This is a genomic window from Scytonema sp. PRP1, assembly GCF_036697665.2.
Classification (GTDB): Bacteria; Cyanobacteriota; Cyanobacteriia; order Cyanobacteriales; family Nostocaceae; genus Kalymmatonema; species Kalymmatonema gypsitolerans.
Genome location: NZ_JBAHYJ020000024.1, coordinates 54804 through 103022 on the forward strand (window position 1 = coordinate 54804; position 48219 = coordinate 103022).

The 48219-nt window shown below is 44.0% G+C and carries 40 protein-coding genes and 8 pseudogenes (1 of these 48 cut by a window edge); 35 read left to right on the forward strand and 13 right to left on the reverse strand.

What is annotated here, in order from left to right:
• The 4 genes from V5G28_RS04495 to V5G28_RS04510 all read left to right on the forward strand — a co-directional run.
• On the forward strand, nucleotides 1-109 hold the final stretch of the coding sequence (locus tag V5G28_RS04495) for a four helix bundle protein (protein ID WP_336229723.1). The gene continues 242 nt to the left of window position 1, outside the view; 109 of the gene's 351 nt are visible here — the last part of the coding sequence; the start codon falls outside the window, past its left edge; it ends in the stop codon at nucleotides 107-109.
• Nucleotides 110-191: 82 nt separating this feature from the next.
• On the forward strand, nucleotides 192-371 hold the full coding sequence (locus tag V5G28_RS04500; RefSeq protein ID WP_336229726.1) for a hypothetical protein: 180 nt from the start codon (nucleotides 192-194) through the stop codon (nucleotides 369-371).
• Nucleotides 372-598: 227 nt separating this feature from the next.
• The gene (locus V5G28_RS04505) at nucleotides 599-790 is read left to right on the forward strand and encodes a CbtB domain-containing protein (RefSeq protein WP_336229728.1); all 192 of its coding nucleotides are present in this window, start codon (nucleotides 599-601) and stop codon (nucleotides 788-790) included.
• Between the two features lie 320 nt (nucleotides 791-1110).
• Nucleotides 1111-2277 (forward strand): hypothetical protein, encoded by a 1167-nt coding sequence (locus V5G28_RS04510; protein WP_336229730.1) that lies wholly within the window; start codon nucleotides 1111-1113, stop codon nucleotides 2275-2277.
• A gap of 5 nt (nucleotides 2278-2282) precedes the next feature.
• On the opposite strand, the gene V5G28_RS04515 is transcribed toward V5G28_RS04510, so the two are convergent.
• A complete protein-coding gene (locus V5G28_RS04515) occupies nucleotides 2283-2876 on the reverse strand; it encodes a hypothetical protein (RefSeq protein WP_336229732.1) in 594 nt (197 codons plus the stop codon).
• A gap of 206 nt (nucleotides 2877-3082) precedes the next feature.
• On the opposite strand from V5G28_RS04515, the gene V5G28_RS04520 reads away from it, so the two are divergent.
• The gene (locus tag V5G28_RS04520; RefSeq protein WP_332988378.1) at nucleotides 3083-3994 is read left to right on the forward strand and encodes a cation diffusion facilitator family transporter; all 912 of its coding nucleotides are present in this window, start codon (nucleotides 3083-3085) and stop codon (nucleotides 3992-3994) included.
• A gap of 152 nt (nucleotides 3995-4146) precedes the next feature.
• Here the strand turns inward: V5G28_RS04520 and V5G28_RS04525 are convergent, their stop codons facing one another.
• Together V5G28_RS04525 and V5G28_RS04530 are read right to left on the reverse strand one after the other, a co-directional pair.
• Complete coding sequence (locus tag V5G28_RS04525) at nucleotides 4147-4791, reverse strand: TMEM165/GDT1 family protein (protein ID WP_336229735.1); 645 nt, start codon at nucleotides 4789-4791, stop codon at nucleotides 4147-4149.
• 460 nt (nucleotides 4792-5251) lie between these two features.
• Complete coding sequence (locus tag V5G28_RS04530; RefSeq protein WP_336229737.1) at nucleotides 5252-5656, reverse strand: ArsR/SmtB family transcription factor; 405 nt, start codon at nucleotides 5654-5656, stop codon at nucleotides 5252-5254.
• Between the two features lie 133 nt (nucleotides 5657-5789).
• Here V5G28_RS04530 and V5G28_RS04535 point away from each other — a divergent pair, with 133 nt between their 5' ends.
• The 9 genes from V5G28_RS04535 (at nucleotide 5790) to rppB (V5G28_RS04575) (ending at nucleotide 19755) form a co-directional block, all read left to right on the forward strand.
• Nucleotides 5790-8588, forward strand: a complete 2799-nt coding sequence (locus V5G28_RS04535; protein ID WP_336229738.1) for a heavy metal translocating P-type ATPase — start codon at nucleotides 5790-5792, stop codon at nucleotides 8586-8588.
• Nucleotides 8589-8853: 265 nt separating this feature from the next.
• Nucleotides 8854-10575, forward strand: a complete 1722-nt coding sequence (locus V5G28_RS04540) for an efflux RND transporter periplasmic adaptor subunit (protein WP_336229740.1) — start codon at nucleotides 8854-8856, stop codon at nucleotides 10573-10575.
• Nucleotides 10576-10707: 132 nt separating this feature from the next.
• Nucleotides 10708-13827 carry an efflux RND transporter permease subunit gene (locus V5G28_RS04545; protein WP_336229741.1) on the forward strand — a complete coding sequence of 1040 codons (3120 nt, stop codon included), beginning with the start codon at nucleotides 10708-10710 and terminating at the stop codon, nucleotides 13825-13827.
• A gap of 113 nt (nucleotides 13828-13940) precedes the next feature.
• Complete coding sequence (locus tag V5G28_RS04550) at nucleotides 13941-14285, forward strand: DUF190 domain-containing protein (protein WP_336229742.1); 345 nt, start codon at nucleotides 13941-13943, stop codon at nucleotides 14283-14285.
• A 2-nt stretch (nucleotides 14286-14287) separates the two neighbouring features.
• Nucleotides 14288-15214, forward strand: coding sequence for a cation diffusion facilitator family transporter (locus tag V5G28_RS04555; protein ID WP_336229743.1), 927 nt, complete (start codon nucleotides 14288-14290; stop codon nucleotides 15212-15214).
• A gap of 351 nt (nucleotides 15215-15565) precedes the next feature.
• Nucleotides 15566-16354 (forward strand): CemA family protein, encoded by a 789-nt coding sequence (locus tag V5G28_RS04560; RefSeq protein WP_336229744.1) that lies wholly within the window; start codon nucleotides 15566-15568, stop codon nucleotides 16352-16354.
• Between the two features lie 40 nt (nucleotides 16355-16394).
• Nucleotides 16395-17384 (forward strand): RNA polymerase sigma factor, RpoD/SigA family, encoded by a 990-nt coding sequence (locus V5G28_RS04565; protein ID WP_336229746.1) that lies wholly within the window; start codon nucleotides 16395-16397, stop codon nucleotides 17382-17384.
• A gap of 279 nt (nucleotides 17385-17663) precedes the next feature.
• Nucleotides 17664-18365 (forward strand): two-component system response regulator RppA, encoded by a 702-nt coding sequence (gene rppA, locus V5G28_RS04570; RefSeq protein ID WP_336229747.1) that lies wholly within the window; start codon nucleotides 17664-17666, stop codon nucleotides 18363-18365.
• Nucleotides 18355-19755: a two-component system sensor histidine kinase RppB gene (gene rppB, locus V5G28_RS04575; protein WP_336229749.1), complete on the forward strand. Its 1401-nt coding sequence runs from the start codon at nucleotides 18355-18357 to the stop codon at nucleotides 19753-19755. Before rppA (V5G28_RS04570) ends, rppB (V5G28_RS04575) begins: the two co-directional genes overlap by 11 nt.
• 249 nt (nucleotides 19756-20004) lie before the next feature.
• Here rppB (V5G28_RS04575) and V5G28_RS04580 read toward each other — a convergent pair whose 3' ends face one another.
• Nucleotides 20005-20250, reverse strand: coding sequence for a hypothetical protein (locus V5G28_RS04580; protein WP_336229751.1), 246 nt, complete (start codon nucleotides 20248-20250; stop codon nucleotides 20005-20007).
• Nucleotides 20251-20356: 106 nt separating this feature from the next.
• On the opposite strand from V5G28_RS04580, the pseudogene V5G28_RS04585 reads away from it, so the two are divergent.
• Nucleotides 20357-20509: pseudogene (locus tag V5G28_RS04585) on the forward strand (cation diffusion facilitator family transporter); the annotation flags it as partial.
• 547 nt (nucleotides 20510-21056) lie between these two features.
• Here the strand turns inward: V5G28_RS04585 and V5G28_RS04590 are convergent.
• Nucleotides 21057-21278, reverse strand: a complete 222-nt coding sequence (locus V5G28_RS04590; RefSeq protein WP_071838516.1) for a hypothetical protein — start codon at nucleotides 21276-21278, stop codon at nucleotides 21057-21059.
• A 332-nt stretch (nucleotides 21279-21610) separates the two neighbouring features.
• Between V5G28_RS04590 and V5G28_RS04595 the strand changes: the two genes are divergently transcribed.
• The 10 genes and pseudogenes from V5G28_RS04595 (at nucleotide 21611) to V5G28_RS04640 (ending at nucleotide 29325) form a co-directional block, all read left to right on the forward strand.
• The gene (locus V5G28_RS04595) at nucleotides 21611-22087 is read left to right on the forward strand and encodes a DUF2808 domain-containing protein (RefSeq protein ID WP_336229753.1); all 477 of its coding nucleotides are present in this window, start codon (nucleotides 21611-21613) and stop codon (nucleotides 22085-22087) included.
• A 190-nt stretch (nucleotides 22088-22277) separates the two neighbouring features.
• The gene (locus tag V5G28_RS04600) at nucleotides 22278-22760 is read left to right on the forward strand and encodes a DUF2808 domain-containing protein (protein ID WP_336229754.1); all 483 of its coding nucleotides are present in this window, start codon (nucleotides 22278-22280) and stop codon (nucleotides 22758-22760) included.
• 40 nt (nucleotides 22761-22800) lie between these two features.
• Nucleotides 22801-22893: pseudogene (locus V5G28_RS04605) on the forward strand (DNA-binding response regulator); the annotation flags it as partial.
• Between the two features lie 254 nt (nucleotides 22894-23147).
• The gene (locus V5G28_RS04610) at nucleotides 23148-23534 is read left to right on the forward strand and encodes a helix-turn-helix domain-containing protein (protein WP_336229756.1); all 387 of its coding nucleotides are present in this window, start codon (nucleotides 23148-23150) and stop codon (nucleotides 23532-23534) included.
• Between the two features lie 27 nt (nucleotides 23535-23561).
• Nucleotides 23562-24026, forward strand: a pseudogene (locus V5G28_RS04615) (IS630 family transposase); the annotation flags it as partial.
• A 206-nt stretch (nucleotides 24027-24232) separates the two neighbouring features.
• A pseudogene (gene rppA / locus V5G28_RS04620) lies at nucleotides 24233-24856 on the forward strand (two-component system response regulator RppA); the annotation flags it as partial.
• A pseudogene (locus tag V5G28_RS04625) lies at nucleotides 24834-25511 on the forward strand (two-component system sensor histidine kinase RppB); the annotation flags it as partial. The pseudogenes rppA (V5G28_RS04620) and V5G28_RS04625, both read left to right, overlap by 23 nt.
• Nucleotides 25512-25575: 64 nt before the next feature.
• Nucleotides 25576-26531 (forward strand): IS630 family transposase gene (locus V5G28_RS04630; protein ID WP_336229781.1). Its coding sequence is split into 2 segments (ribosomal slippage): nucleotides 25576-25918 and nucleotides 25918-26531, totalling 957 coding nucleotides; the frame shifts between segments, so codons are not numbered across the junction.
• A 7-nt stretch (nucleotides 26532-26538) separates the two neighbouring features.
• Nucleotides 26539-27255: pseudogene (locus tag V5G28_RS04635) on the forward strand (sensor histidine kinase); the annotation flags it as partial.
• A gap of 388 nt (nucleotides 27256-27643) precedes the next feature.
• Nucleotides 27644-29325: pseudogene (locus V5G28_RS04640) on the forward strand (iron uptake porin).
• 494 nt (nucleotides 29326-29819) lie between these two features.
• Here V5G28_RS04640 and V5G28_RS04645 read toward each other — a convergent pair.
• Nucleotides 29820-30188, reverse strand: a complete 369-nt coding sequence (locus V5G28_RS04645; RefSeq protein WP_336229757.1) for an ArsR/SmtB family transcription factor — start codon at nucleotides 30186-30188, stop codon at nucleotides 29820-29822.
• Between the two features lie 299 nt (nucleotides 30189-30487).
• Here V5G28_RS04645 and V5G28_RS04650 point away from each other — a divergent pair, with 299 nt between their 5' ends.
• The 6 genes from V5G28_RS04650 to lnt all read left to right on the forward strand — a co-directional run bounded on the left by V5G28_RS04650 (nucleotide 30488) and on the right by lnt (nucleotide 36451).
• Nucleotides 30488-30856: a hypothetical protein gene (locus tag V5G28_RS04650; protein ID WP_336229758.1), complete on the forward strand. Its 369-nt coding sequence runs from the start codon at nucleotides 30488-30490 to the stop codon at nucleotides 30854-30856.
• 133 nt (nucleotides 30857-30989) lie between these two features.
• Complete coding sequence (locus V5G28_RS04655; protein ID WP_336229760.1) at nucleotides 30990-31334, forward strand: ArsR/SmtB family transcription factor; 345 nt, start codon at nucleotides 30990-30992, stop codon at nucleotides 31332-31334.
• Nucleotides 31335-31336: 2 nt separating this feature from the next.
• Nucleotides 31337-31885, forward strand: a complete 549-nt coding sequence (locus V5G28_RS04660) for a cation transporter (RefSeq protein WP_336229761.1) — start codon at nucleotides 31337-31339, stop codon at nucleotides 31883-31885.
• A 278-nt stretch (nucleotides 31886-32163) separates the two neighbouring features.
• Nucleotides 32164-34125: a heavy metal translocating P-type ATPase gene (locus tag V5G28_RS04665; protein WP_336229762.1), complete on the forward strand. Its 1962-nt coding sequence runs from the start codon at nucleotides 32164-32166 to the stop codon at nucleotides 34123-34125.
• 92 nt (nucleotides 34126-34217) lie between these two features.
• Nucleotides 34218-34862: a class I SAM-dependent methyltransferase gene (locus V5G28_RS04670; protein ID WP_336229763.1), complete on the forward strand. Its 645-nt coding sequence runs from the start codon at nucleotides 34218-34220 to the stop codon at nucleotides 34860-34862.
• Nucleotides 34859-36451 carry an apolipoprotein N-acyltransferase gene (gene lnt, locus V5G28_RS04675; protein WP_442994217.1) on the forward strand — a complete coding sequence of 531 codons (1593 nt, stop codon included), beginning with the start codon at nucleotides 34859-34861 and terminating at the stop codon, nucleotides 36449-36451. The genes V5G28_RS04670 and lnt overlap by 4 nt, the downstream gene beginning before the upstream one ends.
• A gap of 44 nt (nucleotides 36452-36495) precedes the next feature.
• Here the strand turns inward: lnt and V5G28_RS04680 are convergent, their stop codons facing one another.
• From V5G28_RS04680 to V5G28_RS04695, 4 genes and pseudogenes are all read right to left on the reverse strand, one after another.
• Nucleotides 36496-37179, reverse strand: a complete 684-nt coding sequence (locus tag V5G28_RS04680) for a PEP-CTERM sorting domain-containing protein (protein ID WP_336229765.1) — start codon at nucleotides 37177-37179, stop codon at nucleotides 36496-36498.
• A 556-nt stretch (nucleotides 37180-37735) separates the two neighbouring features.
• Nucleotides 37736-38671, reverse strand: a complete 936-nt coding sequence (locus tag V5G28_RS04685; protein ID WP_336229767.1) for a vitamin K epoxide reductase family protein — start codon at nucleotides 38669-38671, stop codon at nucleotides 37736-37738.
• Nucleotides 38672-38800: 129 nt separating this feature from the next.
• Entirely contained in the window at nucleotides 38801-40090 is a 1290-nt protein-coding gene (locus tag V5G28_RS04690; RefSeq protein ID WP_336229768.1) for an NAD(P)/FAD-dependent oxidoreductase, read from the reverse strand.
• A 77-nt stretch (nucleotides 40091-40167) separates the two neighbouring features.
• A pseudogene (locus V5G28_RS04695) lies at nucleotides 40168-40380 on the reverse strand (MBL fold metallo-hydrolase); the annotation flags it as partial.
• 399 nt (nucleotides 40381-40779) lie between these two features.
• On the opposite strand from V5G28_RS04695, the gene V5G28_RS04700 reads away from it, so the two are divergent.
• Both V5G28_RS04700 and cysK read left to right on the forward strand, forming a co-directional pair.
• The gene (locus V5G28_RS04700) at nucleotides 40780-40971 is read left to right on the forward strand and encodes a hypothetical protein (RefSeq protein ID WP_336229769.1); all 192 of its coding nucleotides are present in this window, start codon (nucleotides 40780-40782) and stop codon (nucleotides 40969-40971) included.
• Between the two features lie 198 nt (nucleotides 40972-41169).
• Nucleotides 41170-42111 carry a cysteine synthase A gene (gene cysK, locus V5G28_RS04705; RefSeq protein WP_336229770.1) on the forward strand — a complete coding sequence of 314 codons (942 nt, stop codon included), beginning with the start codon at nucleotides 41170-41172 and terminating at the stop codon, nucleotides 42109-42111.
• Nucleotides 42112-42164: 53 nt separating this feature from the next.
• Here the strand turns inward: cysK and V5G28_RS04710 are convergent, their stop codons facing one another.
• The gene (locus tag V5G28_RS04710; RefSeq protein WP_336229772.1) at nucleotides 42165-42518 is read right to left on the reverse strand and encodes an ArsR/SmtB family transcription factor; all 354 of its coding nucleotides are present in this window, start codon (nucleotides 42516-42518) and stop codon (nucleotides 42165-42167) included.
• Between the two features lie 159 nt (nucleotides 42519-42677).
• On the opposite strand from V5G28_RS04710, the gene V5G28_RS04715 reads away from it, so the two are divergent.
• Both V5G28_RS04715 and V5G28_RS04720 read left to right on the forward strand, forming a co-directional pair.
• Entirely contained in the window at nucleotides 42678-45077 is a 2400-nt protein-coding gene (locus V5G28_RS04715) for a heavy metal translocating P-type ATPase (RefSeq protein WP_336229773.1), read from the forward strand.
• A 27-nt stretch (nucleotides 45078-45104) separates the two neighbouring features.
• On the forward strand, nucleotides 45105-45869 hold the full coding sequence (locus tag V5G28_RS04720; protein WP_336229774.1) for a TIGR03943 family putative permease subunit: 765 nt from the start codon (nucleotides 45105-45107) through the stop codon (nucleotides 45867-45869).
• Between the two features lie 120 nt (nucleotides 45870-45989).
• Here the strand turns inward: V5G28_RS04720 and rppB (V5G28_RS04725) are convergent, their stop codons facing one another.
• Both rppB (V5G28_RS04725) and rppA (V5G28_RS04730) read right to left on the reverse strand, forming a co-directional pair.
• Nucleotides 45990-47378: a two-component system sensor histidine kinase RppB gene (gene rppB, locus V5G28_RS04725; protein WP_336229775.1), complete on the reverse strand. Its 1389-nt coding sequence runs from the start codon at nucleotides 47376-47378 to the stop codon at nucleotides 45990-45992.
• Entirely contained in the window at nucleotides 47375-48070 is a 696-nt protein-coding gene (gene rppA, locus V5G28_RS04730) for a two-component system response regulator RppA (protein ID WP_336229777.1), read from the reverse strand. The genes rppB (V5G28_RS04725) and rppA (V5G28_RS04730) overlap by 4 nt, the downstream gene beginning before the upstream one ends.
• Nucleotides 48071-48219: the final 149 nt, after the last annotated feature.

A 48219-nucleotide genomic window follows, 5' to 3' on the forward strand; every position in this document is an offset into this window, starting at 1 on the left:
TGCTAAGGAAGTAGATTTAGCTGAGAATAACCTTTTTACTCCAATCATGAACGAAGTTGAGGAAATGCAAAGTATTTTAGTTGCTACCTTAAACAAGCTCAAAGATTGAAATTATCCTTCTTCCTTCTTCCTTCTTCCTTCTCCCTCCTTCTGCCGTCTGCCCTCTGCCCTCTGCCTTAAAACGAGTTTCCGTGTTGATCACCAAAAGCTGCCAAGAACCAGTTTATGCTGGAAAAGGCGGCGTATTTATAGCAATGGCAATGCTTTGGGGTTGGAAGGTAGATGGGGTAGCTCCAGACCGCTATGATATGCTCGGAGCTTTTTTGGCGTTACTGAGTGTATTGATTATCATGTATGTGCCGAGAACATAGAAAAAAGGAATTTTGGCACTAATACCTTCCTAATATCGTCTTTTCAGAGGTGTTCCCCCTGCTCTCAAAAATGCTTTTCTTGTTTTTTTGTGTAGAGAAGCACAACTTTTGCAGTGTATTTTATACACTCTTGTCAAGAAGAACGCTTATCGTATATCTTTTTGCAATCAAGCGGCAGAATACCCTTTGATTGATGAATTACCCAAATTAATTATGGGAGGTCAAAAATGACTGCTTTTTCTCGTCCTTCAGTGTTCCAGAAAACCGCAGATGTTACCCTATCCAAGCCTGTGCAGGTAACGCTTTATATGCTGCTATCAACTCTTACGATCTGGACTGTATTCTTCTCTACCTATCCTGCGGTTCACAACACAGCACACTCAGTGCGTCATCACACTTTAGGCGTTGCGTGTCACTAAATTGTCATAATTCCATTACTTTTTAGGGATATTACGCAATGCTTTGATACCCAACAAACTAATGGCGCAGGCAATGGCACGGATTTCGTGCCAATGTTTAAGGTGGAAATAATTTTAGGTTATGTAGAGATGCTTTGTATCCTTTCTCTACATCGCCTTCTCTTGATGTCATATCATGTCTGATTTCTAACCAATTTTTTCCTGGAATTCCTCTAGTCCACACTCAATAAAGGCTCATGAGATAGGGTAAGTTTCACCTGCTACTGTCAAGGTGTCAGTCGCACTCATATACAAGATTTTTGCACTTCCCGTAAGGTTTTATGAAAAAATATCGACTGTTTGGGGTTATCAGTGGTGTTTGCATCGTGTTGTCAATTCTTTATTCCTTTGTAGGAGTTTCTCAAACCCCTGCACCCAAAGTGCTACTCACCACCAACCCACCCCTAGAACGTATTATCCCCTTTGAAGCAGAAGCACAAAGAGAACAATCTCCCGTTACTCTAACATTCCTTGCTGTTGATGCTGCGAGTAAACCGTTAGAAAATGCTCTCATTAGCTTACAAATTCTGACACCGCCGACGAATCCGTTGTTGACAACAGATTTTCCGATTGTCGAGGGAACAAAACTACTGCAAATGAAGGCAGTTGCACCTGCTGGTAAGCTAGAAATTCAACAGATGTTACCCATCCGTGGTAACTACCAACTGCGGGTGAATGTATCACCTTTAATCGCAAATGCTTTTGCTCCCTACGAGCAAACCTTGAATCTGAATGTCCGGGAAAATCCAGTCAAATATAAATATTTTGCTGTCGTTGCAGCTATTTTACTCTCAGTTGGATTGTTAGGTGGTTGGGTTATTGGCGGACAAGAACAACTGCGACAAGGGGAAATTGCGCCGCAGTCAGTGCGTCTGTTATTAAGTGGCTTAACAGTGATAGCTATAGTTACTCTATTGTTTATCAATATTAGTGCAGAAGTCGCAGAAGCTCATGGCAGCGGACACAATAGCGGTACAGAAGCTATTGCACCATCAGTCCAAAAATCTCAGGGGGTGGAAGTCCAGCTTGAGGGAGATAAAAATGCGACTGTTGGAAAACTTGCTAATTTAACGCTACAGGTGAAAGATGCCGCTACAGGACAACCCATCAAAGATGTAGCGTTGCACGTAAAGGCGATCGCTCTGGAACATGGTTTAACAGTTTTTACCTACAAAGGTGTTGCTGACTCTGAAGGTAAATTAACATGGCAGGAACAATTTTTTGATGGTTCACCTCATAAAGTCGAGGTGGAAGCAACTCCTCTAAGCGGATTATTGCGTCAATTTACACCAGTGAAAGTGGCACAGTCAGTTGAAGTAGAGGGGATTGCACCACCAATGTCTGTCCGGTTGCTTGGTTTATTTTACTTTACTGCTTTTGTGGGCATTGGTATGGTGATTGGATTGCTGATACAGTCGAAGCTCAAGCCACAAGCAAGGACAAACTAGTAGCACTAGCGCTTTACCATATGCCGTACCAATATTCCCAAAATGCCCAGTCCTAAGACTACTGATACTGCGAGCGCAGGAATATTCCACCCTTGTTTAGTTGCGCTAGTTTTCTTTGACTGGGCTAATTGCTTGGATGGAAGGGATGCTACATTAGCACTAGCTGCCACCGTGACATCATACTTCAACTGAAACGGCTGAAAATTGCCTTCTGTTTTGGGAGTGCAGCTTAACTCCAACTGATAAATTCCAGTATTGGGAAAGACAATATCCGCTCCGGGAATACCTTGATATTTTTCAACAGCAATAGGTTTGACAGCAGGCTTTTGCACTGGTGAGTCGCCCCCTTTGCGAGGTTGGGAGTAAACAGCCATTTGACAATTAGCTTCCTCCAGCGGCAGGATTTTCCCTCCTTTACGAGTAAGGGCAATCCAAGCTCTGGCAGGTTCCCCAGCTTTGGGATTGTGGTTAGGTTCAATGTGCCAGGTGGCTGCCACATCCCCTGATACCTGAATGTTGTGGGCTACAGCAGGCGTAACAAATGAGGCTAGAAACAGTGTCCAGCCTAGAGTTTGATTGATACCTGATAGGTGAGGCATAAAATTTTATTTAAAACTTTGCCATAAAGTAACTGCTTGCGTCAAAAGACAAGCTGTCAAACTTCACTTTATTTATAAGAGCAATTAAAACTTCCGTTTCAACTTTGATAAGACGTGTAGGAGCCACTCAGTAGGAGCCTAAGGGCTGATGACGATTCTTGTAGAGTTTGTTACTGTTAGCTCTGAATCAGCGTTGAGTAACCGTGATGAGTAGTCGAACAGCACGCTCCTACGCTTTCCTGTCGATTGCCGCTGCAATCGTCACTATCGCCCTGAAGTTTGGAGCTTACCTGCTAACGGGGTCAGTGGGGCTGCTTTCAGATGCGATTGAGTCAATTGTAAATCTAGTGGCAGCAGTGGTGGCACTGTGGGCATTGACCTATGCTGCCAAACCAGCCGATGCTGAACACACCTTTGGGCATTCCAAAGCTGAATACTTCTCCAGTGGTGCAGAAGGTGCGTTGATTGTAGTGGCAGCCATTAGCATTGCTTTTGAAGCCTGGGGACGCTTGCTGCATCCAGAACCACTCACACAACTTGGACTGGGGTTGGCACTCTCGCTGTTTGCAACAGCCATCAACGGCGTTGTTGCCTTTGTCTTGCTACGGGCGGGACGGCGATTACGTTCTATTACACTTCGGGCTGATGCACACCACTTATTCACCGATGTATTGACTTCAGGTGGTGTCGTACTTGGAATTTTCCTCGTCAAGGTAACAGGCGCTCTGGTGCTTGACCCAATTGTCGCACTTTTGGTGGCAGCAAATATTGTTTGGACAGGATTTCGTTTGCTGCGGGAAACCGGTAGCGCGTTACTGGATGCAGCTTTGCCTAAAGAAGAAATTGACGCAATCCTCCTTATTTTCAACGAGTATAAACGCCAGGACATTCAGTTCCACGCTCTGCGAACCAGGATTGCTGGAACGCGCCGATTTGTTTCATTCCATGTCCTTGTGCCTGGAGCTTGGACAGTGCAGCAAGGGCATGATTTGTGCGAAGCGATTGAGCTTGCCATCAGCAGGGCACTGCCTCTAACCCACGTTACAACGCACCTCGAACCTCTGGAAGATCCAGCCTCTTGGGAAGATCAGGAATTGGAGCGTCCCAGTAATCAGTAGATGCAAGGATGATCGGATAATTACTATCCAACTATGGTTGGATAAAAACCTAGAGAAATCTACTAACCTTTGGATCTGATGAAGTGGTTGCAAGTGTTGCAACTCACTGTTGGTATTTGTGTAGTAGTGTGATTCGCTACATTTAGATTTGGTTAAGCTCCTTCCCAAATTGCCGCAGCCGCAAACACTAAGAATAGCACCCCACCGATAGCAGTGACCATGCGTTCAGAAATTCTTCCGGCAATTAAACGTCCACCCATTACAGCAATCACAGTACAGATAGTGTGTCCCAAGACGGCACCGAGAGTAACCCCTAATGCATTGTTGGATGCTGCTAGCGTGACTGTAGCAATTTGAGTGCGATCTGCTGAAAGCAGCAGCGCTTCGCTATCGCCCCACTCAGCTAGAAAAGTCATGATGAAACTTTCTATCAGCACCGCCAGAGTACTACTACTGTTTTTGAGATTCTTTTCGCTCTGTTCAACCGCTGCCTTTGCCTCTCCAACAACCTCGTCGCCAGCAAATGCTGACATTCGGCTTGCTTGATAAAGCAGCTTGATACCGAACAGCAAAAACAGTCCAATGGCTGCATAGTGGGTGTAGATTTTGGGTAAAAAGGCAATAACTTGTCCAAGCGCAACCGACAGAATCGTCATTGCTGCTAATGCCCCAATCACACCAGCAAAAACCAGCTTCCTCGAATGACGCATTGACAGGATGACGGCAATAAAGAAAGTCTTGTCACCCAACTCAGAAATTGTAATTAGTAATAAACCTGCTGTGAACGCTGCTAGCACACTCAGTCTCCTCAGAATTGACAGTAATTCATCTGAGTGAGCCTGATGAGCGTGCCAACACTTCACCAAGCTCACATTCAGATGTGAACTCGAGTGTTGGTCTCGCTTCTCAAGCCTAAATACTTAACTCAATCCTATTTTTAGATTGAGCTAAATATCAAAAACTTACTACCCAAACCAGGCAAATTGCCAGTATGTTGATTTGGGCAACTGGTTGAGCAAGTAACCAGCAGCTACTCCCCTTCAATCAGGATTTATCATAACATTAAGAAACTGAAAAAAACGAAATCTTTTTAAGAACTTTAAGAGCTAGAAGCTTTACAGAGAATATTTTTCTTTCATATTTCTTTCATTTTTAGAAAATTTTGTTTCATTTTCAATTCACTTTTTTCTCATAAGTATGAACGAAAAAAATGGTTTTGAAACTTACGGCAGTCTTTACAATCAGGCAATCAGGCGTCTAACCGTTTGACTTATCTAAATGTTCTACCGAACAGCGATACAGGTTGAGGAGATGACTGTCAGCCAAGCTGTAATAGACGTTTCGACCTTCCCGGCGGTAGTTAACTAAACGCATGGCTTTTAATAATCGCAGTTGATGACAAACGGCTGATTCCGTCATTTTCGTCAATGCGGCTAAATCACAAACACACAACTCCTGGTCAGCCAAAGCTGATACAAGGCGTAGGCGGTTTGTATCTGCCAGCACTCCAAAAACTTCTGCCATCTGTTGTGCTTTGTCTGTTGGCAGAATTTGCACTTTTGAGGAGCGTACATGATCTAGATGTACCACATGAGTGTCACACTTTGGTGCATCAGAATTCGTGAGATTATCCAAGTCTTGCTTTGTCTTGCGCTTGTTCATGGTGTCCTTAGTAGAAAATGGTTCTCAATTTCAATAGTAGCTAAAATAAGTACAGTTGTACAGTTGAATAGTTATTCAATTGTTGTATTAGAATATTGGCAGTTAACTTTGTAGTCCTTTCTCTAAAGCTGCCATGACTCAAACTCCTTTTCTCAAGACTCAGCTTTTACAAGTTGATGGTATGGACTGCGGAAGCTGTGCTAAGACAATTGAAGCCAGTTTGCTTTCATTACGCGGTGTAACAGAAGCAACTGTTAGCTTTGCAACTGCAAAAGTCAAAGTTTCCTATGACACTAAGCTCTTGAGCGAAACTGAAATTAGAAATCGCATAACTGCTTTGGGTTATACGGTTAAACTGAGTGGTGAAGCAAAGCCGCATAATCACACCCACTGCTGTGACAACAACCACACCCATGTTGAGGTGGTACCTGCTAAAAAGCTACAGGCACAAATCGGGGGGATGGATTGTGGCAGTTGTGCCAAAACAGTTGAAGTTGGCTTGCAGCAAATAACAGGCGTTTTGGAGGCATCGGTCAGCTTTGCTACAGGAAGAATGCAAGTATCTTATAATCCGCAACTCCTTAGCGAGACGGCAATTTATGACCAGGTTAGAGCTTTAGGTTATACGGTTGAACACAGTCGTGAGGTAGAGCCGCACCATCATTCTCATTCCTGTTCTAGCAACCACGACCACGAACATGATGACCACGAACACGTTGAAGTGGCTTGTGCTAAAAAGCTACAAGTGAAAGTAAACGGAATGGATTGCGGCAGTTGTGCTAAGACGATTGAGGTCGGCTTGCAGCAAATGGCAGGGGTAACAGATGTATCGGTTAACTTTGCCACCCAACGATTGCAACTATCCTACGACCCGCAACTGGTAAGTGAAACAGCAGTCTACGACCGGATTAAAGGTCTGGGATATACGGTTGAGGAGAGTCTTGAGGCAAGTTCCTACCATCATACCCACGACGATTGCCACGACCATAATCATGACCACAACCACGCTCATCCAGTCGCCAAACCGACGAAAAAACACGACTCAGCAACCTGGAAATTTTGGATTGCGAACCGCCGGGGACAGAGTGTCATTTTAGCGGGAGTAGGGTTAATTCTGGGCTTACTTGCTCAACATTTAGCGCTACCCGTCTGGATAGCACGGGGTTTTTATGGTGTTGGTATAGTAGTTGCTGGCTATCCCATTGCACGGGCTGGTTTGTTTGAGTTGCGCTTGCGCCGCGCTGATATGAATCTGCTGATGACGATTTCAGTTATTGGGGCAGTTATTTTAGGGGATTGGTTTGAAGGAACGCTTGTCCTGTTTTTGTTCTCTTTAGGCACAACGCTGCAAGTTTTTACCTTTGGTCGCACGCGCAATGCAATCAGCGCCCTGATGAATTTAACGCCACCGACTGCTACGGTTAAGCGGGGGAGTAAAGAAGTTACAGTTCCTGTTGAAAGTGTTCAAGTGGGAGAAATTTTGACGATTCGACCAGGACAGCGCGTGGCGTTAGATGGTATTGTCGTTTCTGGTACAAGCGCTATTGACCAATCCCCGATTACAGGAGAGTCAATCCCAGAAGATAAAGAAAGAGGCGATACGGTTTATGCTGGGACGTTAAATCAGTCAGGCTTTTTAGAAGTTAAAGTTACCCATACATCTAATGATACGACCGTTGCTAAAATTATTCATTTGGTAGAAGAAGCCCAAGGAAGTCGCGCTCCCACGCAGCAGTGGGTGGATCGATTTGCAGAAGTTTACACCCCGATTGTGATTTTGATAGCGATCGCTATTGCTGTCATTCCACCTTTGGCGTTTGCCCAATCTTTTAATGTTTGGCTCTATCGGGCGCTGGTGATGCTCGTAATAGCCTGTCCTTGTGCCTTGGTGATTTCTACTCCTGTTTCGATTGTCAGTGCCATCGGTGCTGCAACTCGGCAGGGAGTATTATTCAAAGGGGGTAATGCACTGGAAACAGCCGGGCATCTGACTAGCCTTGCCTTTGATAAAACTGGCACCCTTACACAAGGTTTACCCGTTGTGCAGGAAGTTTATGACCTTGGGAAGGTAAGTACAAATGTAGTGTTACGGATTGCAGCTTCCCTTGAGCAATTCTCAGAACATCCACTAGCAAAGGCAATTGTAGCAAACGCTCGCTTAGAAGGGATAGAGTTAGAAACACCTGTTAACTTCACAGCCTTACCTGGTAAAGGCATTCAGGCAAGCCTTGGTGAAGTTTTATACTTTGTTGGCAATCGACGGTTATTCACAGACTCTGGTATTCGCTTGTCTGGTGAAGCTGAATCTCTGTTGGCTGAAATTGAACAGCTCGGTCAAACCCCAGTGCTGGTAGGAACGACTCAAGGATTATTGGGAGCGATCGCCCTTTCGGATGGACTGCGGTTAGAAGCAACGGAGGCGGTGCGACAGCTCAAGCGCTTTGGGCTAAAGCGGTTGGTAATGCTAACGGGCGATCGCACTGCTGTTGCCAAGCAGATTGCCCAACAAGTAGGAATTACAGAGTATCGAGCAGAGTTGTTACCCGAAGATAAGCTTCAAGCAATTGAACAGATGCGTCGAACAGGGGTGGTAGGTATGATTGGAGATGGTATTAATGATGCTCCTGCTTTGGCAACTGCGGATATTAGTTTTGCAGTTGGTGGAATCGATATTGCCCTGGAGACAGCAGATGTTGTGCTAGTCGGTAGCGACCTCAGACGGCTTGCTTATGCTGTGGATTTAAGCCGCCGTACTGTATCTGTCATTCAACAGAATGTGGTCTTTTCTTTGGTAACAAAGGGTTTATTCCTGCTGTTAGGGACTTTTGGTTTTGTTGGGTTAGCGATCGCCGTTTTAGCAGATACAGGAACCTCTCTGCTTGTGACTGCAAATGGAATGCGGCTATTTAGAACAAAGACTGTTGAGAATTAGGGGTAAAGTAGCAACAGAGCCATATGGGGCAAGATTATTTTTGAACTAATAATCTTAACGCCATATTAAATTTTAGCATATTTGTTGAAGGAACGCCGAAAATTTCACACTAATTTCATTCCCATGTGGAAAACTAGTGTAAGGGCAGTCCTATTAGGATGAAAAACTTGCTATCCTTCCCCAACACTCAGCAACTATAGCAGGACGCAAATGCCAAACTTAAGCTATTACTCTAGTTCCTCAGTACTTAAGGAAATTCCTGATAATGCACAACCTTGAACGTTGCCAAACATCTACGACGCTCCGTTGTATTTCTGGAGGTCTCCTGAGCCTGCTCCTGTTAACTGCTCCCACAGTAGTTTTAGCCCATGGTGGAGACGGAGACGAATTTCAAGGAGGAAGCGAAACCAGTCAAAGTGGTGGATCTGTTAAAGTAGATGCCTCAACGGCTAAACAGCTAGGAATCAAAGTCGAGCCAGTGAAACGTCAGCAGCTAGCTGTGGGAATTAAAACCACTGGTCAAATTGAAACTCTGCCTAGTCAAAAAGTGGAAGTGACTACCCCAATTTCTAAGGCGAAAGTGGTTGAGTTGTTGGTAGAACCTGGTGCAGTCGTGAAAAAAGGTCAACCCGTAGCTGTTGTCACCAGTCCTGACTTGGTGGAACTGCGGGTAAACTCTCAGGAAAAACTTGCTGAAGGTCAGGCTGATTTGCAGCAAGCGCAAGCTGACTTACAACTAGCTCAACAAAACTATGAAAAATATCAGCAGATAGCCGCATCGGAAATAGCCTCTGCACAGAGTCAGGTAGCCTTTGCTCAAGAAAAGTATGAGAAAGATAAAGTAGTAGCTGATGCAGGCGCTCTCCCCCGTCGCAACGCCCTAGAATCCCAAACCCAACTGGCAGAAGCCAAAGCAGAACTGACCAAAGCTTCAAGCCGCCGGGACGTTATTGATGCTGAAAATAAACTCAAACGTGCTCAATCAGCCGTTGAGGTAGCAAAAAAACGTATTCAACTCAGTAATACTAATTATGAAACTCGGTTGCAACAACTAGGAAATAGTGCTAATGCTAAGGGACTAGTGACGGTGATGGCTCCGATTTCTGGCAGGGTGGCTGACAGAGAAGTTACCATTGGTCAATCCTTCGAGGATGCAGGTGGCAAATTGATGACGATTGTGAATGACAGTCGGGTTTATGCCACTGCAAATATTTATGAAAAAGACTTGGGAAAGGTAAAGACGGGTCAACGGGTAAGCTTGAATGTGGCTTCTGTGCCTAATCGCACCTTCACTGGACGAATTGCCGTGGTAGGTTCGGTGGTGGAAGGCGAAACACGGGTAGTCCCTGTGAAAGCCGAAATAGATAATCCCGGTGGAGTTCTCAAGCCAGGGATGTTTGCAGAACTAGAAGTTTTAACAGACCAAAAATCGGCAGCTACCTTAGCAATTCCCAAATCTGCTGTGGTAGAGGCAAATAATAAAACAATGGTCTACGTACAACAAAAAGATAATGCTTTTGAGTCACATGAAGTGACATTAGGTCAAACGTCTGGGGATTTCGTAGAAGTCACCAAAGGTCTATTAGAGGGGGATATGATTGTCACCCAACGTGCGCCGCAACTTTATGCACAGTCTTTGCGGGGTGATAGTAAATCTAAGGAAGAAGAGCATTCGCATAAGGAAGGGGAGAAAAAGGAACAAGGGAATTCGCATTCAGAAGAGACTAAGGCTGAAGCTCACAACTTCGGGCTACCTTTATGGTTAATCGGAGCATTGGGAGGAACGGTAATTGCCACTGGTGCTTTCATGACAGGTAGTTTCTGGTCTAGTCGTCGTACCCGTTCCCGGATAGTAGCGATGGACAACATTAAGTACGACGCGACTCCTTATGAAACAGAAATTCATATCGATAACCACAAGCAGCCAACCTTATCTACTTCTGCTAAACAGGATGAGGAGCGTGAAAACCCTCATCAGCCCCACTGATGAGAAATAACTATGACGAATGCTGTTACCAAATGGATAGTTGTTGAAAAAGGCAGAGGAGGAGAAGTAAGTTTTGAAGATTGATTTTATCCCCTAAATTCCTTGTGACTCTACCTATTTAAAAATCAATATATGCTTGATTCTATAGTTAAATGGTCTATCGCCCAGCGCTGGCTGGTAGTTCTTGCTTCCATCCTCATATCTCTTTGGGGCTTTAATGTCCTGACTCAAATGCCGCTGGATGTGTTTCCCAGCTTTTCTCCGCCACAAGTCGAAATTATGACTGAAGCCCCAGGACTTGCACCAGAAGAAGTAGAGTCGCTGGTGACTCGTCCCATAGAAAGTGCAATCAACGGAACTCCCGGACTTGAAGCGTTACGCTCCTCTTCAGCTGTAGGTCTTTCTGCTGTAAGAGCTACCTTCAGCTGGGATACGGACATTTACCGCGCTCGCCAATTGGTGACAGAACGATTGCAACAAGCACGCAGCCAGCTACCGCAAGGCGTAGAAGATTCAGAAATTCTTCCCGTTAGTTCTGCTTTAGGATGGACTGTCAAATACGCCTTCACCTCCGAAACCACTCCAATAATGGACGTATGGCGTATTGTCAACTGGCAAGTAAAAAACCGCTTGCTAGCTGTCCCTGGTGTTAGTAATATTGTCATATTTGGTGGAGACGAGCGTCAGTATCAAGTGCTGGTTAATCCAGCGAAACTAAGAGCATTTAATGTTTCTCTAGATGATGTCACTAAAGCGGCACAGGCTGCTAACGCCAATGCGCCAGGAGGATTTTTAATAACTCCCGACCAAGAGACATTGGTTCGAGGGGTAGGGCGGATTCAATCTATTGAGCAGCTAAAGAAATCAGTTATTAAAGCTAAAAATGGCACACCTGTACTCTTAGAACAGGTGGCTGACGTACAAATTGGTGCAGCACTCAAACGTGGCGATGGCAGTTTTGCAGGCAAGAAAGCAGTAATTTTGACCATCAATAAGCAACCAACTGCGGATACACCAAAAGTCACAAAGGCAGTTGAGACAGCAATAGAGGAAATTAAAGCCGGTCTGCCCAAAGATGTCAAAATTACAACTACGTTTCGCCAAGAAGATTTTATTGAAGCGTCTATTAAGAATGTTGAAGAAGCCTTGCGCGATGGCACTATCATCGTTTCCGTCATCTTGATTCTGTTTTTGATGAATTGGCGCACGGTCGTTATTAGTTTGAGCGCCCTCCCCGTGTCCTTGTTGCTGGGGATGATGATTCTCAACTGGACGGGACAAGGCATTAACACCATGACTTTGGGTGGACTGGTGGTAGCTATTGGTTCGGTGGTGGATGACGCAATTGTTGATATGGAAAACGTCTACCGCCGCTTACGAGAAAACCAACTTGCCGGAAATCCGATTCCACCGTTGCAAGTCGTTTTCAATGGTTCGGTGGAAGTGCGCGTTAGCGTTCTCTTTGCCACAATTATTATTGCCGTCGTCTTCGCACCGATTTTCGCCCTCTCTGGTGTGGAAGGTCGAATTTTTACACCAATGGGTTTAGCGTATCTGCTGTCAATTGCTGCTTCTACCTTGGTAGCGCTGACATTAACCCCAGCAATGTGCGCCCTACTGTTGGTAAAAACAAGGTTGCCCAGTACAGAAACCTGGGTAGAAAGACAAGCTCATCGGCTTTACCGTCCAGCTTTGAAATTTTCTATGCGTCGCCCCAAGATTATTTTGGCAACAGCGATCGCTGGGATTGTAGCTTCAATGGTAATTCTACTTGGTTTAGGACAAGTTTTTTTACCAGAATTTCAAGACCGCGCCTTAGTGATTGCTACCATTCTTATGCCTGGTGAATCTCTAGGTGCTACTAATCAAGTGGGGTTAGCGATAGAAGAAGCTCTCAAAAAAGACCCTCGGATTGAAGCTGTTCAGTTCCGCTCTGGACGCGCTCAAGGCGATACCGAGGTGGCTGGTGTCAACTCTGGGGAACTGGATGTGCAACTGAGTGAAGAGGGGGCAAAAGATAGGGACAAGACTATTGAAATGATTCGCTCGGAATTTGAGAAAATTCCCGGCGTAGTACCTAATATTGGTGGTTTTATTTCTCACCGTATGGATGAGGTACTGTCGGGGGTAAGAAGTGCGATCGCCGTCAAAATCTTCGGTTTGGAATTAGAACAACTTCGTACCCTCGGTCAAAAAGTACAATCAGCTATGAGTAAGATTTCTGGTTTAGCAGACTTGCAACTAGAACCCCAAGTACCAATGAAACAGGTGCAAATTCAGTTTGACCGGGATGCGGCTGCTCGCTATGGTTTGACCATCGGGGAACTATCAGAAACGATTGAAACTGCTCTCAATGGAAAAGTCGTTTCTCAAGTCTTAGATCAGCAACAAACCTTTGACATGATTGTTTGGTTGCAAGAAAGCTACCGTAACAATATAGAAATCATCCGTGATTTATTAGTTGATACACCCAACGGACAGAAAATTCCCTTGGCTCAAGTCGCAAAAATTGACTATGGTACTGGTCCCAATACTATCAACCGCGAAAATGTTTCTCGGTATATTGTTGTATCCAGTAACGTGGCTGGGCGAGATTTGGGTTCTGTAATTAAGGATATTCGGGACAAGGTTAAGCAAGAGGTGCAACTTCCCCCTGGATATTTTATTGAATACGGTGGTCAATTTGAAGCACAAGAAGGAGCCACGAAAACTTTAATTTGGGCTGGGGGATTAGCGTTTGTTGCTATTGCAGTACTTCTTTACTTTGCCGTCAAGTCAATTCCTGCAACCATCATGATTTTGGTGAATCTACCCTTAGCGTTAATCGGTGGTGTGATTTCTGTTGCCTTGACTGGCGGTATTATCTCCGTTGCTTCAATGGTAGGATTTATTACTCTATTTGGTGTAGCGGCACGTAACGGACTGTTGTTGGTTGAGAACTACAATCACAGATTGGCACAAGGACAGCCTTTACACGAGGTTTTGATGGAAGGGTCGATGGAACGGCTAGTTGCGATTTTGATGACAGCGCTATCATCAGCTCTGGGTATGGTGCCTTTGGTTATTGGTAGTGGAGCTGGAAAAGAAATCCTTCAGCCACTAGCTATTGTGGTTTTAGGTGGTTTGTTTACCTCGACTGCTTTAACTTTGCTTGTGCTTCCGGCTTGCTATATGCTGTTTCGTAAGTTTTTGGTTCCGAAAAAGACTAAACCAACACAAAATATTGAAGTTACCCAAGGTTCCACTGTATGAGGTTTTTTAAATCATATCTTACAGGGCTGATGATTTTATATCCTTTACCGTCTCCTTATTCTCAGTGTAAGTGAGGAATTTCTTTGCATAACACATTGATAAGTGAAATAATTATGACAGCATGGAAACAACTGACTATCTATGTTAGCGAGTCTGATTATTGGCAACACCAACCCCTACACCAAGTTCTGTTTGGAATAGCTCGCCAACAGGGATTAACAGGGGTGACGATAATGCGGGCAATTTCTGGATATGGCAAACATGGTATTTCTCGTACTCTAAATGAGCTAGACCCATCTTCTGAGTCTTCTGCGCTACCGCTATTAATTACGGTTATTGATAGTGAGACTGTAATAACCGAATTTTTTTCCTTAGTCAAAGATATGCTTAAAGATAAGTTTGTCACTTGTCAGAGCATAGAAGTTCTCTCCCCGTTGGTAACGCTTCAAGGGCAGTAATCATGGCTCATAATCACAGTCACAGTCACAGTCACGGACACGACCACGGAAGCGGTAATTACAACCGTGCTTTTATCATCAGCGTCGCGCTTAATACTGGGTTTGTCATCATTGAGGCAGTTTATGGCATTCTTGCTAACTCCCTTGCTCTGGTTGCTGATGCAGGTCACAATCTCAGTGACGTTCTAGGACTACTATTTGCTTGGGGAGCAAGCATTCTCGCTCGTCGCAGACCGACACCACGCCGCACCTACGGGTTGCGTCGCTCTTCAATTTTGGCTGCCCTATTGAACGCCGCTTTTCTCCTAGTTATTTCTGGGGGTATTGGTTGGGAAGCAATTCTACGGTTTCGTGAACCTGCTCCGGTAGCAGGGGGAACGGTAATTACAGTAGCAGCTATAGGAATCGCTATTAACACGATAAGTGCCTTAATGTTCCTATCAGGGCGTAAGAGTGACTTGAACATTAGAGGCGCATTCCTACATTTAGTTGCAGATGCTGCGGTATCAGTAGGGGTTGTTCTGGCTGGTATTGCAATTATTGCCACTGGCTGGCTATGGTTCGATCCTGCCGTGAGTTTAATTGTCACTGTAGTAATTGTAGTTGGCACCTGGCAACTGTTCCAGGAATCTTTGAATTTAGTTACGGATGCTGTACCAGCAGGTATTGAACCGCTTGCAGTTCGTACGTACTTAGCTGAACTCTCTGGTGTGAGTAGTGTTCATGACTTACATATTTGGGCAATGAGTACCACCGAAACAGCACTCACGGCTCACTTGGTTATACCTGCAGGATATCCTGGAGATGCTTTTTTCACACAGGTAAATCGAGAACTTCACGACAATTTCGGCATTGAACACGCCACGCTTCAGATAGAAACTGGCGATCCGAATTATCCATGTCCTCTTGCTCAAGATAACGTCGTTTGAACCAACTCTTGAGACAGTTAATATTTCATCCTGATTTCATTGTTTTCAGATAAGGTTGTATTTGGTGCAGTAACTCTGCTTTGTGGTCATTGTTTTTCACCTACCCAATACTTAACACGAGCTAGCCAATCGGAATGGTAAAATTATTACAACTGACTTTTGGGTGAATATTGTTTAATCGCCTCATTCTTCATCTTAATTTCATTCTGATTTTCTAAAGTAGAGGTTAGAGATTTAAGCTTTAACTTTTATCGCTCTCTATTCCTACTTGTGTCACTCATTCATTAGTACAACAATACTTTTGGATACCGATTAAAAATTCAGATGAAATCAAGGTCATCATCTAAAAAGATGAACTTTCTTCCCCGCTCTATCTTACGGACTCTAAGAAAATTTCAGCAGACGTTAGAGCCAAATGCCGAGGCAAAGGTTGTTGAAGAATTTCGCACTTCTCGTCGTCAAACAATTGACTCTACCCGTTTTTTATTAATTTTGATTGTAGTTCCCCTCTTAGTTAATCAACTTTCTAGAAACTTTGTCATTACTCCCTTAGTTAAGAAATTTTGGAGCCAAGGGCAATCCGTTGTTTTCTTAAACCCTTCTCAAGAAGAAAAAGCCTTGGCTGAACTGAAAAGATTTGAGCAAGTCCTTGACTTTGAAGCTCGAATTAGTAAAACTCCAAAACTCTCTACTGAGATGAGACAAAGTAAACTTAAGGAAAAAGCTATTGCTCTGAAAGAAGAATATAAAACGAAAAGTGTTAATGCAGTGACAAATATTTTCGCAGATATACTCACAGCAGCCACGTTCATCTTTTTAATTGTTACAGGTAAGCAACAGCTATCTATTCTCAAGTCTTTTGCCAGCGACATAACTTATAGTTTAAGTGACTCTGCTAAAGCTTTTTTAATTATTATCGCTACAGATATATTTGTTGGTTATCACTCTCCTTATGGTTGGGAAATAATTTTAGAAAATATCTTAAGTCATTTTGGTATTCCAGAAAACAAGAATTTTATCTCTCTGTTTATTGCTACAGTTCCAGTGACAATGGATACTATTTTCAAGTATTGGATTTTTCGTTACCTTAACCGCAGTTCTCCTTCCGCTGTCGCTACCTACCGCAACATGAATGAATAATTTTTCTGTCCGAATTTTTGACACAACAAATACTACAACCATGTCAATATCTAACACCAGAACAAAAACTCCAAATGCTCAATTCACGAGAGATATAGTTGGAATTTATCTGCAAGAAATTAGTCGTGTACCATTGTTAACCCATAAGGAAGAGATTTTTTATGGCAAGCAGGTGCAACAGATGATAGCGTTGCAAAACAAAAGGGAAGCCCTGAAAAGACAACACAACCATGAACCAACCCAAAAAGAGCTAGCTGAGTACGTTCAGCTAACTGAAGCAGAATTGAAGGGAATTTTTCAGCGTGGCACATGGGCAAAGCAAAAAATGATAGAAGCGAATCTACGCTTAGTGGTTTCCATCGCCAAGCGATATCAGGAGCGAAATTTAGAGTTTATGGATCTGATTCAGGAGGGAACGCTAGGTTTGCAGCGCGGTGTAGAGAAATTTGACCCTACACGCGGCTACAAGTTCTCGACTTATGCCTACTGGTGGATTCGTCAAGCAATGACACGGGCAATCTCTCAGCAAGGACGAACTATTCGACTTCCAATTCATATTGGCGAAAAGTTGAACAAACTCAAGAAAGTGCAAACAGAACTATCTCAGAAATTGGGGCGCAGTCCCACTGTGGCTGAAATTGCACAACAAATAGAATTAAATCCTGCCCAAATCCGTGAACTTCTGATAATGAGTCGTCAACCTGTCTCGCTAGACAAACAAGTGGGCGATAATGAGGACACTGAATTGCAAAACCTTTTACCAGAAGCTCAAGGAGTGTCACCTGAAACCTGCATAACTCAAGATTTCCTGTGTCAAGATATCTATACTTTACTGACAGAACTAACTCCCCAGCAGCAACAAATCCTAACTCTACGCTATGGTTTGGAGGATGGTTATGAACTCACACAGGTGCAGGTGGCTAAACAGCTCAATCTTAGTTGGCGAAGAGTTCGTTATGTAGAGCGACAAGCACTCAGTTACCTCCGCTACCGTCAAGCAAATCTACGGGAGTATATTATCAGTAGCTAGTAGTCCGCCATTTTTGGAAAAATCTGCTTCAACAGTATAAAATTTCATCCCAATTTCATCCCAATTTGTCAAACTATTAAACGATAGTGTCATTCCAGTTGCTTCTGGAACTATGCTGACTCTTGAAATGAACAACGTAAGAAACAGCAGTAACGACTGCTGATGATAAGCTATACAAAATTTCCGCTCTTATCGTTGACATTAATACAGACCTATCTATTAGTGTGACTACGCTCAGAGTTTATTGATGAACAAACTTCAAAGGTATATCTGCTCGTTATGAAAATTCTGCTAGTTGAAGATGAGCCAGACCTGGGTGCGTCAATTAAGCGTAAATTGAGTAAGGAAAAATATATTGTTGACTGGGTTTTAGATGGCACCGAAGCTTGGGGTTACCTGGAAAACCAATGGACGCAATATACACTGGCAATCTTTGATTGGTTACTGCCAGGAATATCGGGTTTAGAACTCTGCAAGCGATTACGGGTTCATGGCAACCCCTTGCCCGTGCTGATGCTTACAGCTAAAGACAGTATGGCAGATAAGGTGGCTGGACTGGATGCAGGGGCTGATGACTATCTGATCAAGCCGTTCGGCATGGCGGAACTGCTGGCGCGGCTGCGAGCATTGCAAAGGCGATCGCCCCAGTTTCAGCCTCAACAACTTCAAGTTGGTAGTCTTATTTTAGATTATGGTAGTGGTACAGCTTGCTATCAACAGCCTAATGGTAATAGTCAGGTTATTTCTTTAACCAAGAAAGAATTTCATTTGCTGGAATACTTCATGAAACGTCCCAACCAAATTCTTAGCCGCGAGCAACTTTTGAGCCATCTTTATACGTTGAATGCGGAACGTGTTAGTAATGTGGTGGCGGCTCAAATCCGACTGTTGCGACGTAAATTGTCAGAACATGGTTGTGATGATTTTATCGAAACCGTTCCCAGTATGGGCTATCGTTTCAATTCCAGCGATGCAAATTAGACTGTTTCGTCAGACTCGCGCTTCGCTCGCTCTGTGGTATGCAGTAGTTATGGGTCTGATTTTGACTCTATGCGGTTTCGTGGTTTATGAGATTATCATTGACACTTACTTGTTTTCCATCAACCAAGAACTAGAGTCTGTCTCAGGTACACTACATGATGTCATTGAACCGACTCTGAAAAAACCTGGTCGTATAGAGCCAGTTTTCCAACAGGTTTTACCCAATATCTGTCCAGTTGAATTTAGCTGTCCTACAGAAAAAATTTTTAGGCAAAGCCAACACATACTTGCTGAACACGGTATCTTTAGTCCTGTTTACAAAAATAAGCAGTATTACATTCGTTTTGTCGATGCTTCAGGACGGTTAATTGCTGTAGTTGGTTTCCAACCTCACGAATTACCAACGATTGTGCAAACAAAAGTGTGGCAAACACTCAAAGACCCGCAAGGCAATCGTTATAATCAAAAGTCTCTACCGCTGCATATTCAAGATAATCAAGTTTGGGGCTATATACAGGTGGGGCGCTCTCTCAAAGAGCTTGATAATCGTCTCGCTGCTTTAAAATTAGTTTTGGCGCTGGGATTGCCAATTACAGTACTCCTCGTTGGTGGTTCTAGTTGGTGGTTAGCGGGGTTGGCGATGCGACGCATTGACAGGTCATACAAACAAATGCAACAGTTTACGTCTGATGCTTCTCATGAGTTGCGTACCCCTCTAGCAGCAATTAATGCAACAGTAGAAACTGTACTTGATACGGAGCATTTGTCTCTTGCAGAAGCACGAGATACCCTGGCATCTATTCAACGTCAGAATTACCGACTCGCTGAACTGGTTGGTGATTTACTGCTACTGTCTCGATTGGATCAACAAGAACTGGCGACACAATGGGAACCTTGCTGTCTCAACGTTTTGATTAATGACCTTATAGAAGAGTTTTCCGCGTTAGCGAGTGCAGCTTCTTTGAAGCTAACATCTTCCGTGTTATGTCACCAGCAGTTGTATGTGATGGGGGATGAAGACCAACTTTTACGGCTGCTTTCTAATTTGATTGCTAACGCCATAAAATACACCACAGCAGGCGGTTATGTCACTGTCATTCTCAAACGCAACAACGGTTATGCTGTGATTGAGGTTCAAGATACTGGGATTGGCATTGCACCTGGTGAGCAAAAGCGGATTTTTAATCGCTTTTATCGGGTGAATAGCGATCGCTCGCGTACCACTGGTGGATCAGGATTAGGACTGGCGATCGCGACTGCAATTGTTCAGTCTCACGACGGTAGCCTCCATGTGCAAAGCGAACTTGGTAAAGGTAGCACCTTCATCGTTCAATTGCCCTTAATAGTGACCCCGTTATCAAACATCCGAAGAAGCCGAAGAAGTTACTGAAAAAAGACTGCGCCCGTGTTAATCAACTTTTTCATAAAAAACTTTGGCAAGATTAGTACCTACACTGATTTATTACTAGATAACGATAGGGTTAATGATGGATAGGAAAACTAGCTACACCTATAGGTATTTCTGCATCACTGCCAGCAAATTTAGCCCTGAAGCGGTAGACATAACTATTACCAAGATCTCGTCGTTTTACATCCTCTTTACTAGAATGACAGGTGAGTATGAAATTAAGATGAAATTTCAGTGCTTGTTGTCAGAATTTATAGATGAGAATGTAGAAAACTGAGCTATACCTACAGGAATCTCTGCGTCACTGCCAACGGCTTTAGCCGAAAGGCTGTAAACAGAAGCAGAACCATTAATTGGTTGTTTTACTTTGTTGAATTCAATTAAGAGCTTGGTGTTAGCAATAAGTGTTTCAGGGAAATTTATTATGATTCTTCTACCATTTGGGGTAAGATAACCGTTGCTGACGTTTGCCGCCACATAACGCCTAAAATCCTTGCTGTGCAAGAGATTTTAAAATAAAAATGTCGTTGCTCACGCTAATGGTCATATGTAGTACGCTACTGCTGTGCCAATTGACCTTTACTTGGTAATGCCTACAGGGTTTCCTGGCGATGCTTTTTTAGTGCAGGTCAATCGAGAACTGCACGACCATTTTGGCATTGAACACACCACGCTTCAAATAGAAAGTGGCGATCCGAGTTATCCATGTCCTCTTGCTCAAGAGAATGTCGTATGAGTATAAAAAATATTTCAAATTTATGATATATATTTGTAGCAAACTGCAAACATAAATCGTCAAAACTGCAAAATCTATGACGAGACCACAGGAGATAAGTAGTTGGACATCAAAGCTTAATGTTGTAATAAACAAAACTTGCTTTTCTGCTATCCCATACAGCGCCTATTAATCCGGCATCTCTAAGCTTTTTTAAACAGCTATTGACAGTAGATGAACTGTATAAATTTATTTCTTTGACTAATAAAGCACTTGTATATCGTTGGCGGCGTAGGCATTTAATAACAAGTTCCATACAAGTGGGATGAGTTCTGGTTGCTCTTGATTTACCAGCCACTTGCTTGTCTGCACTTGTCTGTTGGCAATTCATATAGTGACCCCAAAATAAACCAAGGTTTATTTCAGTCTAGAAATCCGCACGAATAAACGCAATTGTTAAAATCTATCAGAAAGATAAAAAAAAATGATTGACAAGAATACAACAAAATGATATTATTTCACCTGATGGTTGTCTAGATACCAAAACTTCTCCCAACAGGACAACTGTTTAATCGTCGTCATCATCGTGATCATCATTGTCGTTATCGTCATCATGTTCACTAGCTGGCAATGATGACGGTGCTGTAGGTGGCTGTATTGTTGATGAAGGTAAAAAAGAAGTTTTTCTCAACACTAATGCTATTACACCAAGGACTATGGCAGCGGTCGCTACCCCAGCCAAGACCATAGCTTTTATTTTTTTGTACCTGTTTTTATCCTCAAGTGTCATTAGAAGCCAAGATCATGCTACTCGTACCCATGTTACAACGTGGCGAACTTACTGAACTCTAGCTATCTACTGTAATACCGTTTCACTTTAAGGTTAGAACATGGTGGGCAGCTTTCTTGCAGGGAACTTTCTTGCAGGGGTAAAGAATTAGAGACCAATCATTTGTATCAGGTCTAAGCGTGAAATGGTATAACTCATTTAGTAATTTTTATTAAACCGCCAAAATTTCATCTTAATTTCATAGTGACCTGTCATCCTAGTTAAGGAAAGATTTATGCACCAAGAATAAATCTGCAATATGGTTGTCATCCTTTATTGCTTTGACAGTTAAGATGAACAAAATTTTGATATACACTGCTGCATTCACTTTAGTAACCGCAGCTTTAATTTCTGCTAGCTATGCAACTACAAAGATAGATAATAGTAGGGTTCCCAATGTAGATAATAATGTGGAATTTCCTTCTAGCGGTTGGCGGATTGTTAAACATACTTTTCGAGTACACATTCCCCTAGATAAAAACCCTCTTGACCAGATTCTGATTGATGTTCCATCCACTGTAGCTGTAAGCAATGATATTAATGTGTTGAATGAGAATAGTCAAAAAATCAATATTAACGTTTCTGCACATGGCAGAAGAATCATAATAGATTTTCCTGAGAAAATTATTTCTAACACTAAGCTGCTCATTGAACTTAATAAAGTCAGACAACCAGTTCAAGGTTCTGCTTCTGTTTACAACATTTCAGCTAAAGTTGTTGGCAGTGACAAAGAAATTCCGGTAGGTGTCGCTCAATTTCCCACATTTTAATTCATAAATTCTAACGACAAGCGCTGATTTTTCAGCAATTGTACCTATTTTTTAAAAAATGACCTTTAACAGGCTAAAATTTCATCCAAATTTCATTTCGCTCTGCCAAGCTATTGAGTAACAGTGTCATTCGCCTGCATACGACTCTGATGGTTGATTGACCTACTTTATTGCTTAGAGGCGTCGTGAAATGAAAAGAACACTCATTTATGCTGCTGTCACCTTAACACTGACAGTTTCAGTTTCTAGTACTTATGCACATCCTACAACAGAATCTCTTAATTCTCCTCATGTCATTAGCTTAAACGAATCTCCTCAAGGCATTCGCCACTGGAGAATTCTCAGACATACCTTACGATTAGAAATTCCCCAACAATGCAAGGCTCTTTCCCAGCTAACTATCGAAGCTCCATCTCACATAACTGTCAGAGATAATATTGATGTATCTGACCAGTCTGGTAAAAAAATTAATGCCAATGTTTCTATTAATGACAAAAAAGTTATACTAGCATTCGCTCTTCCAGTTGCCCCCGGCACTATACTTACTATAAACATGAATAAGGTAAAAAAATCCGCCGTGACCACGGGTGATAAGCTATATAGAATTTCTGCAAGACTAGAAGGTAATAATGCAGAGCTACCGATTGGTGTAGCTCGACTGCGTAATCATTGATGGTAACTTATGGTAACTTAAAGAAGCACAGACGCTATACATGAAAGTTCTGCTAGTTGAAGATGAGCCAGACCTGGGTGCGTCAGTAGCGCGCAAATTGAGCAAGGAAAAATATATTGTTGACTGGGTTTTATCCCTCTTCTGTCACTCTCCGGGGGGGGCGCTCGCTAGAAGGCTTATGAGGCAATCAATACAAGCTATACTATTAGAAAAAAATCGGTCTTGTATTTGTTATTAGAAAATAATCGCGCGATCGCAACCTATACAAAAGCTCTAGAATTCAGAAATGGCAAAAGTTTTCGGAGAGTGACAGAAGAGGGTTATAGCTATAGCCAGCCAGGTTAGGACGTAGACTATAATGATTGCGATCACTTCTACCCGATTTCAATGGCTCAACCTTACAGTGATGACTTGCGGCAAAAAGTAATACAAGCGATTGAGTTGGACGGTCTCAAGAAAAGTGAGGCGAGCCGACTATTCAATATCAGTCGCAATACAATCAACTTGTGGTTCCAACGCAAAGCCGAAACGGGTGATGTTAAGCCAAAGCCGAGGCAAGCATCCCAACAGAACGGCAAAATCAGGGATTGGGAGAAGTTTCGGGACTTTGTCAAAGTGCATGGGGATAAAACCCAAACGGAGATGGCACAGCTATGGGATGAGGAGATTAGTCAGCGCACGATTTCTCGAGCATTACAGAAGATTGGCAATACCCGTAAAAAAAAACATACGGGTATTGCCAACGGGATGAAGCCAAACGGGCTGCCTTCTTAGAACAACTCGAGAACCCGAAAGCGCCTCACCTGGTGTATGTCGATGAGTCCGGCATGGATGAACGCTTCGGACTACGGCTACGGGTACTCACCCGTAGGAAAACGGTTCTACGACCTCAAATCAGGTCGGCGGCAGGGACGCATTAATATGATCGCCGGGTACCGAGATGGTCAATTGATTGCGCCATTTACGGTCGAGGGAGCATGCAACCGCACCGTGTTTGAGACCTGGCTAGAAACGTGCTTAATTCCAGTGTTGCATCCGGGTGAGTGGGTGATTGTAGACAATGCGACATTTCATCATGGTGGTCGGATTGCCCAATTGATTGAAGCCGCAGGGTGTCAGTTGGTCTATCTGCCGCCCTATTCTCCGGATCTCAATCGGATTGAAAAGTGTTGGGCGTGGTTGAAAAGTCGGATTCGCAAACTATTACCCAACTCAGATCATTTACGCGATGCCATCGAAGTCGTTCTCAAGCAAGCAGCGTCCTAATGAAGCTGGCTATGGCTATAGCCCTGTTCTGTCACTCTCCGAAAACATTTGCCATTTCTGAATTCTAGAGCTTCTACATAGCAAGCGATCGCGCGATTCTTTTCTAATAACAAATACAAGACCCATTTTTTTCTAATAGTATAGCTTGTATTGATTGCCTCATAAGGCTTCTAGCCATCGCCCTCCCGGAGAGTGACAGAAGAGGGATAGATGGGAATGAAGCTTGGAGTTGTCTAGAAAACCAATGGACGCAATATACACTAGCAATCTTTGATTGGTTACTGCCAGGAATATCAGGTTTAGAACTGTGCAAGCGCTTACGGGTTCGCGGCTACTCTTTGCCCGTGCTGATGCTAACAGCAAAAGACAGTATGGAAGCTAAGGTCGCTGGACTAGATGCAGGGGCTGATGACTATCTGGTGAAGCCGTTTGGCATGGAGGAACTGCTAGCGCGGTTGCGGGCTTTGCAAAGGCGATCGCCCTCATTCCAACCTCAGCAACTTCAAGTTGGTTGTCTCATCCTAGACTACGGTAGTTGTACAGTTTCTCGTCAGCACCCTAATGGTGAGTTGCAAATCATTACTTTAACAAAGAAGGAATTCCATCTGCTGGAATACTTCATGAAACGTCCCAACGTCATTGTTACCCGTGACCAAATTTTGAGTCATCTTTATACCTTCAGCGCAGAACGTATTAGTAATGTGGTGGCTGCTCAAATCCGGCTTTTAAGACGCAAACTGTCGGAATATAGTTGTGATGGTTTCATTGAAACTGTCCCCAACATGGGTTATCGTTTTAATCCTAACAATGCAGATGAAACTGTTTCATAAGACTCGCGCAACGCTTGCTCTTTGGTATGCAGGGGTTATGGGTCTGATTATGTCCCTATGCGGTTTCGCCGTATATGAGGTAATCATCCAAGCTTACTTGATTTCTATCAATCGGGAACTGGAGTCTGTAACAGTCACACTGCATAATGTGATTGAAGCAACTCTGAAAAAGCCCGGTCGCACGGAGCCAGTTTTTCAGTTAGTTTTACCAAATATTTGTCAAGCTTCTTCTAGCTGTCCCACCCAAAAAATCTTTAGCCACAATCAACTTGCCCACTCAGAACACGGCATTGTTGATGCTCTTTACAAAGATAAACAGTATTATATCCGTTTTGTAAATGCTTCGGGACAGTTAATTGCTGTGGCAGGTTTTCAACCTAACGAATTGCCGCCCCTTGTGCAAACAACACAAGTGCGGCAAACAGTCCTTGACTCACAAAGCAATCGTTACAGTCAAATGTCTCTGCCCCTGCACACTCAAGATAATCAGCTTTGGGGCTATATACAAGTGGGGCGCTCTCTCAAAGAACTTGATAATCGTCTCGCTGCTTTAAAATTGGTTTTGGCGCTGGGACTGCCAATTACGGTACTCCTCGTTGGCGGTTCTAGTTGGTGGCTAGCAGGCTTGGCGATGCGACCAATTGATAGGTCATATATAGCGTTTTCCGGTCTAGTGAGGTACACTTGAGAGATAAGTTGTGCATTTGACTCAAATAGAAATGAAGGCATACTCGCTCGACTTACGTCAGAAAATTATCGATACCTACTTTGAGGGTAAAATATCTCAGCGTCAGCTAGCAAAACGATTTCGAGTAGCCCTGAGTTTTGTTGAAAAATTGCTGAAACAATATCGACAGACAGGAAGTATTGCTCCTAAGGTTCGCATACAACAAACACCAACAAAGCTCTCCCAGGAACAATTAAATGTTTTATCTTCAATTGTGTCGGAGAATAATGATGCAACTTTAGATGAAATTCGTATGCTTTTAGAACAACAAATTGGAGTTTTGATTGGTCGCTCAACCCTAGATAGAATGCTGCGTCTTCTAAACCTAAGCCTTAAAAAAAAACACTACACCCAACCGAAAAAGAGACTGAGAGAGTTCAATCACTAAGGCTAGAATTCTGGCAAACGGTTCAAGGAATTCTTGCTAAAGACCTCATCTTTATTGACGAATCTGGTGTTAATTTATCTTTAGTACGATTGTTTGCCCGTGCCCCCAAAGGAAAACGAGCACGAGGTGAACGTCCTATGAAACGAGGAAAAAACGTCTCCTTAATTGGTGCGATCGCTCTCAAAGGTGTCATTACTCAAATCAGCCTTATTGGTGCGACAGATGGACTTACATTTGAGGCATTTATCTCCCAGAAGCTAGTTCCAAAACTTTGGGAAGGAGCTTATGTTGTAATGGATAATTGCTCGATCCATAAAGGCAAAGAGATTGAAGCACTCATCCAAGCAGCAGGAGCAAATCTAATTTATTTACCACCTTACTCTCCCGATTTCTCACCAATCGAAAATTGCTGGTCGAAAATCAAGAGTATATTACGTTCTATCGGTGCCAGAAATTATCCTTCTTTGGCGAAAGCAATTGAAGAAGCTTTTAATAAAGTGTCTTTAAAAGATATCCAAAACTGGTTTACTCACTGTTGTTACTGTACCTCACTAGACTAGGAAACGCTATAAACAAATGCAACAGTTTACTTCTGATGCTTCCCATGAGTTGCGTACTCCTCTGGCAGCAATTAATGCAACAGTGGAAACTGTACTCGACATGGAGCATCTGCCTGAACAAGAGGCGCGAGATATCCTAGTATCTATTAAGCGTCAGAATCATCGACTTGTTGAACTGGTTGCGGATCTGCTGCTACTCTCCCGATTAGAGCAGCAAATGCTGGCAACAGAACGATTACTTTGCTGTCTCAACGTTTTGATAAATGACCTTATAGAAGAGTATTCAGCGTTAGCAAGTGCAGCTTCTTTGCAATTAACATCTTCAGTTCTATGCCATCAGCCGTTATATGTAATGGGGGACGAAGACCAACTTTTACGTCTGCTTTCTAATTTAATTGCTAATGCCATTCAATATACCCCTACTGGCGGTTACGTCACAGTCATCCTTAAGCGCAGCAACGGTGATGCAGTGATTGAAATTGAAGATACAGGAATTGGCATTGCACCGAACGAACAAAACCGGATTTTTGACCGTTTTTACAGAGTACATAGTGACCGTTCGCGTAGCACTGGCGGTTCTGGATTGGGATTGGCTCTAGCTATGGCAATTGTTCAGGCACACAAGGGTAGCATACAGGTGCAAAGCCAACTTGGTAAAGGTAGCACCTTTATCGTTCGCTTGCCCTTAATAGTGACCCCGTTATCAAACATCCGAAGAAGCTGAAGAAGTTACTGAAAAAAGACTGCACCCGTGTTAAGCAACTTTTTCATAAAAAACTTTGGCAAGATTAGTACCTACACTGATTTATTACTATTAATGATGCATACGAAAACTAGCTACACCTATAGGTATTTCTGCATCACTGCCAGCAAATTTAGCCCTGAAGCGGTAGACATAACATAACTTTAATTTTGTTTTCACTTGACAAAGATTAAATAAAATGCTTTTCTTACTCACTGAATTTGTTTTATTCAAAAATTTGAAATTTCATCCTAATTTCATCTTGCTTTGAGAATCTATTTATAGGGGTTAACCCTGTTAATATTTACTTAGGTGTGAAAAATAACAAATCATGTCTAAGGCGAATTTAGGTGTGAGTGAAAAAAAAATCATGACAAAACTACCCTGGAAAGCTCTGAAGCTGAGTCCAGTTGTTGTCGCGGCAACATTTTTCGCGACAAATAGCGCTATGGCTTCTGAAGTGAATGAACAGGTGACTTCCGTCTCCCAGTTGACAGCACAATCTGACAACATTGGTCAAGTCACATCTGTTTCTCAGTTTTCCGATGTACAGCCAACAGACTGGGCATTCCAAGCATTGCAGTCTTTGGTAGAGCGCTACGGTTGTATTGCTGGTTATCCCAATGGGACTTATCGTGGGAACCGTGCTTTAACCCGTTATGAGTTTGCCGCTGGTTTGAATGCTTGCTTGGATCGGGTGAATGAACTGATTGCCACAGCTACCGCTGATCTGGTCAGGAAAGAAGACCTGGCTACTTTGCAGCGCTTGCAAGAAGAATTCTCTGCTGAATTGGCTACCCTGCGCGGTCGTGTCGATGCCCTAGAAGCTCGTACTGCTGAGTTGGAAGCAAATCAATTCTCCACCACCACAAAACTGGTTGGGGAAGCAATATTCAACATATCTGATATCTTTGGTAGCGATGATCGGGCTGTTCCCTCTGGTGTCAGCACGGCAGGAGCTCCCGAGTTGCAATCCAATACCATTTTCGCTAACCGAGTTCGTTTGAACTTGAACACGAGCTTCTTTGGCACAGACCTGTTGCAAACCCGTTTACAGGCTAGGAATATTACCCATACGGTGTAGGTGTAACGGGTACTGACATGACCCGCTTGGCATTTGATGGAGATAGGGGGAGTGGTGCTGGTCGAGGTACTACTATCGGTTCCAACGACATTGAAATCGACAAACTCAACTATGCATTTAACTTAAGTGAGGCTATACGCATCAAGGTTGATGCATTTGGTGGTAGATTCTACGACAACGTGAACACCTTCAACCCCGACCTTGCAAGCTCTGGTAGGGGTGCTATCTCCCGCTTTGGTCGTTTTAACCCCATCTACCGCCAAGGTTTTGGTGGTTCAGGTGCGACAATTACCGTGAATCCCAAAGGACCTATCACTGTGTCAGCGGGTTATCTAGGTAACAGAGCTAATAACCCTAACGATGGCTCAGGTCTATTTGATGGTAGCTATGCAGCTTTGGGTCAGATAGCCTTCCAGCCCAGTCAAGCATTCAACATCGGTTTGACCTACGCTCATAGCTATCAGAATACAGGAGGTCCTGCTGGTGGTGGTACTATTAACCTCTTTGAGTCCACTGGTAGTCAGTACGCCAATAACCCCTTCGGTGGTGCTGCTCTAAGTTCTGACCACTACGCCGTAGAAGCCGCCTTGAGACTAGGACCCAGAATTACGATTGGTGGTTGGTATGGTTACAGTGAGGCACAAGGTAAGGGGGGTGCAAGTGGTAATAATGCATACTTTGAGACCTATGCTGCTACCCTTTCTTTCAGAGACTTTGGCAGACAAGGTAGCGTGCTTGCTTTTATCTTTGGTCAACCCCCCAAAGCAACTGGCAACGATTTCGTCCAAGCAAATGGCGTTCGTCGTCAAGATAGGGACACATCATATCATTTAGAGGCGCTGTACAAACTGCAACTTAGTGACAATATTGCTGTCACCCCTGGTGTACTAGTCATCTTGAACCCAGAACACAACGACAACAATGACACCATTTATGTAGGTACACTGCGTACTACCTTTACTTTCTAAAACTCATTAGCAATTAAGAGAAATACTCGTTTCCGTTCCGCCTTTAGAAGGTGGCTATGGAAAAACTGAATAAATAAAAGCCCGCCTCTAAGCGGGCTTTTACGTATAAATATGTATTATGTTAAATTTTGCCTGTTTACTGTTTGTACCCTTGGCAGTTTTAAAAATCTTTTGATATTGCTTAAAATTTCATCTTGATTTCATACTTACTTGTCATAATAAAAGATGACTCAATAGACATTTTGCAAACACAAATAAGTCTCACTTACACCTACCGAGCTTATGGCAATATAGTCTATTGAGTTTTTCTTTACTGTTAACACCCAGCCCTCTAAATATTGACAAAAAATACATTTTATGAGTTTAGTTCACGGGATAAAATCTTTAGCAGCTTGGTATTGCTTTAGCTTTCGAGCAGTGTGCTTTTTTTGATGACAATCAATCAATCAATGATTGATTATGTCAATTGATTTGATTGATTATGTCATTGATCATTAGTTATTAGGCGGCTCCTCAGTCATATAGGTTATGAAAGACTGGCAAGAGTTTACACCTTTAGCCACATCAGCTAGTAATTCATCTGCTAGGTCGAGAAGATGAGCTATTCGTTCATCACTCAGTTGGTAATACACAAAACGCCCTTGCTGTTGACGAACAACTAAATCGCAACAACGCAAACATCCAAGATGGTTAGAAACATTAGATTGGCTTAGTCCTGTCGCTTCTACAATCTCGTTGACAGTTAACGGTCTAGAACGCAAGGCATTGAGGATAGACATACGCGAGTAGTCAGAAAACCCTCGGAACAGTTTGACCTTCAGATCGGTAGTTTTAGTTTTGGTAATTTGAGTTTTAGACAGCATTAGTATCCACAAGACGCTATTATTGGGAAATATCAGACTTACAAGAACCTCGGCTCAACCCTGTGAGCGTTCTCTCATATGTGCTTCAAGGTGATTTAAATTTTAGCGTTCATTAATACCCGCAAAGCACTATTGCTATTTGAGGAAATATCAGTTATCACTGATATGTTAGTCAAGATAGACAGTCAAGCAATTTCACTCGGCTGTCGATACCAGCATCATAGTCCAGAACGTTTGTCTGGAATTGATGTGAAAAAATTGATGCCTTACCTTGTGTGGTCACAGAGGTTTTTAAGTAGATGAACAAAAAATTTGTCCTCACCTTGCTTTCCAGTCCTGCATTGTTTGCGTCTATGCTGTCTATGGTGATGATGAGCCAACCAGCTAGTGCAACTCAAACGGTAACTCCTACAGGAACCCGTCTTTCCTGCGTACGTGATCCCCATTCAGAAACCCATCGCTTTGTATGTATACAGGTTAGCAAAACTATAGCGACTGCACCTAAAACAGAGGTGAAGGTAGCGCAAAAACTTCAACCAAATCAAGTCACCAATGTGGAATTCACCGAGGAAGAGAGCAATACTTCAATAGCCTTCTTTGGCTGTGATTGTGTAGTGTGCATAAATGCTCTTCGTCAAATGCGAGGTCAAACTATGATACCAGTCTAGTGGACTAGCAAGGAAAAAAAACATAGAAGAGCTAGCGAGTAAGTTCTCTTGCTCTATATATTAGCTCTTTCATATTACCATTCAATGATATGATAATGTAATTGAAAAACTTAACAACTGACAACTTAAGCTAATGCTTATCAATGCTCAATCTCAAGCTATCGGCTTGAAAGCGAAGCTCTTTCGCGGTTTTTCTGACCCTTCACGGCTAGCCATTCTCGATGTACTGCGAGATGGTCCACTGACTGTGACTGAAATTGCAACGGTGACTAGTCTCAGTCAGTCGAATGCTTCAAACCACCTTGGGTGTTTGCGAGATTGTGGGCTAGTCATCAGTAAGCAGGAAGGTCGTTACGTGCGCTATCAACTCAGCGACCTGCGAGTAGCCACGATTTTAGGTCTAGCAGATGACTTGCTAGCGGATGTGGCGAAAGAGGTTTACGAATGCACTCGTTATAACTGTCAAGAGAAAGAATAGTTATGTCTAACCAGCAAACTCTTGAGGTTGCTGTCAATGGTATGGACTGTGCTGACTGTGCCCGACACGTTCAGCAAGCTATTAGGAAACTGCCCGGTGTTGAGTCGGTTGATGTCTTCTTGTCTTCCAAAAAAGCCGTTGTCCGGCTCGATCCAACTCAAGTGGGTATAGCAGACATCCGCTCCGCTGTGATAGCTGCCGGGTATTCGCTTCCGGCGGAAACTGTAGACAAGCCAAAACAGAAACCTCTTGGTGATTTCACTAAAACTATTCTGGTCTTGTTTGGCGTTGTCTTTGGTGCAGTGCTATTCATCACGGTGGTGCGCGAACGGCTGGGACTGTTTGAAGCTTTGACTAAATACATCCCGTGGGCCATTGGCTTAGCCATCGTTTTGATTGGGGGCTATCCTATATTTCGCAACGTCGTCCGAACCACCTTAAAAGGGAGAATCACCTCTCACACGCTCATGACCCTTGGCGTCATAGCTGCATTGGCAGTGGGAGAATGGGCTACTGCTACTGTTGTTGTGTTTTTCATGTACATTCGGTGAGTATGCCGAGAAGTTCACGGCTGAACGTGCCCGTCGAGCAGTCAAAGACTTGACGGCTATGGCTCCTCAAATGGCACGGCTCGAAATCACTGAAAAGGTTACTTGCAATAATAGAGAACCTTTGCGCTTACACTTGTCTTGTTTGGCTACAGCGACTTCACGCCAAAAGTAGTAGAGTTTGCAACTGTTAGCAAACATTTGGATAAATCCAAGAATTTTATATCAACATATCACTATTCGCTGATATTATGCTAAATTAGCAGCTAAGGGGTGATGCTATGACTGAACGAGATGAGCGTGAAGAACTCCAGGCGCAGTTAGTTGAAGACCACGACGATGACGATTTGGATGAGGTGGAAGGCTTTTCTGGGCCGTGGTACACCTTCCCACCAATTCGCAATGCGCTAATTGCAGGGGCACTTTTGGTGACTGGCTGGCTCGTGAGTCAGTTCAATGTTCCGGTCTATGTTTCCAATAGCATCTTTGGGTTTGCTATTTTGATTGGTGCTTATTACTGGGCGCGGGAAGGTTGGGAAGAATTCATTAAGGAACGCGAAGTTGGTATTGAAGCGCTGATGGTTTTTGCCACACTGGGAGCGGTCATCTTAGGGCAATGGTTTGAAGCAGCATTTCTAGTGTTCCTCTATGCCGGAGCGGAGTCGATTGAAGAATACACCTTTGCCCGGACCCGCACCGCCATTCGCGCTCTTCTAGACTTAGTACCAGAAACCGCCGCTCTTTTGACGGACACGGGAGAAGTGCGAATTCCTGCGAAGGAACTCAAGATTGACAACGTGTTTCTGGTACGTCCCGGTGAACGCATTCCGACTGATGGTGAGATTGTAGAGGGAGCCAGCAGCATTGATGAGGCGGCGGTGACGGGTGAGTCGGTTCCAGTTGAGAAAGCAGTTGGTGACAAAGTTTTTGCTGGAACGATTAATACAACCGGAGTCCTCAAAGTTCGGGCGACGACAAGCTTTGCCTCCAACTCCCTACAAAAAATCATTCAAACGGTTGAAGAAGCCCAGGGTGTCAAATCAAGTGCTCAACGCTGGATTGACCGCTTTGGACGCCGCTATAGCCCCAGCGTCCTAGTTGTTGCACTTCTGTTGGTAGTTATTCCTTTCCTCATTAAAGCCAACTTCACAACCTGGGCAGTTCGAGCGGTAGTCCTGCTCGTTGCGGCTGCTCCCTGTGCATTAGTGATTTCTACTCCTGTTGCCATCTCTGCGGCGATTGGGCGATCCGGTCGGGAAGGCGTGTTGATCAAAGGAGGCATTCATCTGGAGAACCTGGCAAGAGTTCGAGTTGTGGCGTTTGACAAGACAGGGACACTCACTCGTGGCAAACCCGTTGTCACTAATGTCCTTTCAACCACAAATGAAACGACTTCACTAATGCGTAATGCTGCCAGTATTGAGCATCTGAGTGAGCATCCGCTTGCCAAAGCCATTGTCGAGAAAGCGCAGGCAGAAGGCGTTGCCATTGCAGAGGTGCGGAACTTTCAGTCGCTAATTGGCGCAGGCGCGAAAGCTGAGATTGACAGACAGATGATTTATGTGGGCAGTCCCGGGCTATTTCAGCAATTGGGTGTTCCTTTAGAAAGGCTTGAGACCGAAATTGAGCGTTTGCAAGCCGAGGGAAAGACAGTTGTTCTAGCGGGAACGGAAGATCGCATTCAGGGATTATTTGCCATTCGTGATGAACCCCGTCCAGAAGCTAAACGTGCGATTCAACAACTGCATAAGATGCAGGTCAAGGTGGCAATGCTAACGGGGGATAATGCCCGCACAGCTAAAGCAATCGCGGCTGAATTAGGCATTGACGAAGTTCGAGCTGACCTCAAACCCGACGACAAGGTCAAAGCCATTCAAGAACTAGAACAGCAGTATGGTTCGGTTGCCATGACAGGAGACGGCATTAATGATGCTCCAGCACTGGCAACCGCAACTGTTGGTTTAGCGATGGGGTCAGCCGGGACAGATGCAGCGATTGAAGCTGCTGATATTGCGCTCATGGGAGATGACCCCAGTCGGGTTGCTTATGCTTTGAAACTTGCCAAAGCTAGCCAACAGATTAGCTTTCAAAACATTGTGTTTTCAATTTTGGTGTTGGCGGTTTTGATTCCCGGTGCGCTGCTAGGTCTATTAGGAATTACGACTGCTGTGTTTGCTCACGAGGCGAGTGAACTTTTAGCAATCGCCAATGGCTTACGGATTACCCGTAAAAGATTGGCATAGAGACCACAGAACTGTCAGACGTTGTGTGCAGCTTTACCGAATAGAGACAGCTTTGAATCAAGTTGCTCAACAAATAAGATAAATTTAGACACATGAAAACAATTTTGTTTGATATTGGGATACCCTTTGGCATTCTGATTGGAATAGGCCTATGGTGGCGATTTGCTGCTCGACAGCGATCGCTACCCTGCCCACCCTGGCTAGGCTGGTCGTTAGAAAACGGATACATGAATGCCGTTGCCAGCAGTGCAACCATTCTTGATCGTCTTGAAATTGCTCCCGGTATGCGCGTTTTAGATATTGGCTGTGGACCGGGGCGAATCACTATTCCGGCGGCTGAACGGGTAGGACTTAACGGCGAAGTTGTCGCATTAGATATCCAGCAAGGCATGTTGGATCAGGTGGCAAAGCGAGTGCGTGAACGACCTAATTTAACCAATGTGCGACTGATACGGGCTGGAGCAGGTGAAGGCCAACTTGAGCATCATGCCTTTGATCGAGCGTGGCTGGTGACCGTGTTGGGAGAGATTCCAAACCGGGAAGCGGCACTACAAGAAGTCTATGAATCGCTCAAACCTAACGGTGTCCTATCAATTACCGAAGTCATCCCCGATCCCCACTATCAAAGCCAGAATACTGTTCGCCGTTTGGCTGAAGGAGTCGGGTTTCGCTTCGATCACCTCTACGGAAACTGGCTTGCATTTACGATGAACTTTGTCCGCCCAACGAATCCATGACTGAACCTAAGCCCCTGAAGCTGAATCTCAAAAAACGACTCTGGCAGCATCAACCTCTCATCATTGTTCTAACAAGTGGCATTTTAATGGGGTTAGCACCTGCTCCCCTTAATTTCTGGGTTCTGGCATGGGTTGCATTGGTACCGTTATGGGTTTTAGCGGTGAAATTCAAGAGCAGTTTCAAAGCATTGCTCTTACAAGGATTGGTTTGGGGAATCGGGTATCACGGACTGGCACTGTCTTGGATTACTGGCATTCACCCCATGACCTGGATGGGCGTGAACTGGTGGGTAAGTCTGGCGATCGCCCTCTTCTGCTGGGTCTTTATTACGCTATGGGGAGCTGTCCAGGTGGCACTGTGGGCAGGGATATTTGGACTTGTTTGTCGATCTCTGCCTCAAACATCCAAGTTAAGAATTGCTCTCAGTCGTGTCCTGATTGGAACAGCCCTTTGGTGTAGCCTGGAATCCCTCTGGAGCCGAGGACCGCTTTACTGGAGTTCTCTGTCCTATACGCAAAGTCCCTTCAACCTGCCACTCCTGCATCTAGGGCAAATTTCAGGTCCTCTCACCGTAACAGCCGCCATTATTACTGTAAATGGATGGATTGCCGAGGCATGGATTAACCGCAAAAACGTAACTCGCCCTATATATTTCAACTGGAAGTATTTGTGTATCGCTGCTGGAACAGTCATCACTCTGCATTTAATCGGCTTTACCTTATACAATCGTCCGCTCGCTCAACCTCCTTCATCAGCACTGAAAGTCGGCATCATTCAGGGCAATATTCCAAACGAAGTCAAGCTCTACGAAGAAGGCTGGCAACGCGCCCTCAAAAACTACACCAAGGGGTATCAGGTACTGGCAAATCAGGGGGTTGATGCCGTTCTCACTCCAGAAGTTGCTTTACCCCTTCAATGGACTGAGCCAAACCGCGTTCAAACTCCCTTTTATCAAACCATTTTGGAGAAGAGGGTTGTGGCGTGGGTTGGAGCATTTGGTACGCAAGGAGATCGCTTGAGCAATAGCCTGTTTACCGTTGCGGGTAATGGGCAGACCCTTAGTGAATACCGGAAAGTCAAGCTAGTGCCATTGGGCGAGTACATTCCCTTTGAGCAATGGTTGGATCAATTCGTGAATCGCCTCTCACCGCTCAAAACAAATCTGATTGCAGGTCAATCTAACCAAACCTTCGATACCCCCTTCGGTCGAGCGATTGTGGGCATCTGCTATGAGTCTGCCTTTGCCGAGCATTTTCGCGCTCAAGCAGCGGCAGGTGGACAGTTCATTCTCACTGCTTCCAACAATGCCCATTACAGTCCAGCCATGCCTGCTCAACATCATGCTCAGGATATCATGCGAGCGATTGAAAGTGATCGCTGGGCAGTTCGTGCTACCAATACGGGCTATTCTGGCGTTGTGGACCCGCATGGAAGAACCTTGTGGCGGTCTAATCTCAACACCTATGAACTTCATACCAATACAATTTATCGTCGCCAAAGTCAAACCCTTTATGTCCGATGGGGTGATTGGCTAACCCCTTTATTGGGACTAGTAGGACTAATGGTTTGGTCGGCTCAACGTCTTTAAATGAATCCGTAATCTGCTGTTGTCATTGGCATCAGAGTTAGTTCCTAAGATAGCAACTTTTTGCCTACTTTTTCTTGGTGTTTGCGCTTACGCACCGCAGCACCTAAAGCACCAGCGGCTAAGAATATACCGAGCGCAGAAGTAGGTTCGGGAACAGCAGTTGGTTTGGTAACGGTAGTGTAAAAGCTACTTACTCGGATCGGTCCATCTTGATCAGCTGGTGGTGGCGGTACTGGCGGAATGATCCCACCACCAGGCGTTAGATCGGGCTGGGTTTTGAATTGAGTGAAAAACACGGTCCCGTTTGGTATTACGCCACCACTAAACGTGATGACGCTATCTGTGACGGTAACGTCTTTAAAGATATCTACTAAACCAGGAACATTAGAGAAACCAATCTTCCCATCGCCATCTATATCTCCCCACTGCACCGACTCATTATTAAAGGGTGGAGTCGAATCCGGATTACTATAAAATAGGGTTTCTAATTTATAGACGAAGCTTCCGATATTCTGCCCAGTAGCATTTAGCAAGTTGTTAGTTATATTTGGGATACCATATTCCACGACTAGCCCGGGTTGAAATTCTGGTTCAAGCGTTCTCGTTTCTTTTAAGTCTTCATTCACCGTCGTCACGACGGGTTCCACCAAGATAGTGGCACTCGCTGGTGTCAAAGACAAAAGACTAATTCCTGCTGCTCCTAGAACAGAAAATGCTATTTTGGTCATGCTTAGTTCTCTGCTGTCCTTATGTTTACTTTATGAACTAACTCTAAAACTTTGAAACAATAATGTTTTAGGTTTCATTTAGTAGATGGAACCATAAAACTTCGAAAATTAAACTAAAACACAATAAACTCTTAAAAGAATTTACTAATAACAGCTTATGAGATGTAGAAAGCGTTTACAATGAACTATTTTTTGCTAAATTTATTAATTTTTTATATTTCGTTTGTGCTGAACGTAATTACTTAAGAGAAGCGGATATAAAACTTGGCATAAAATATTAATATGATTGTTGCTTTTGCAACTCACTAACCTGTTGTTTGACTAAGAGATGATTTATGAAATAAAGCGATTATGCAAGCATTCTCAATGCGCGTTCAGTGTCGCATCATGAGTCGCGACATTGCAGCATACATAAACTATTGCTTTGCGCTCATTCTAGAACACCGATTCAGTAATAAAAATCAGGGAGAAAGGGCAGTAAAAAAACGAAAACAAGAGGAAGGCAATGAGAGCAGGTATATTCAGTAACTGTTGTTTATTAACACCTACTAAGTGATTAGTGTCCGGGAAGTGGAGAATTCTGAAAGTTACTAGCTCCTTTATAGCCAGATAAATCTGCAAGCTCCTGCAATGTTTTCTCGCCTTGGTAGAACTTGCCGTTAATTTCCCAAGTGGGAAAGCCTTGAATATTGGCAGCTTGGCAAAGGTCTGGACGACCGTTTTTGCCCTTAGGATCGCACTCAACGTAATTCAATTGACTAGCCGCCTCTTTACCAAAGAGTTGCTTTTGGTTTTGACAGTGGGGACACCAGAAGGCTCCATACATTTTGGCTCCCACCTGCTTCAGATGCTGCACTAAAGCGATTTCAGCTGCACCAGAGATAGTCGTAATCGGATAACCCGCCTCTACTGAGTTAGATTGGGTCATGGCGGTGGGGTTATTGACGCTGGCATAGACACCCATAGTACCAACTAGGGTGATTATTCCCACCACAATCATAGTGAAAAATAGTTGTCCAATGTCCTCCCAATTGCGACCTATTAGTGTCAGGATAAATAAGCTGAGCGAGAAAACAGCAGAAGCGATGCAGTAGAGACAAAGCGATTTGATCTCAAAAGCCATCAAATACATTAAATAGCCGCTGAAAATCATCATTGCCGTCGCACCTACCAACAGCAGCAGCCAAGTCCAATCCTCCAGCTTTGAGCGCAATTTGTTCTTAGTCTCAGGCTGAGTCAACCAAGGAGCCACTGCCATTACACCCACACTGGTGTAAGCTAAAAAACCAAATAGTGCCAGAGGCAACCCAAAAACTGTGGCATATGGACTGGAAAGTACGCGATCGCAACCACTAACGGGACAGGCTGCCGAGCCTCCCGCCAGCTTAACTACAGTTAGATAGCCGGTGATCGCAGCACCCAAGCTGGCGATTGCTGCGATCAGAAACCGGGACCAACGATAAATCCACGGAACTGGACGTTTGCGTTTCATAAAAAAACTAGCAATCTAAATGTAAATAAACAAAATTGTTCCACGTAAAGCCCCTACTTAACTTTGCCAACAGTATTAGTAACAGACCAGAAAGTTACGCTACCCAATAGGTCGAATTATCTGATAAATTCAAGAGCTAATTCCTAACAACTTTCCTTCAAAAGGTTTACCTTTCAACATTCTATTCCAGTAGATATAGGGGAAGCCATATTTTTTTAGCAGCCACATACTGTACCGCTCTTTAGTTGGATCAATTGGAAATGTGGGGTAAAGCTTGTTGTCATAACCAAATTCTGCAAGTACTACCTTGCCGTACCCTGTAGTTATTGGACAGCAAGTATAGCCATTGTATTTTTGCTCGAGGTTTTTTGAGTTCATTAAAGCCAGTAAGTTATGAACAACAACTGGCGCTTGTTTTCTCGCAGCAGCCGCTGTTTTTGATGTCGGGAGATTCGCTGCGTCACCCAAGCTAAAAACGTTGGGGTAAACATTGTGCTGTAGTGTGTGTTTGTTTACATTAACCCAGCCTTGACCAGCTCCATCAAGTACAGCTAATTTGCTCTGTTTGATAAAGTCAGGTGCGCTCATAGGTGGTGTAATATGGAGTAAGTCGTATTGGATAGCTACTTCTGAGACACCCGAATGCGTTGATACATCAAAAATCGCTGTTTTAGTATCAGCTTTGATTTCTTTGAGATTGTATTTGTATCTCACGTCTATCTGTTTACGCTCTACTACAGAAAGCAATGTTTCCGCGAATTCTTTTACACTGAAAATTACTCCCATAGCTGTGCAAAACATGACTTTTGACTGACAGCGAACCCCTTGTTTCCTAAAAGCGTCATCAGCCAAATACATAATCTTCAGTGGTGCTCCTCCACATTTAACCGGAGTATTAGGGTAAGTGAATATAGCATTACCGCCTTTGAAGTTCTTGATGACTTCCCAGGTGTAAGGGGCGTATTGATAAGCATAATTACTGCAAACGCCATCTTGCCCAATTGTTTCTTTTAGCCCTTTAATTAAATGCCAATCAATTTGAAGACCTGGAGCTAAAACCAGATATTCATAACAAATACGTTTTCCCTCCCTAGTAATTACTGTATTGTTGTCTGGGTCTAAGTGAGCTACAGAGTCTTTGAGCCAAGTAGCACCATCAGGAATATAGTCTTTTTCATCCCTAACTGTATCCTCAGCTTTGTAAACACCGCCGCCAACTAGTGTCCAAGCTGGTTGGTAGTAGTGCTTGTCTCTTGGTTCAATAATGGCAACATCAAGCTGCTTATTTTTTTCCAGCAGTTGGGCGGCGACTGTGATGCCTGCGGCTCCACCCCCAACGACTACAACTTGGTGCTGCACGCTGACTGCGTCACTTGGAATGGCTGATTCGCGATCTACTGGCTTAACTAGCACAGACATGATACTTTTGTCTCCCTCACAAGCTATAAACGAAATATTGAGCTAAAGGTTTAACTAGGGGAAGCTAGGTTACCGCAACGCTGGTTAGCAGTTCCTGTGATGTGGTCTGCGTGGATATGGGTTTCCAAACAATACCGAAGCGTGAAGCCAAGCTCTTGGACGAGATGGTAGTCACGGTCAACTTGTTCCAAAACTGGATCGACCAGAACTGCTTCTTGTGTATTGAGGTCAGCAATTAGGTAAGTATAAGTACAAGATTCGCGGTCGAACAATTGGCGAAAAACATCTATAGCTCTCCTAATACACTAATCAATGCAATTGACTGCAAACAAAATTCTGTTGCGGTGGAGATAGTAGTACGGTTAAGTTCAACTGCTTTCCTCGTCCAGCAAGCAGCCATAGGGTAGCTTTATTTTCGCCGCGTTGTACTTGGCGTGAGGGGTCAGAGAATCCTCAAAAGAGTTTGACTTTGAGATGAGCAGTTTGAGACATGGCATTTATTCATGCTTATTTCTATGCTAATATCCTATCATATCAGCTATGCCTGATATGTCAAAAGCGAAAAATAAATATTGAACTGTGCGACTGACTTTCAACGGCTATCTGATGTATCTGTTAGCTTTTGAGATTAAGGTAGTCTGTGTTTACTGCGTTGCTTTGGCTTTGTTCTTACCTAGTCGTTTATTCTGGTGCTTGTTGGTCAGGATTGGCAGGACATCGGACAACTGTTTTTTATTGGGCTTGTAGTGGGAATGATTATGCTGGTTGGCACCTTGGATGTTGATACTAGCCTCAAAAACCCTGAGATTGTTAACAGATCGGTTTCTGGAAAACCTTGCTTAGAACCTGTCAAGAAACAAATTTTACAATTTGCTATCTAGAAAGTTTACTGAGCAAGCCTTTCTAACTTAAAAAAGGCAAGGTTGTTACGTGACAAGCTCTTACCAATTATCACCACTTCAAGGATGGCATAGAGGCTCTGACTGAAGTCGCTCATGCAGGCTCAACTACTATTAATGAGTATCCAATGACTATCGAACAGAGCAGTGTGGCAAAAATTTCATCATAGGAGTTAAATCATGCGGATTGCTAAAGACGTAACAGAACTGATCGGACGAACTCCTTTAGTGCATCTCAACAGGATTCCTCAAGCAGAGGGATGCCTCGCAAGGATTGTTGTGAAGCTGGAAGGAATGAACCCAGCCGCTTCAGTGAAAGACCGCATTGGGATAAGTATGGTGCTCTCAGCAGAGGCGGCAGGGTTAATTGAGCCACAGAAAACAGTTTTAGTGGAGCCTACCTCAGGTAATACGGGGATTGCACTAGCGATGGTAGCGGCGGCTCGTGGTTACCGTTTGATTTTGACAATGCCTGAGACGATGAGTTTGGAACGACGCGCCATGCTCCAAGCTTACGGTGCTTCTTTAGAGTTGACACCAGGGGTTGAGGGAATGCGGGGGGCAATTCGCAAAGCCGAAGAAATTGTGGCAATCACCTCCAATGCTTATATGCTGCAACAGTTTTGTAACCCAGCTAACCCGCAAATTCACAGGCAAACCACAGCAGAGGAAATTTGGGCAGATACCGATGGGCAAGTGGATATCCTCGTTGCTGGAGTGGGTACTGGTGGAACGATTACCGGAGTTGCTGAAGTAATTAAAGGGCGCAAGCCAAGCTTCAAAGCGATCGCAGTTGAACCCAGTAACAGTCCCATCCTTTCTGGCGGTAAACCAGGACCACATAAAATTCAAGGAATTGGTGCTGGATTTGTCCCAGAAATTCTCCGTACAGACTTGATTGATGAAGTCATTACAGTCAGCGACAATGAGGCAATGGCTTTCGGGCGGCGTCTGGCACAAGAAGAAGGATTGTTGTCCGGTATATCCTCTGGTGCTGCTTTGTATGCGGCAATTGAGGTAGGTAAACGACCAGAAAATGCAGGTCATTTAATCGTCATGATTCAGCCTTCCTTTGGGGAACGTTACCTGAGTACCGCTATGTTTCAAAAATTGGCAATTTAGGGATTTGATTGGAGCTACTGGAGAATACCACGAGCCATCGCTCGCAGCCATCTTTAGTCACCTTCTTTATGATTATAACGGCTGCAAGAGTTTACACCTTTAGCCACATCAGCTAGTAATTCATCTGCTAGGTCGAGAATCTGGGCTATTCGTTCATCACTGAGTTGATAATACACATAACGCCCCTGCTGTTGACGAACAACCAAATCGCAACACCGTAAACACCCAAGATGGTTAGAAACATTAGATTGGCTCAGTCCTGTCGCTTCTACAATCTCATTGACAGTTAACGGTCCACAACGCAAGGCATTGAGGATAGACATCCGTGAGTGGTCAGAAAACCCCCGAAACAGTTTGACCTTTAAATCAGTAGCTTTAGTTTTGGCGGGTTCAATTTTAGTGTTCATTAATATCCGCAAAGCGCTATTATTATGACATATCAGGCGTAACTGATATGTTAGTCAGAATGAAAAGCCTTGTAATTTCGTTCGGCTTATCAATACCTGCATCATAGTCCAAAACGTGTTTTTGGACAGGATAGCAACTTAGTATTAGCGTGTCAGCCCATGAACTCGACCCCTTCCCTCAAAACCCTACAAGCGCTAGTTGGCGGTATGGACTGCGGTGGCTGCGCCAAAACCATAGAAGCCAGATTGAAGCAGTTAACCGGAGTCACCGAAGCCGAAGTGAACTTTGCAACAGGGCGCTTGAGTGTATCCTACGACCCGAAACTATTAAATGAAACGGCAATCGCAGAGCGTGTTACTGCTTTGGGTTACACGGTTGATGTGGCTCAACCGCCTCAACTCAAAACCCTACAAGCGCTGGTTGGCGGAATGGATTGTCCTAGTTGCGCCAAGACCGTTCAAGCGAATCTCATGCAAATACCTGGGATTACTGATGCGTCCGTCAATTTTGCTGATGGTAAGCTCATTGTCTCCTATGACCCAGGACAAGTTGAGGAAACGTTTATAAAAACGCGCATACAAAAGTTAGGATATACCGTTGAACCTGTTGAAAAAAGTACGCCTGTTACAGGTGCTTCACCTGTAAAGGAAAAAACGCAGAAACAAGATTTCATCGGTTGGCGGTTTTGGATATCTAGTCGGCAAGGACAAAGCATTATCTTCTCTGGGTTAGGGTTATTATTGGGGGTCATCACACAGCAGTTGGCGCTACCCATCTGGATAGCAAGGGCTTTTTATGGCATAGGCATGGCGGTAGCCGGATTTCCCATAGCACGGGCAGGTTGGTTTGCTCTGTTGTCGCGCCAAGCCGATATGAATTTGCTGATGACCATTTCGGCAATTGGGGCTGTGATTTTGGGGGACTGGTTTGAGGGGGCGCTAGTCGTTTTCCTGTTTACACTAGGCACAACACTACAGACTTTCACCTTCGGTCGTACCCGCAACGCGATTCGTAACTTAATGAATTTAACCCCACCCACTGCCACCGTCAAGCGAGGTAATCAAGAGGTATCAGTTCGAGTGGAGGAAATTCAGGTTGGCGAAATTTTGACAATCCGACCGGGGCAGCGCCTAGCATTGGATGGAATCGTTATCTCTGGTAATTCAGCAATTGACCAATCTCCTATCACCGGAGAATCTATTCCAGAGGACAAAGCCCCAGGTTCGCACGTCTTTGCCGGAACTTTAAATCAAACAGGTTTTCTAGAAGTCGAAGTCACTCATAGCTCAAGTGACACCACCGTTGCACGTATTATTCACTTAGTGGAAACAGCCCAAGGAAGCCGCGCACCTACACAGCAGTGGGTAGACCGCTTTGCGTCTATATACACGCCCATTGTACTCCTGGTCGCCGTTGGCATTGCGCTGATTCCTCCATTGGTTTTCGCTCAACCGTTCACCGTGTGGATTTATCGGGCGCTGGTGATGCTGGTCATCGCTTGCCCTTGCGCTTTAGTGATTTCCACTCCTGTTTCCATTGTCAGCGCCATTGGTGCTGCAACCCGTCAAGGAGTTCTGTTCAAAGGGGGAAATGCTTTGGAAATAGCGGGGCGAATGAATACTTTCGCCTTTGATAAAACTGGAACCCTCACGCAAGGATTACCAGTCGTTCAAAAGGTTTACGAATTGGGCAACGCAGATACAAGAAAAGTGTTGCTGATTGCTGCCAGCTTGGAACAACAATCAGAACATCCTTTGGCTAAAGCTATCGTCACTGAGGCATTAGATAACGGATTAGAACTACAAACTCCTCAAAACTTTACGGCTGTTCCTGGTAAAGGAATTTGGGGAACATACAGCAATCAAATTTACTTTGTCGGTAATCGGCGTTTGTTTGTAGACCATGATGTACCACTCTCACAAGAGGCAGTAGCGCTGTTAGATGAAATTGAGTCCCAAGGTCAAATCCCTGTGCTGGTAGGAAAACGCAACACATTATTAGGAGCGATCGCCTTGGCAGACGGAGTACGGTTAGAAGCTTCTGAAGCTGTGCGGCTCCTCAAACAAGTCGGACTAAAACACATTGTTATGTTGACAGGCGATCGCTCAACAGTTGCCCAGCGGATTGCCCAACAAGTTGGACTCACAGAGTATCTGGCTCAACTGCTACCAGAAGATAAGCAACAAGAAGTTTATCGGCTTCGTCGTTCTGGAGTGGTCGGTATGGTTGGCGATGGCATCAACGATGCCCCTGCTTTGGCTGCTGCGGATGTTAGCTTTGCTGTGGGTGGCATTGATATTGCCTTGGAAACTGCCGATGTGGTGCTAGTAGGCGGCGACCTCAGACGGCTTGCTTATGCTGTGGATTTAAGCCGCCGTACTGTGTCTGTGATTCAGCAGAATGTTGTCCTCTCCCTCGTGACCAAGGGATTGTTTTTACTGTTAGGTACTTTCGGTTTTGTGGGGTTAGCTGTTGCTGTTTTGGCAGATATGGGAACATCCTTGCTTGTAACCGCAAATGGGATGCGGCTATTTAGAGCTAAGAACAACCAGTTTTAGTAGAATTATTTCAATTTTGTCTATATAATGGCTAAAAAATTCCTTCAATCTTCCAAGTTTTTTCACTTTATAGACTGGCTGGATGTCTTTGCAATTACTGCTTGGGGAATATTGCTGCTGAAATATTGGCTGACCGAGAAACTTGTCTTGCTAGTTCACCCCAGATACTTCTGGTTAGTCATTACCACTGGGGTTGCACTCTTATTTATTGCCGTTTTCAAAGCGTGGGGACTTTGGCGGAAGCATCCTACACCAAAGGTTCAGCATTTATCGTTATTTCCTCCGGGTTGGGCAAGTGTGCTGCTTCTGGTCATCGCCCTCGTAGGTCTAGTGGTCATTCCTCGACCTTTAACAAGCCAAGCTGCACATCAACAAAACATTGCAGATTTTTCAATTGCAGCCACCCGCGTTAAACCCCAAGCGTTCCGCGCTTCAAATCGACCAGAAGACCGTTCGCTGGTTGATTGGGTGAAAACACTGAGTGTCTATCCTGAACCAGATTCCTATGTCGGTCAAAAAGCTAAAGTCCAAGGTTTTGTAGTTCACCTTAAAACACTGCCCGATGATTTTTTAGTTATTATGCGCTTTGTGATTACCCACTGTGCCTTAGATGCCTCCCCAATGGGATTGCCTGTTAAATTAACCACCAGCCGTCAAGTCTATCCACCAGATACTTGGTTGGAAATTGAAGGTGAAATGATGACAGCAGAATTAGAAGGTAAACGTGAACTGACTATTCAAGCAAAGTCTATCAAACCAATTACAGAACCTAAGAATCCTTACGAATATTAAATACTGACAGCAGAAGGGTACGATTATTTGACACAAAATAAGAGCGCTAGTTAATGGAAGGCAGACAGAAAGAGTGTTTTGAGATTAGCGTACAATTTTCCCGTTTCGGTACGGTGACCTCTAATACAGCCCTTTAAATTGGTGAATAGAACGAACGCCATTTAGCGCTGTGACATCAAGGGGCAATCGAACGGTAAAAGTGCTACCTTTACCTAACTCACTTTGTACAGTCAAACTGCCGTAATGTGTCTGAACAATAGCCTGCGCGATCGCCAACCCTAATCCAGAACCGCCAGTGCTACGAGAGCGATCGCTATTCACCCGATAGAAGCGGTCAAAAATCCGAGAAAACTCCTGCTGCGGAATGCCAATGCCTGTATCTTGAACTGAAATCACAGCATTTTGGTCATTGCGGTCTAAAACAACTATCACCTCACCACCTACAGGAGTGTACTGGATGGCATTTACAATTAAGTTGAAAATTAGACGATAAAGCTGTTCAGAATTGCCTACGATATTCACAGGCTGATGCACCCGTATTAAAGATGCCAAGGATACTTTGGCTTTTGACGCCATCGCTGCAAATTCCTCAATTAAGTCGCTGACAATCTCATTCAAGCAACAAAGTTCATGTCGCACTGGCATGGACTGTCGATCTAGGCGAGATAAAAGCAGCAAATCAGCAACCAAAGTCGTGAGTCGCAGATTTTGACGCTCTACAGTTTGCAGAATGTCCCGCGCTTCTGTTTCATCCAATTGCGGCATCATAAGCGCTGATTCTACTGTTGCTCGTGTTGCAGCTAGAGGTGTTCGTAACTCGTGTGCTACATCCGCTGTAAATTGTTGAATTTGTTTGTAGGATTGATAAATCGGTTGCATTGCTAATCCTGCCAACCACCAACTAGCAACACCGACTAAACCCATTGCTGTTGGTAATCCCAACGCTAAAATTAATTTCACAGCATTTAGATAATTACTGAAGTCTTCCAGACTTCGCCCCACTTGGATATATCCCCAATCCCGATTGTCCTGGGTATGTAGCACAAAAGAAATTTGATGATAAAGGTTGCCTTTGTCGTCTTTTAGGGTTTGCCAAAGTTTTTTGTTAAAAAGTGGAGACAGTCCCTTTGGATAAGAGCCTGCTATGGCAAACAGGCGTCCTGAGTTATCGAAAATACGTACATAATAGTAGCCTTGGCTGATTGCGCTCTCCGTATGGCGTTTGAAAGTTAATTGCTCTTGAATGCACTTGTCTCCAACTACACATATATTTGGTAGAAGCTGCTTTAAAATCGGTTCCAAGCGTCCAGGTTGCTGTAGTTTCAGTTCAATACTGTCATGCAGAGTTCCTGCAACGGATTCCAGTTCCCGGTCTAAAGTTACCCAATGAGCATGAGATATTGCTTGGTAAACGCCAAATCCGCACAGACCTAAGATAAGAGCCATGACAAGCGCGTACCACGAAGCCAAACGCAAGCGGGTTAGCCTAAATAGTTTATTTTGATTCATGGTGTAAGATTAAGTCGATATCCCATACCATGCAAAGTTTCAATGGGGTTAGAGCAGCCACTTGACGCCAATTTGCGCCGCAACAAACGTATTTGAGCCGCGACTACATTACTAATAGGTTCTGCACTGACTTCCCAAATCTGATTGCGAATCTGTTCAGTAGTAACAATTTGGTTTGGGTGCTTCATGAAATACTCCAGCAACTGGAATTCTTTATGAGTTAGGGGAATCACCTGTTTTTCTCCCGTAGCATTTTGACTGACAATTGTACTACTGCCGTAATCTAAAGTCAGGTGACCAACAGTTAATTCCATTGGTTGGAAGTTAGGCGAGCGCCTCTGCAATGCTCGTAACCGCGCCAGTAATTCCGCCATGCCAAATGGCTTTACTAAGTAGTCATCTGCACCTGCATCCAGCCCAGTCACTTTATCTTCCATTCTGTCTTTTGCTGTTAGCATCAACACAGGTAAAGGATTTTTGCTGCTACGTAGCCGTTTACATAACTCCAAACCTGATATTCCAGGTAGCATCCAATCGAAAATAGCCAGCGTATACTGCGTCCAGCTATTTTCTAGATATGCCCATGCCTCATTACCATCCATAACCCAGTCAACGAGATACTTTTGTTGATTCAAAGTTCGCTTAATAGCAGCGCCCAAATCTGGCTCATCTTCAACTAGCAACACCCTCATAAAAAATTAAGATGTCAACGGTTGGTTTAGATTTTCTGAAAATTTACATACATAAATAGTTACAAGGATTTAGCCCAATACGGTTGCTGTTAAGACATTTATTCGTTTCGACAGCAGAGGGGCAGAGGAGAAAGAGTTATTGTCCAATA

What these genes read in the sequence shown, in the direction of transcription:
- V5G28_RS04655 (WP_336229760.1), top strand. Translation starts at nt 30,990, where the DNA reads ATGCTTATCAATGCTCAATCTCAAGCTATCGGCTTGAAAGCGAAGCTC.
- rppA (WP_336229747.1), top strand. Translation starts at nt 17,664, where the DNA reads ATGAAAATTCTGCTAGTTGAAGATGAGCCAGACCTGGGTGCGTCAATT.
- V5G28_RS04590 (WP_071838516.1), bottom strand. Translation starts at nt 21,278, where the DNA reads ATGACACTTGAGGATAAAAACAGGTACAAAAAAATAAAAGCTATGGTC.
- rppA (WP_336229777.1), bottom strand. Translation starts at nt 48,070, where the DNA reads ATGAGGGTGTTGCTAGTTGAAGATGAGCCAGATTTGGGCGCTGCTATT.
- V5G28_RS04600 (WP_336229754.1), top strand. Translation starts at nt 22,278, where the DNA reads ATGAAAAGAACACTCATTTATGCTGCTGTCACCTTAACACTGACAGTT.
- V5G28_RS04710 (WP_336229772.1), bottom strand. Translation starts at nt 42,518, where the DNA reads ATGAACACTAAAATTGAACCCGCCAAAACTAAAGCTACTGATTTAAAG.
- V5G28_RS04515 (WP_336229732.1), bottom strand. Translation starts at nt 2,876, where the DNA reads ATGCCTCACCTATCAGGTATCAATCAAACTCTAGGCTGGACACTGTTT.
- V5G28_RS04545 (WP_336229741.1), top strand. Translation starts at nt 10,708, where the DNA reads ATGCTTGATTCTATAGTTAAATGGTCTATCGCCCAGCGCTGGCTGGTA.
- V5G28_RS04660 (WP_336229761.1), top strand. Translation starts at nt 31,337, where the DNA reads ATGTCTAACCAGCAAACTCTTGAGGTTGCTGTCAATGGTATGGACTGT.
- V5G28_RS04505 (WP_336229728.1), top strand. Translation starts at nt 599, where the DNA reads ATGACTGCTTTTTCTCGTCCTTCAGTGTTCCAGAAAACCGCAGATGTT.
- V5G28_RS04685 (WP_336229767.1), bottom strand. Translation starts at nt 38,671, where the DNA reads ATGAAACGCAAACGTCCAGTTCCGTGGATTTATCGTTGGTCCCGGTTT.
- V5G28_RS04720 (WP_336229774.1), top strand. Translation starts at nt 45,105, where the DNA reads ATGGCTAAAAAATTCCTTCAATCTTCCAAGTTTTTTCACTTTATAGAC.
- rppB (WP_336229775.1), bottom strand. Translation starts at nt 47,378, where the DNA reads ATGAATCAAAATAAACTATTTAGGCTAACCCGCTTGCGTTTGGCTTCG.
- rppB (WP_336229749.1), top strand. Translation starts at nt 18,355, where the DNA reads ATGCAAATTAGACTGTTTCGTCAGACTCGCGCTTCGCTCGCTCTGTGG.
- V5G28_RS04560 (WP_336229744.1), top strand. Translation starts at nt 15,566, where the DNA reads ATGAACTTTCTTCCCCGCTCTATCTTACGGACTCTAAGAAAATTTCAG.
- V5G28_RS04565 (WP_336229746.1), top strand. Translation starts at nt 16,395, where the DNA reads ATGTCAATATCTAACACCAGAACAAAAACTCCAAATGCTCAATTCACG.
- cysK (WP_336229770.1), top strand. Translation starts at nt 41,170, where the DNA reads ATGCGGATTGCTAAAGACGTAACAGAACTGATCGGACGAACTCCTTTA.
- V5G28_RS04610 (WP_336229756.1), top strand. Translation starts at nt 23,148, where the DNA reads ATGGCTCAACCTTACAGTGATGACTTGCGGCAAAAAGTAATACAAGCG.
- V5G28_RS04690 (WP_336229768.1), bottom strand. Translation starts at nt 40,090, where the DNA reads ATGTCTGTGCTAGTTAAGCCAGTAGATCGCGAATCAGCCATTCCAAGT.
- V5G28_RS04535 (WP_336229738.1), top strand. Translation starts at nt 5,790, where the DNA reads ATGACTCAAACTCCTTTTCTCAAGACTCAGCTTTTACAAGTTGATGGT.
- V5G28_RS04715 (WP_336229773.1), top strand. Translation starts at nt 42,678, where the DNA reads ATGAACTCGACCCCTTCCCTCAAAACCCTACAAGCGCTAGTTGGCGGT.
- V5G28_RS04550 (WP_336229742.1), top strand. Translation starts at nt 13,941, where the DNA reads ATGACAGCATGGAAACAACTGACTATCTATGTTAGCGAGTCTGATTAT.
- V5G28_RS04530 (WP_336229737.1), bottom strand. Translation starts at nt 5,656, where the DNA reads ATGAACAAGCGCAAGACAAAGCAAGACTTGGATAATCTCACGAATTCT.
- lnt (WP_442994217.1), top strand. Translation starts at nt 34,859, where the DNA reads ATGACTGAACCTAAGCCCCTGAAGCTGAATCTCAAAAAACGACTCTGG.
- V5G28_RS04510 (WP_336229730.1), top strand. Translation starts at nt 1,111, where the DNA reads ATGAAAAAATATCGACTGTTTGGGGTTATCAGTGGTGTTTGCATCGTG.
- V5G28_RS04540 (WP_336229740.1), top strand. Translation starts at nt 8,854, where the DNA reads ATGCACAACCTTGAACGTTGCCAAACATCTACGACGCTCCGTTGTATT.
- V5G28_RS04520 (WP_332988378.1), top strand. Translation starts at nt 3,083, where the DNA reads ATGAGTAGTCGAACAGCACGCTCCTACGCTTTCCTGTCGATTGCCGCT.
- V5G28_RS04645 (WP_336229757.1), bottom strand. Translation starts at nt 30,188, where the DNA reads ATGCTGTCTAAAACTCAAATTACCAAAACTAAAACTACCGATCTGAAG.
- V5G28_RS04665 (WP_336229762.1), top strand. Translation starts at nt 32,164, where the DNA reads ATGACTGAACGAGATGAGCGTGAAGAACTCCAGGCGCAGTTAGTTGAA.
- V5G28_RS04555 (WP_336229743.1), top strand. Translation starts at nt 14,288, where the DNA reads ATGGCTCATAATCACAGTCACAGTCACAGTCACGGACACGACCACGGA.
- V5G28_RS04680 (WP_336229765.1), bottom strand. Translation starts at nt 37,179, where the DNA reads ATGACCAAAATAGCATTTTCTGTTCTAGGAGCAGCAGGAATTAGTCTT.
- V5G28_RS04595 (WP_336229753.1), top strand. Translation starts at nt 21,611, where the DNA reads ATGAACAAAATTTTGATATACACTGCTGCATTCACTTTAGTAACCGCA.
- V5G28_RS04650 (WP_336229758.1), top strand. Translation starts at nt 30,488, where the DNA reads ATGAACAAAAAATTTGTCCTCACCTTGCTTTCCAGTCCTGCATTGTTT.
- V5G28_RS04670 (WP_336229763.1), top strand. Translation starts at nt 34,218, where the DNA reads ATGAAAACAATTTTGTTTGATATTGGGATACCCTTTGGCATTCTGATT.